Annotated in this window: 52 protein-coding genes, 1 tRNA gene and 1 riboswitch; of the genes, 18 read left to right on the forward strand and 35 right to left on the reverse strand. The window is 65.4% G+C overall.

Going from position 1 to position 56,876, the window contains the following annotated elements; genetic code table 11:
* Positions 1 to 644: 644 nt before the first annotated feature.
* The 5 genes from EV663_RS15585 to EV663_RS06595 all read right to left on the reverse strand — a co-directional run bounded on the left by EV663_RS15585 (position 645) and on the right by EV663_RS06595 (position 5,080).
* Complete coding sequence (locus EV663_RS15585) at positions 645 to 815, reverse strand: hypothetical protein (protein WP_165910146.1); 171 nt, start codon at positions 813 to 815, stop codon at positions 645 to 647.
* A complete protein-coding gene (locus EV663_RS06580; RefSeq protein WP_132950996.1) occupies positions 812 to 1,939 on the reverse strand; it encodes a YeeE/YedE thiosulfate transporter family protein in 1,128 nt (375 codons plus the stop codon). The genes EV663_RS15585 and EV663_RS06580 overlap by 4 nt, the downstream gene beginning before the upstream one ends.
* A 7-nt stretch (positions 1,940 to 1,946) precedes the next feature.
* On the reverse strand, positions 1,947 to 2,909 hold the full coding sequence (locus tag EV663_RS06585; protein ID WP_132950997.1) for a sulfurtransferase: 963 nt from the start codon (positions 2,907 to 2,909) through the stop codon (positions 1,947 to 1,949).
* 292 nt (positions 2,910 to 3,201) lie between these two features.
* Positions 3,202 to 4,422: a M20 family metallo-hydrolase gene (locus EV663_RS06590; RefSeq protein ID WP_243697890.1), complete on the reverse strand. Its 1,221-nt coding sequence runs from the start codon at positions 4,420 to 4,422 to the stop codon at positions 3,202 to 3,204.
* On the reverse strand, positions 4,412 to 5,080 hold the full coding sequence (locus tag EV663_RS06595) for a DUF1028 domain-containing protein (RefSeq protein WP_132950999.1): 669 nt from the start codon (positions 5,078 to 5,080) through the stop codon (positions 4,412 to 4,414). Before EV663_RS06595 ends, EV663_RS06590 begins: the two co-directional genes overlap by 11 nt.
* A 102-nt stretch (positions 5,081 to 5,182) precedes the next feature.
* Here EV663_RS06595 and EV663_RS06600 point away from each other — a divergent pair, with 102 nt between their 5' ends.
* The 6 genes from EV663_RS06600 (at position 5,183) to EV663_RS06625 (ending at position 13,054) form a co-directional block, all read left to right on the forward strand.
* Entirely contained in the window at positions 5,183 to 6,763 is a 1,581-nt protein-coding gene (locus tag EV663_RS06600) for an ABC transporter substrate-binding protein (RefSeq protein WP_132951000.1), read from the forward strand.
* 102 nt (positions 6,764 to 6,865) lie between these two features.
* Complete coding sequence (locus EV663_RS06605; RefSeq protein ID WP_132951001.1) at positions 6,866 to 7,813, forward strand: ABC transporter permease; 948 nt, start codon at positions 6,866 to 6,868, stop codon at positions 7,811 to 7,813.
* Positions 7,814 to 7,820: 7 nt separating this feature from the next.
* Positions 7,821 to 9,689: a dipeptide/oligopeptide/nickel ABC transporter permease/ATP-binding protein gene (locus EV663_RS06610; protein WP_132951002.1), complete on the forward strand. Its 1,869-nt coding sequence runs from the start codon at positions 7,821 to 7,823 to the stop codon at positions 9,687 to 9,689.
* Complete coding sequence (locus EV663_RS06615) at positions 9,686 to 10,645, forward strand: ABC transporter ATP-binding protein (RefSeq protein ID WP_132951003.1); 960 nt, start codon at positions 9,686 to 9,688, stop codon at positions 10,643 to 10,645. Before EV663_RS06610 ends, EV663_RS06615 begins: the two co-directional genes overlap by 4 nt.
* Entirely contained in the window at positions 10,614 to 11,387 is a 774-nt protein-coding gene (locus EV663_RS06620; RefSeq protein WP_132951004.1) for a FadR/GntR family transcriptional regulator, read from the forward strand. The genes EV663_RS06615 and EV663_RS06620 overlap by 32 nt, the downstream gene beginning before the upstream one ends.
* 407 nt (positions 11,388 to 11,794) lie before the next feature.
* Positions 11,795 to 13,054 (forward strand): DEAD/DEAH box helicase, encoded by a 1,260-nt coding sequence (locus tag EV663_RS06625; protein ID WP_132951005.1) that lies wholly within the window; start codon positions 11,795 to 11,797, stop codon positions 13,052 to 13,054.
* Between the two features lie 27 nt (positions 13,055 to 13,081).
* Here the strand turns inward: EV663_RS06625 and EV663_RS06630 are convergent, their stop codons facing one another.
* Positions 13,082 to 13,951, reverse strand: coding sequence for an N-formylglutamate amidohydrolase (locus EV663_RS06630; RefSeq protein ID WP_132951006.1), 870 nt, complete (start codon positions 13,949 to 13,951; stop codon positions 13,082 to 13,084).
* Positions 13,952 to 14,098: 147 nt separating this feature from the next.
* Between EV663_RS06630 and EV663_RS06635 the strand changes: the two genes are divergently transcribed.
* The 3 genes from EV663_RS06635 to EV663_RS06645 all read left to right on the forward strand — a co-directional run bounded on the left by EV663_RS06635 (position 14,099) and on the right by EV663_RS06645 (position 16,301).
* A tRNA-Val gene (locus EV663_RS06635) sits at positions 14,099 to 14,173 on the forward strand.
* A 74-nt stretch (positions 14,174 to 14,247) separates the two neighbouring features.
* Positions 14,248 to 14,373: a type B 50S ribosomal protein L36 gene (gene ykgO / locus EV663_RS06640; RefSeq protein WP_075784404.1), complete on the forward strand. Its 126-nt coding sequence runs from the start codon at positions 14,248 to 14,250 to the stop codon at positions 14,371 to 14,373.
* 188 nt (positions 14,374 to 14,561) lie between these two features.
* Positions 14,562 to 16,301: a PHA/PHB synthase family protein gene (locus tag EV663_RS06645; protein WP_132951007.1), complete on the forward strand. Its 1,740-nt coding sequence runs from the start codon at positions 14,562 to 14,564 to the stop codon at positions 16,299 to 16,301.
* A gap of 101 nt (positions 16,302 to 16,402) precedes the next feature.
* On the opposite strand, the gene EV663_RS06650 is transcribed toward EV663_RS06645, so the two are convergent.
* The 14 genes from EV663_RS06650 to EV663_RS06715 form a co-directional block, all read right to left on the reverse strand.
* Positions 16,403 to 17,626: a phenylacetate--CoA ligase family protein gene (locus tag EV663_RS06650; RefSeq protein WP_132951008.1), complete on the reverse strand. Its 1,224-nt coding sequence runs from the start codon at positions 17,624 to 17,626 to the stop codon at positions 16,403 to 16,405.
* Positions 17,627 to 17,673: 47 nt separating this feature from the next.
* A complete protein-coding gene (locus EV663_RS06655) occupies positions 17,674 to 18,498 on the reverse strand; it encodes an ABC transporter ATP-binding protein (RefSeq protein WP_132951009.1) in 825 nt (274 codons plus the stop codon).
* Positions 18,499 to 18,564: 66 nt separating this feature from the next.
* A complete protein-coding gene (locus EV663_RS06660; protein ID WP_132951010.1) occupies positions 18,565 to 19,845 on the reverse strand; it encodes an ABC transporter substrate-binding protein in 1,281 nt (426 codons plus the stop codon).
* Between the two features lie 69 nt (positions 19,846 to 19,914).
* Positions 19,915 to 20,991, reverse strand: coding sequence for a branched-chain amino acid ABC transporter permease (locus tag EV663_RS06665; RefSeq protein WP_132951011.1), 1,077 nt, complete (start codon positions 20,989 to 20,991; stop codon positions 19,915 to 19,917).
* A complete protein-coding gene (locus EV663_RS06670; RefSeq protein ID WP_132951012.1) occupies positions 20,992 to 21,234 on the reverse strand; it encodes a hypothetical protein in 243 nt (80 codons plus the stop codon).
* A 2-nt stretch (positions 21,235 to 21,236) separates the two neighbouring features.
* Entirely contained in the window at positions 21,237 to 22,229 is a 993-nt protein-coding gene (locus EV663_RS06675; protein ID WP_132951013.1) for a branched-chain amino acid ABC transporter permease, read from the reverse strand.
* Complete coding sequence (locus tag EV663_RS06680) at positions 22,222 to 23,043, reverse strand: ABC transporter ATP-binding protein (protein ID WP_132951014.1); 822 nt, start codon at positions 23,041 to 23,043, stop codon at positions 22,222 to 22,224. Before EV663_RS06680 ends, EV663_RS06675 begins: the two co-directional genes overlap by 8 nt.
* Entirely contained in the window at positions 23,040 to 25,202 is a 2,163-nt protein-coding gene (locus EV663_RS06685) for an AMP-binding protein (protein WP_243697891.1), read from the reverse strand. The genes EV663_RS06680 and EV663_RS06685 overlap by 4 nt, the downstream gene beginning before the upstream one ends.
* Before the next feature lie 414 nt (positions 25,203 to 25,616).
* The gene (locus EV663_RS06690; RefSeq protein WP_425057128.1) at positions 25,617 to 25,949 is read right to left on the reverse strand and encodes a DUF3775 domain-containing protein; all 333 of its coding nucleotides are present in this window, start codon (positions 25,947 to 25,949) and stop codon (positions 25,617 to 25,619) included.
* A gap of 60 nt (positions 25,950 to 26,009) precedes the next feature.
* On the reverse strand, positions 26,010 to 26,750 hold the full coding sequence (locus EV663_RS06695; RefSeq protein WP_132951016.1) for an SDR family NAD(P)-dependent oxidoreductase: 741 nt from the start codon (positions 26,748 to 26,750) through the stop codon (positions 26,010 to 26,012).
* Positions 26,747 to 27,310, reverse strand: a complete 564-nt coding sequence (locus EV663_RS06700) for a DUF3833 domain-containing protein (protein ID WP_132951017.1) — start codon at positions 27,308 to 27,310, stop codon at positions 26,747 to 26,749. Before EV663_RS06700 ends, EV663_RS06695 begins: the two co-directional genes overlap by 4 nt.
* Positions 27,307 to 28,539, reverse strand: coding sequence for an MFS transporter (locus EV663_RS06705; protein ID WP_132951018.1), 1,233 nt, complete (start codon positions 28,537 to 28,539; stop codon positions 27,307 to 27,309). The genes EV663_RS06700 and EV663_RS06705 overlap by 4 nt, the downstream gene beginning before the upstream one ends.
* Complete coding sequence (locus tag EV663_RS06710; protein ID WP_132951019.1) at positions 28,539 to 29,303, reverse strand: DUF1365 domain-containing protein; 765 nt, start codon at positions 29,301 to 29,303, stop codon at positions 28,539 to 28,541. The genes EV663_RS06705 and EV663_RS06710 overlap by 1 nt, the downstream gene beginning before the upstream one ends.
* Complete coding sequence (locus EV663_RS06715; protein WP_132951020.1) at positions 29,300 to 30,598, reverse strand: NAD(P)/FAD-dependent oxidoreductase; 1,299 nt, start codon at positions 30,596 to 30,598, stop codon at positions 29,300 to 29,302. The genes EV663_RS06710 and EV663_RS06715 overlap by 4 nt, the downstream gene beginning before the upstream one ends.
* A gap of 135 nt (positions 30,599 to 30,733) precedes the next feature.
* Here EV663_RS06715 and EV663_RS06720 point away from each other — a divergent pair, with 135 nt between their 5' ends.
* Both EV663_RS06720 and EV663_RS06725 read left to right on the forward strand, forming a co-directional pair.
* Complete coding sequence (locus EV663_RS06720) at positions 30,734 to 31,384, forward strand: sigma-70 family RNA polymerase sigma factor (protein ID WP_132951021.1); 651 nt, start codon at positions 30,734 to 30,736, stop codon at positions 31,382 to 31,384.
* Positions 31,385 to 31,394: 10 nt separating this feature from the next.
* On the forward strand, positions 31,395 to 32,054 hold the full coding sequence (locus EV663_RS06725) for a ChrR family anti-sigma-E factor (RefSeq protein WP_132951022.1): 660 nt from the start codon (positions 31,395 to 31,397) through the stop codon (positions 32,052 to 32,054).
* 3 nt (positions 32,055 to 32,057) lie between these two features.
* On the opposite strand, the gene EV663_RS06730 is transcribed toward EV663_RS06725, so the two are convergent.
* From EV663_RS06730 to EV663_RS06750, 5 genes are all read right to left on the reverse strand, one after another.
* On the reverse strand, positions 32,058 to 33,248 hold the full coding sequence (locus tag EV663_RS06730) for a DNA recombination protein RmuC (protein WP_132951023.1): 1,191 nt from the start codon (positions 33,246 to 33,248) through the stop codon (positions 32,058 to 32,060).
* Positions 33,245 to 35,098, reverse strand: a complete 1,854-nt coding sequence (mutL, locus tag EV663_RS06735; RefSeq protein WP_132951024.1) for a DNA mismatch repair endonuclease MutL — start codon at positions 35,096 to 35,098, stop codon at positions 33,245 to 33,247. Before mutL ends, EV663_RS06730 begins: the two co-directional genes overlap by 4 nt.
* A 54-nt stretch (positions 35,099 to 35,152) precedes the next feature.
* Positions 35,153 to 36,898 carry a sugar phosphorylase gene (locus EV663_RS06740; RefSeq protein ID WP_132951025.1) on the reverse strand — a complete coding sequence of 582 codons (1,746 nt, stop codon included), beginning with the start codon at positions 36,896 to 36,898 and terminating at the stop codon, positions 35,153 to 35,155.
* A gap of 193 nt (positions 36,899 to 37,091) precedes the next feature.
* Positions 37,092 to 40,193: an efflux RND transporter permease subunit gene (locus EV663_RS06745; RefSeq protein WP_132951026.1), complete on the reverse strand. Its 3,102-nt coding sequence runs from the start codon at positions 40,191 to 40,193 to the stop codon at positions 37,092 to 37,094.
* A complete protein-coding gene (locus EV663_RS06750; RefSeq protein ID WP_243697893.1) occupies positions 40,186 to 41,349 on the reverse strand; it encodes an efflux RND transporter periplasmic adaptor subunit in 1,164 nt (387 codons plus the stop codon). The genes EV663_RS06745 and EV663_RS06750 overlap by 8 nt, the downstream gene beginning before the upstream one ends.
* Positions 41,350 to 41,527: 178 nt before the next feature.
* Positions 41,528 to 41,629: riboswitch (TPP riboswitch) on the forward strand.
* Positions 41,630 to 41,776: 147 nt separating this feature from the next.
* On the opposite strand from EV663_RS06750, the gene EV663_RS06755 reads away from it, so the two are divergent.
* The 7 genes from EV663_RS06755 (at position 41,777) to EV663_RS06785 (ending at position 48,207) form a co-directional block, all read left to right on the forward strand.
* Complete coding sequence (locus EV663_RS06755; RefSeq protein WP_132951028.1) at positions 41,777 to 42,718, forward strand: ABC transporter substrate-binding protein; 942 nt, start codon at positions 41,777 to 41,779, stop codon at positions 42,716 to 42,718.
* Positions 42,715 to 43,449, forward strand: a complete 735-nt coding sequence (locus EV663_RS06760) for an ABC transporter ATP-binding protein (RefSeq protein ID WP_132951029.1) — start codon at positions 42,715 to 42,717, stop codon at positions 43,447 to 43,449. Before EV663_RS06755 ends, EV663_RS06760 begins: the two co-directional genes overlap by 4 nt.
* On the forward strand, positions 43,446 to 44,180 hold the full coding sequence (locus tag EV663_RS06765; RefSeq protein ID WP_132951030.1) for an ABC transporter permease: 735 nt from the start codon (positions 43,446 to 43,448) through the stop codon (positions 44,178 to 44,180). The genes EV663_RS06760 and EV663_RS06765 overlap by 4 nt, the downstream gene beginning before the upstream one ends.
* Before the next feature lie 109 nt (positions 44,181 to 44,289).
* Positions 44,290 to 45,129: an arsenate reductase/protein-tyrosine-phosphatase family protein gene (locus tag EV663_RS06770; RefSeq protein ID WP_132951031.1), complete on the forward strand. Its 840-nt coding sequence runs from the start codon at positions 44,290 to 44,292 to the stop codon at positions 45,127 to 45,129.
* Positions 45,126 to 46,124: an ArsJ-associated glyceraldehyde-3-phosphate dehydrogenase gene (locus EV663_RS06775; RefSeq protein WP_132951032.1), complete on the forward strand. Its 999-nt coding sequence runs from the start codon at positions 45,126 to 45,128 to the stop codon at positions 46,122 to 46,124. The genes EV663_RS06770 and EV663_RS06775 overlap by 4 nt, the downstream gene beginning before the upstream one ends.
* Positions 46,121 to 47,380 carry an organoarsenical effux MFS transporter ArsJ gene (gene arsJ / locus EV663_RS06780; RefSeq protein WP_132951033.1) on the forward strand — a complete coding sequence of 420 codons (1,260 nt, stop codon included), beginning with the start codon at positions 46,121 to 46,123 and terminating at the stop codon, positions 47,378 to 47,380. The genes EV663_RS06775 and arsJ overlap by 4 nt, the downstream gene beginning before the upstream one ends.
* 71 nt (positions 47,381 to 47,451) lie before the next feature.
* Positions 47,452 to 48,207, forward strand: a complete 756-nt coding sequence (locus EV663_RS06785; RefSeq protein ID WP_132951034.1) for a sulfotransferase family 2 domain-containing protein — start codon at positions 47,452 to 47,454, stop codon at positions 48,205 to 48,207.
* Between the two features lie 11 nt (positions 48,208 to 48,218).
* Here EV663_RS06785 and rpoN read toward each other — a convergent pair whose 3' ends face one another.
* From rpoN to nifE, 10 genes are all read right to left on the reverse strand, one after another.
* Positions 48,219 to 49,520: an RNA polymerase factor sigma-54 gene (rpoN, locus tag EV663_RS06790; protein WP_132951035.1), complete on the reverse strand. Its 1,302-nt coding sequence runs from the start codon at positions 49,518 to 49,520 to the stop codon at positions 48,219 to 48,221.
* A 115-nt stretch (positions 49,521 to 49,635) separates the two neighbouring features.
* Entirely contained in the window at positions 49,636 to 49,968 is a 333-nt protein-coding gene (gene nifW, locus EV663_RS06795) for a nitrogenase-stabilizing/protective protein NifW (protein ID WP_132951036.1), read from the reverse strand.
* Entirely contained in the window at positions 49,965 to 51,155 is a 1,191-nt protein-coding gene (gene nifV / locus EV663_RS06800) for a homocitrate synthase (RefSeq protein ID WP_132951037.1), read from the reverse strand. The genes nifW and nifV overlap by 4 nt, the downstream gene beginning before the upstream one ends.
* Positions 51,152 to 51,874 carry an iron-sulfur cluster assembly scaffold protein gene (locus EV663_RS06805; RefSeq protein WP_132951038.1) on the reverse strand — a complete coding sequence of 241 codons (723 nt, stop codon included), beginning with the start codon at positions 51,872 to 51,874 and terminating at the stop codon, positions 51,152 to 51,154. The genes nifV and EV663_RS06805 overlap by 4 nt, the downstream gene beginning before the upstream one ends.
* 9 nt (positions 51,875 to 51,883) lie before the next feature.
* The gene (locus EV663_RS06810) at positions 51,884 to 52,204 is read right to left on the reverse strand and encodes a HesB/IscA family protein (RefSeq protein WP_132951039.1); all 321 of its coding nucleotides are present in this window, start codon (positions 52,202 to 52,204) and stop codon (positions 51,884 to 51,886) included.
* 256 nt (positions 52,205 to 52,460) lie between these two features.
* Positions 52,461 to 52,763, reverse strand: coding sequence for a ferredoxin III, nif-specific (gene fdxB, locus EV663_RS06815; protein ID WP_132951040.1), 303 nt, complete (start codon positions 52,761 to 52,763; stop codon positions 52,461 to 52,463).
* Positions 52,764 to 52,777: 14 nt separating this feature from the next.
* Positions 52,778 to 53,251: a NifX-associated nitrogen fixation protein gene (locus EV663_RS06820; protein WP_132951041.1), complete on the reverse strand. Its 474-nt coding sequence runs from the start codon at positions 53,249 to 53,251 to the stop codon at positions 52,778 to 52,780.
* Positions 53,248 to 53,688: a nitrogen fixation protein NifX gene (gene nifX / locus EV663_RS06825; RefSeq protein WP_243697894.1), complete on the reverse strand. Its 441-nt coding sequence runs from the start codon at positions 53,686 to 53,688 to the stop codon at positions 53,248 to 53,250. The genes EV663_RS06820 and nifX overlap by 4 nt, the downstream gene beginning before the upstream one ends.
* A 13-nt stretch (positions 53,689 to 53,701) precedes the next feature.
* Positions 53,702 to 55,096, reverse strand: coding sequence for a nitrogenase iron-molybdenum cofactor biosynthesis protein NifN (gene nifN / locus EV663_RS06830; protein WP_132951043.1), 1,395 nt, complete (start codon positions 55,094 to 55,096; stop codon positions 53,702 to 53,704).
* 4 nt (positions 55,097 to 55,100) lie between these two features.
* The gene (gene nifE, locus EV663_RS06835; RefSeq protein WP_132951044.1) at positions 55,101 to 56,576 is read right to left on the reverse strand and encodes a nitrogenase iron-molybdenum cofactor biosynthesis protein NifE; all 1,476 of its coding nucleotides are present in this window, start codon (positions 56,574 to 56,576) and stop codon (positions 55,101 to 55,103) included.
* Positions 56,577 to 56,876: the final 300 nt, after the last annotated feature.

Consider the following 56,876-nt stretch of genomic DNA (forward strand, 5'->3'; position numbering starts at 1 on the left):
CGGCTTGCCGTTTCAAGCCGGTCTCGCGCGGCCTAGCAACTGTATTTCTCAGGCGGGCAGATGGGCCCATTCACATGCGAATAAGCGCCCGTCTATCGGTTCTTGTCCTGTTCATTCCGGGGCTGGCAAGCGCGGACATCATGTGTTCGCCGGTTTCGAAAACGACTGATATCGGCAATGTATCGGCCCGTCCCTCGTACAAGTCGATCATGTCGCACATACCGATTGCGTGCAGAAATACCGGCACAACGGACGCACAATAAAACATTCTCGTCACGATAGACGAGTCGGAAACACGACTTTCCCATTCCGCATTCAAATACAGTATCCCGATAGATGTCTCGTTTGGAACCACGCCGAACGCGGTGCAGAAATACCGCTGTCCCGATGTCCATCTTGATGCCGACGCGATGCGGGTCATCGACCTGCCCGTCATCGTCGCGACGAAACTGTCGGGGCAAGTTCATGGCCAGTATACCGCGATAGCGCCGATCCGCGTAACGACAAGCGACAAGGCCCCGCAGGCGTCACGGCTTTGCGGGGGTCGGACCGGGGGCTTGAGGTGATCCTCGTGCAGCGGCCGGTCAGGCCGGCGGGCCACCCCCCTCTTATGCGCAAGGCGAGGGAGTGGCCTTTGCGCCCTGCTAGTTTCCGGGCAGCGCGGCGCAATGGGCACCGCTGGCCGCCTCGCCCGATCCCAGCGCCAGCAGGGGTGGTGCGCCATAGGGATCGAGCGGAACGGAAATGACGACATCAAGGGCCACCAGTCCTGCCACCGCCAGCAAAAGCACGATCACGACAGGCAAACGTGTCATCTGCGATCCTCCAACCCCAATACCGGGCGCAAGCGGATGCCGACGAACGACCCGGCAAAGGCCGCTGCGAACCACGCCCATCCATGCAGCGACCCGGTGGATACCCCGCTGAAGAACGCCCCGACATTGCAACCAAACGCCAGGCGAGAGGAATATCCCAACAGCAAGCCCGCCATCACAATCGCCGCCCAGCCGCGGATCGACAGGCCCTTGGCCGGGGCCGACAACCCGTCGCGCCACCACGCCGCCAGCGCGGCACCCGCGATCAACCCCAGATCGGTCAGCGAAGTCACATCGGTCAGCAGGCTTTGCTCCAGCCGCTCGACATTCCCCGGCGCCGCCCAAAAGGCAGAGCCGGACAGATCGGCACCCAGCGTGGTGGCACCCTTGGCCACCCACAACCCCAGCCCATAGACCACGCCCCAAGGCTGCCCCGCCACTACAATATGCAGCACCGCAAGCCCCGCGATGACAAGCGCGGCCAGCCACAGCCGCCCCGGCACAGTCCGCTTGCCCGGCGCGGCAAGGATCATCGCAACGACCGCCACCGCCGCCAGCCCGGCCAGCGTCACCGCCAGCCCGCTGGTGCCGCTCAGAACCGCGACGGGCAGCGTGCCCAGATCCGTCCACCAGCTCAGGTGATAGGCCCCGGCAAAACTGCCGATGGCAAAGAAGGGCAGTGCGACCGCGCTGACCAGGTTGCCGCTGCCCGCGTTGACCAGCGTGCCCGAGCCGCACCCCAGAACGATCTGCATGCAGGCCCCGAAGACGAAGGCGCCGCCGACCATGGCAAAGCCGATAGGCGCATGCGCACCGGTCAACTCGGCCCCGTTCGCGGTCAACAGCGGAAAGGCCACCAACGCGACAATCGCGATGCAAACCATCTGCGCGACCAGGCCGCTGGGATCGCGGAACAGGATCATCCGCCGCCAAGGCCCGGTGAAACCAAAGCGCAGCCCCTCAAGCGCGATCCCGAGGCCGAAGCCGATCAACAAGAGGGCGCCGTAACGCGGCCCCGCCATGGCAGCGACCGCAAGCGCGGCAACCAGCCCGGCCAGCACCGTCAGCCCGCGTGCCCAGGGGCGCGGTGCCCCGGCAGGCACCGCCATCATTGGTTGTGTCATGTCGCCCTCAGTATTTTCCGGTCAGCTTGTTCAAAAGGTTGCGGATCGGGCCAGGAACGTTGTCCATCGCCAGGCCGTCCTGCGACCAGCCTACCATCGACTCGGGATAGAGCTTGACACCCTCGATCCCGGCCAGTTCCGACAGGGCGAACCAGTTGGTCGCCGCCCAATGGCCGGTATTGCAGAACGAAACCAGCCGGTCGCCCTGTTCGAACCCGCCATCGGCGGCCAGCGCGGCGACCCTGTCCGGCTGGATCAGCGACGGCTTATCCGCCCCGAACCAGTTGGAATGGGTGAAATAGCGCGATTGCGGCAAGGTGCCGGGCCGCGCGGCAGCGGCGTGTTTGGCATTGCCCGACCAGAAAGCCTCGGGGCGGGCGTCGATCAACTCGCCCTGCGCCGTCCCGTCCGCGATGGCCTGCACATCCTGGGTCGTGGCCAGCCATTCATCGGACAAGCTCACGGTGAAATCGCTGGTCTCCGCAGGCGACGCCGGACCTGTTTCCAGCGGCAGTCCTGCCGCGGTCCATGCGTTCACACCGCCGTTCAGGATCGCGATCTCGCTAACCCCGCTGGACTTCAGCGTCCAGTAGACCCGCGCGGCCGCCCCGAAATCGGTCTGGTCCGTGCCCTGGTGCGCGATGATCACGGGCCGATTTTTCCGAACGCCGACGCTGCGCAGAACCTCGGTCAATACCTGCTCGGGGACGAGCGCGCCGGGGTTGTCCTGCGGGCCGCGGAACAGGTTGTAGGGCGCGGATTGCGCGCCAGGAATGTGCCCGGCCTCGAATATCGTCTGTTCGCTATCCCCGATCTTGCCGGTACGGATATCGAGGATCAGCGCGCCCCGGTCTTGCGCCGCCAGTGCGCCGGCTGGGTCGGTCAGGGGCCCAAGGCCGGCGGCCTGCGCCAAGGCGGGCAATGCCGCGATTACCGCGGCGGCAATAAATCTGCCGAGTGGTCTGGTCATCTGGATGCTCCCTTTTTCCCGGCACCAATGTGACGGAGCGTCCATGGCGGGGCAAGGCCGCCGACAGGCTGGGCCGGGCCGCAAAAACCACCTGTTTCCGCCCCGCGCATCGGGGCGGAACGCGGTTCCGGCACGGCTGTGCAGGGCGGAACACGAACGCGCGGACCAAGGGAAAAAAGGATCGGACCACCCCAGCCCGCATCATCCAGGCAATGCCCGCACAGGCCTTGACGGCGCGTGCGTTCAGCCGGGCCCCGGCGCCTGGAAAACCCGCGCGTTTCTTGGCCCGACGTTATCGAAGGATCGCAAGCAGACGTGCGATCGCGCGTATGGCCATGTCCAGATCGGCCGGGTTTACATATTCTTCGGGGCTGTGACTGACCCCACCGCGGCAGCGGACGAACAGCATGGCTATCGGGCAGAGATCCGCCATCGCCGAGGCATCGTGCGTGGCCCCCGATGGCAATTCCAGGCCCAGGCCGCCACAATCGACAACTGATGCGCGCAGGGCGCGGGACAGGTCCGCGTCACAGGGCTGCGCGGGTTGAACATAGGTCCGCTCGATATCGATTCGCAGCCCTTCGTGACGGGCAAGCGCCGCTGCAAAATCATGGATCGCACGACCTGCCGCCTGACGATCGGTGTCCCGTGCGGATCGGAATTCAGCCGTAAGCACCGCCTCGCGCGGGACCGCGTTGACCACGTTCGGCCGGATCGAAAGAGCACCGACAGTGCCACGCAGGCCGGGTGTTTCCATGGCCAGGCGGCGCACCTCGGCGACAAGCGCCGCGGCCCCGACCAGGGCATCGCGCCGGCCCTCCATCGGCAAGGTGCCGGCATGACCCGTTGCACCCGTCACCCTGATCGCATGCCGTTCGATCCCGCAAATGGCGGTGACAATGCCAAGGGCCTCTTGCGCGGCCTCCAGCACCGGACCCTGTTCGATATGGGTTTCAAGGTATCCCAACGCCGTGTCGCGCGGGCGTGCGAGTTCCGGAATGCGCGCCGGATCGAGGCCAAAGCCCGTCATCGCCTCGCGCAGGGTGATCCCGTCGGCATCGGCCATATCCAGCACGTCGGGATCGTAGCTGCTCGCCAGCGCCCGCGACCCGATCAGGGCGGTGGGAAAACGCACGCCTTCCTCGTCGGCAAAGGCCAGAACCTCGACGGCAAATGGCAAGGCAACGCCCTCGCACCGCAGTTTTTCAAGCGCGACGATCGAGAGAACCACCCCCATGATGCCATCATAGGCCCCCCCTTCGCGCACGGAATCCTGGTGCGAACCAAGGTAAAAGGTGCCCGCCCCAACAGGTCCGTCCAGACGCCCGACCAGGGTACCTGCATCATCCAGTTCGACGCTTAGCCCGGCATCGCCCATCCAGCCTGTCAAGAGATCCAGCGCGGCGCGGTGCTGCGGCGTAAAGGGCAGGCGGCTGACCCCTGGTCCGGGCTCTGAAAGCCCGGCCAGTCGTTCAAGGCGCCGGGCGGCCTCTTGGCCCCATTCAATGGTCACCGGTTCGTGTCCGATCGTTCCAGGTCGGCACGTCATCCAGCCATTCGGCATAGTGCCCGGTGCTGGTCTTTTCGTGCAGCATCGCAAGCGCACCGATCGGATCGGAGGGGTGTGCGTCGATGCGCAGGGTCAGTGGCGGCCGGTCGGGATGAAGCACCAGGAGTGCAGCAGACAGAAGACCGCGGCTATCGCTGCCCGCCGCCTCTGCCGCGCGAAGTGCCGTCAACAGACGCTTGGCCAGACTTCCACCGGCGGCAAGAAAACCATCGACCATCCCATCTATCACCCCGGACGAGGCCAGCATGTTGCCTGCGGCAACGCCGTTGCGAAAGATACGCCCGGCGGTTGCGGGCGTGTTGGACGCGCCGGTAAAGACCGCCCCTTCGCCCGCAGGGGACAGCGCCGAGAGTTGCCGCCATTCGCGCCCCGTATCCGGCCCCGTCACCGCATCGATCGCGGTCTTGGCCGACAGCCCCCCGCGCATGACGGCCAGGACATCCTCACCCCAGAAAGTCGAGGGCGCCGCCCCTTGGCTGGCCGACATGCCAGCCCCCAGGGCACCGCGCAGAACCCAGCCGCCCACGCAATAGCTTCCGGTGGCGGCGGCACCGCCGATAGCCCCGCTCTCGGGGTCGCGCGCAAGAATCGAAAAGGTCATGGGACGCGTTTCTTTTTGGGTTGATCAAATTATAATGATGAATTGATCGATGTAAATTGTCATGATAAATTAATTTGGCTGCCAACTGGGAGATTTCATGCCATGAAGAGCCTCGACCTGACGCGCCGGGCGCTGATTTTCGCCGCGATCACATCGCTTTCCCTGGGGGGCGGCGACCGGCCGGCCGCCGCGCAAACCCCGCCCGGCGTGCTGATCGTCGGCCAGATCGCCGAACCGAAATCGCTAGATCCCGCGGCGGTGACGGCGGTGAACGATTTTCGCATCCTGGTGAATGTCTACGAGGGTCTCGTGCGCTACGAGCCCGGCACGCTGGAGGTTGCGCCCGCGCTGGCCACGGACTGGGCGATCTCCGAGGAAGGCACCGAATACACCTTTACCCTGCGCGAGGGCGTTACCTTTCACGACGGCACGCCGTTCAACGCCGAGACGGTGAAGTTCAATTTCGACCGGATGCTGAACGAGGATCACCCCTATCACGACACCGGCCCGTTTCCGCTGGCCTTCTTCTTCTCGGCCATCGCGAAAACCGAGGTGTTGGACGAGCTGACGGTGAAATTCACCCTCAACGCGCCTTATGCCCCCTTCCTGTCGAACCTCGCCTATCCGACCGGGCTGATGGTCTCGCCCGCGGCGGTCGAGCAGCACGGCGCGGATTTCGGGCGCAACCCGGCGGGCACCGGCCCCTTCACCTTCGTTGAATGGCGCTCGAACGAGGCGGTGGTGATCGAGAAAAACCCCGATTACTGGGGCGACCCGGCGGGGACAGAGGCGGTGGTGTTCCGCCCGATCACCGATGCCAATACCCGCGTCGCCGAGATGCTGGCCGGCGGAATCGACATGATGGTCGAGGTGCCCCCGACCGCGCTAAGCCGATTCCAGGGCGATGCGTTCAAGGTTGTCGAACAGGCCGGGCCGCACCTGTGGTTCCTGATCCTGAACGCCAAGGAAGGCCCCTTTGCAGACAAGCGGGTTCGCCAGGCGGCCAATTACGCGATCAACAAGCGGGCGCTTGTTGACGACGTGCTGGAAGGCACAGCCGAGATTGCCGCCGGGCCGACGCCGCCGGCCTTTGCCTGGGCGCATAACGAGACGCTGGCGCCCTATCCCTACGACCCCGAAAGGGCGCGCGCTCTGCTTGACGAGGCGGGCATCGAGGAAGGAACCGAGCTGACCTTCTACGTCACTGAGGGTGGCTCGGGCATGCTCGATCCGATCCCGATGGGCACGGCGATCCAGGCCGACCTGAACGCCGTGGGCTTTGACGTCAAGATCGAAACCTATGAATGGAACACCTTCCTTGGCGAGGTGAATCCGGGGCTGGAGGGCAAGGCCGACATGGCCGAGATGGCCTGGATGACGAACGATCCCGACACGCTGCCTTATCTCGCGCTGAGAACCGAGGCCTGGCCCAGCGAAGGCGGTTTCAACTCTGGCTATTACTCGAACGAAGAGGTCGACCGCCTGCTGGAAGAGGCGCGCGTGGCGACCGACCAGGAGGAACGCGCCCGTCTCTACAAGAGGATGCAGGAAATCGTGCAAGAGGACGCACCCTGGGTGTTCGTCGCGAACTGGAAACAGAACGCGGTGACATCGGATCGGGTCGAGAATTTCTCTCTCGAACCTTCCTTCCTGCTGCAACTTGAGGGCGTCGTTAAAAACTGACGCCACGGCGCAGGCCCGGTTTCCGGCCGGGCCTCGCCCCGGGCTTTCGCAAAGGCCCGACGTGAGTCTTCCAACGCTTTTGCACGCACCCGGAGACCGGCAATGGGCGGTTACATCCTGAAACGACTGCTCTCAGCGATCCCGGTGCTTTTGGGTATCACGATCATCGTTTTCGCAATCATGGCGATGATCCCCGGCGATCCGGCAACCGCGATCCTGGGCAGCTATGCCACGCCCGATAACGTGGAAAAGCTGAACCGCGACCTGGGTTTGGACAAACCCCTGCTACAGCGGTACTTCATCTGGCTGGGCAACATGCTCCAGGGTGATTTCGGGCGCAGTTTCAGCCTGAACCGCCCGGTCCTTGACGAGGTGGTCGAACGCTTCAACGCCACGTTGGTCCTGGCGGGCACCGGTTTCGTTCTGTGTTCGGTTCTGGGCATCCTGGCCGGCGTCGTCTCGGCGGCCCGGCAATACGGGGTGGCAGACAAGATCATCACCTTTACCGTGCTGATCGGCATCTCGATCCCGTCCTTTTTCCTGGGCATGATGATAATCCTGCTTTTCGCGGTAAACCTGCGCTGGCTACCGGTCTCGGGGATGTATGCGATCTATGGCGGCGGCGATCTGCCCGACCTTCTGAAACACCTGGTCATGCCCGCGACCGCACTGGCAGTCGTGGCGACCGGTGTCATCGCACGGCTTTCGCGCTCTGCCATGCTCGAAGTGCTGCGCCAGGACTTTATCCGTACCGCGCGCGCCAAAGGGGTGCCCGAACGGCGCGTCATCATGGGGCATGCCTTGCGGGCTGCGATGGTGTCGATCCTCCCCGTGCTTGGCATCCAGGCGGGATTCGTGCTGTCGGGCGCGGTCTATATCGAAATGGTTTTCCAGTGGCCCGGCGTGGGCCGGATGCTGGTCGACGCGATCCTGAAACGCGACATCCTGCTGCTGCAGGGCGGCGTGGTCCTGGTCGCGGCCTGCTATGTGCTGTTCAACATCGCCGTCGACGTGGCACAGGCCCTGCTCGACCCGCGGATCAAGACCTGAGGCGGGCATGGGGCATTTCCTGAAACTGCTATTCCGCAACCGCCTCGCCGCGTTGGGCGCGACGGTGCTGTCAGCGCTCCTGATCGTCGTGCTGATCACGCCGCTCTTGCCGCTGCCCGACCCCAACGCCACGGCGACCGCCGAGCGCTTTGCCCGCCCCTTCACCGAGGGGCACATCCTTGGCACCGATCACCTGGGCCGCGACCTGCTTTCGAGGCTGCTCCACGGCACGCGGCTGTCGCTGGCGGTAGGCATCGCCGCGGCGCTGATCGCGGCAATCATCGGGTCGACCATCGGCCTTGTCGCGGGCTATTTCGGCGGGCGGATCGACAATGTCATCATGCGCGGCATCGACATGCTGATGGCGTTTCCCTATATCCTGCTCGCGCTCGCCATCGTCGCGGCCCTCGGCCCCGGGCTGATGAATGCGCTGATCGCGGTGGCCGCCGTCAACATCCCCTTCTTCGCGCGAAACATCCGCGGGATCACAGTCGGATTGGCGGGGCGCGAATTCATCGACGCGGCGCGACTGTCGGGGCTGGGGCACACCCGTATCCTGGTGGGCGAACTGCTTCCCAATGTGCTGCCGACCATCGTGATCGCGATGTCGACCACAGTGGGCTGGATGATCCTGGAAACCGCGGGCCTGTCCTTTCTCGGGCTGGGCAGCCAGCCGCCGGTTGCCGATCTGGGCTCGATGCTGGGCGAGGCGCGGGCGGCGCTGATCACGGCGCCCCACACCTCGGTCGTGCCGGGGGTGATGATCTTTCTGATCGTGATGAGCATCAACCTGCTGGGCGACGGCGTGCGCGATGCGCTGGACCCGCGGTTGAAATCCGGCGCACTGTCGCGCCCGCGGGCGGTGACGCTGGTCGACCGCAAGGGGCCGGTGCCGGCCGCAGAACAGCGCGGTCTGCTGGACCTCGACGCGCTGGAAACCCAGTTCCATGTCGGCAAGCGGGTCTATCGCGCGGTCGGCGGGGTGTCGCTATACGTCAAATCCGGCGAATGCGTCGGCGTGATCGGCGAGTCCGGCTCGGGCAAATCGGTCACCGCGCTGTCGGTCATGGGGCTTGTGCCCTCGCCGCCGGGTGTGATCACCGGGGGCGCGGTGCGCTATGAGGGCGAGGATTTGCTGGGCGCGCGCTATGAAACCCTGCGTCGCCGTCGTGGCGAGAACGTCGCCTATATCTTTCAGGACCCGCTGGCGACGCTGCACCCGCTCTACAAGATCGGCGACCAGTTGATCGAGGCGATCCGCGTGCATCACGACACGCCCCCCAAAGAGGCGCGGGCCAAGGCGCTGGATCTCTTGAGGGCGGTGCGCATCCCTAACGCGGAAAGCCGGCTCGACAATTACCCGCACGAGATGTCGGGCGGCATGCGCCAGCGGGTCGGCATCGCGATGGCGATGGCCAACGACCCCGACGTGATCATCGCCGACGAACCAACCACGGCGCTGGACGTCACGGTACAGGCGCAGATCCTCGCCCTGCTCGACGATTTGCGGCGCGAGCGGGGGCTGGCGATCATCTTCATCACCCATGATTTCGGCGTGGTGGCGCAGCTTTGCGACCGGGTGGCGGTGATGTATGCCGGCCGGATCGTCGAGGAGGGCCCGACGATGCAGGTGCTCGACGCCCCCGCGCATCCCTACACCAAGCGCCTGATCGCCTGCGTGCCGGAATTGGGCAGCGGCAAGCGCAAGCTCGCCTCGATCCCGGGCCTGCCGCCGGTGGTCGACAATCTGCCCGAGGGCTGCGCCTTTGCCCCCCGCTGCGACAAGGCGCGGGACGACTGCCGCCGGGGCGCCATCTTGCTTGCGGGCCGCGGGCTGCGCGCGGTGCGCTGCATTCACCCCGAGGAGGCAGTTTGATGCAGGCGCTCAAGGTCACCGACTTGTCGAAAACCTTCGACCTTGGCAAACCGCTTTTCGGCACGGCGCGGCCCGGCGTGCGCGCGGTGCGGCCGATGTCGTTCTCGGTTGCGCGGGGCGAGACGCTGGGGATCGTCGGGGAATCCGGCTGTGGCAAGTCCACGCTGGCGCGGATGCTGGTGGGCCTGATGGCCCCCAGCACGGGCCATATCGAGATCGCCGGCAAGGCGCTCGACAATGCCGACCCGGCGGCCTTTGGTCGGCTGATCCAGTATGTTTTCCAAGACCCGATCTCGTCGCTGAATCCGCGCAAGACAGTGCGCCAGATCATGGAAACGCCGCTCAAGCGGCTTTACGGGATGAACCAGGCCGAGCGGAACAAGCGCATCGCTGAAATCTTTGACAGCGTGAACCTGCGCGAAGAATTCCTTGGGCGCTACCCGCATGAATTCTCGGGCGGACAGGCACAACGCATCGGCATCGCCCGTGCGCTGGCCGCCGCGCCCGAGATCATGGTGCTGGACGAACCTGTCTCGGCGCTGGACGTATCCGTGCAGGCGCAGGTGTTGAACCTTCTGGCCGACCTGCGCCGCGACTTCGGGCTGACCTATCTGTTCATCAGCCATGACCTTGCCGTGGTCGAGGCGGTCAGCGACCGTGTCATGGTGTTGTATTTCGGCACGGTGGTCGAGATCGGCCGGGCCGAGCAGATTTTCAACGCACCCAAACATCCTTATACAAGGTTGCTTGCGGACAGTGCCCCGGTTGTCGGCCGACCGCTTGCCGCGCCGGAACAGGTGGACAGCGAACTGCCCGACCCGCTGAACCCGCCACCCGGTTGTGCCTTTGCCCGGCGCTGTTCGCGGGCCACGGCAATCTGCCGCGACCAGGAACCGCCACTGACCGAGAAGGGGAAAGATCAGTTTGCCGCATGCCACCACCCGATCGCCGACTGAACGGCTGAGCCGACCCGCCCAGGTTGCACAGGCCCTCAAGGATTGGGTGGTCGAACAGGAATTGCGCCCCGGCGACCGCCTGCCGGGCGAGGCCGAGCTGATGGCGCGCTTTGGCATGTCCAAGGGCACCATCCGCGAAGCAACCCGCCTCTTGGAGGCGCAGGGGCTGATCAAGACCCGGACCGGACCGGGCGGCGGCAGTTTCGTACACGAGGTCAGCCGGCAAAGGGCCAAGGCGCTTTTGGGAAACTATTTCTATTTCAAGGACCTGGGCATCGACGACCTGTACGGTTTGCGTCTTGCATTGGAACCCGAGCTTGCCGCATCGCTGGCTGGACAACTCTCCGAAGAGGTGCTCGCGCGGCTGGAGGCAACCATAGCCGAATACGACGCGCCCTCTGCATCGCTCGACGAAGAGCGCAAACAGCATGTCAATTCCCTGCGGTTCCATGCCATCCTGGCCGAGCACTCGGCGAACCCGTTATTGGGCTTCATCATAGATTTCATGGTCAGCCTGTTGTCTGACCTCACGGTCTATCGCCGCCTCTACGCACCTCCGAATGCCGAACTCTGGTCCAAGGGGCGCGATTACCAGATCCGTCTTGTCATGGCCCTTCGGGCCGGTGACTCAGGCGCCGCCCGGGCCATCATGCGCGCGCACATGCGCACCGCCTGGGCACTGATGCGCCGGCAGGAGGCAGAGATCGAGAAAGGTTTCATCTCTGAGGCGGGCGAGAGTTGATCGCGGCAAAAATCGGCCGAGGCGGAACGCGCCGAACCAAACGCGGCAATGCCATGGGCCCCGGATGGCCGGTTCACCCCCATCCCCCGCGAAGATCACGCGACCGGGGCCGACAAGCCGCTGCATGCCGCGCACTGTCATCGTGCTTGACTTCGACCGAACGATCCCGCATGCACTAGCAACGCTGCGCTGCCGCGTGAGCAAGCCGCGCCCCGAAACGGGCGCATCAGCGCCGAAAACCAGTTCCCCATCACGCAGGGTTCCTGACGCGACGGCCGGACCCGGCGGGAATAGCCCGCCTGTCCCGAGGCCGCCCAGACCCTCGCACGCCGCGCCATGCGCGCGGATGCTGCATCATATCGCCGTGCGGGCCATGAGGCGCCGTGCGGTCTCAAAAGGACGCTTTCTTGACCGATTTCCAAACACTCGGCCTGTCGCCGAACCTTTGCGCCGCGCTGAGCCGCGCCAACTTTACCCAACCTACCCCGATCCAGGCACAGGCGATCCCGCTGGCGCTGGCCGGGCATGACGTCCTGGGCCTGGCCCAGACCGGCACTGGCAAGACGCTGGCGTTCGGCCTGCCGCTCATCGATCACCTTCTGGCCAAGCCCGGCAAACCCGCGCCCAAGGCCGCCAATTCACTGATCCTGGCCCCCACGCGCGAGCTGGTGAACCAGATCGCCGAGGGACTTCGCCTGTTGACCGAGGATACGCGCCTGCGTATCGCCGTCGTGGTGGGTGGACAGTCGATCAACCGCCAGATCGGCATGCTCGCGCGCGGCTGCGATATCCTGGTCGCAACCCCCGGCCGCCTGATCGACCTGATGGAACGCCAAGCCGTCGATCTTGGTGCGGTGCGCCACCTGGTGCTGGACGAAGCCGACCAGATGCTTGACCTCGGGTTCATCCATGCGCTGCGCCGGATCGCGCCGCGCCTGGGCACGCCGCGCCAGACCATGTTGTTCTCGGCCACAATGCCAAAGCAGATGGAGGAGCTGTCGCGCGCCTATCTCACCGATCCGCGCCGGGTACAGGTTTCACCGCCGGGCAAGGCCGCCGACAAGATCACGCAATCGGTGCATTTCATCGACAAACCGGAAAAACCCGCCCGCCTGCGCGAAATCCTGTCGCGCGATCCCGAGGCGCTGACGCTGGTCTTTGCCCGCACCAAGCATGGTGCCGAAAAGCTGATGAAGGGGCTTGTGGCCGATGGCTATAACGCCGCCTCGATCCACGGCAACAAGAGCCAGGGCCAGCGCGACCGCGCGATCAAGGCATTCCGCGAGGGCACGATCACGACGCTGGTCGCCACCGACGTGGCGGCGCGCGGCATCGACATTCCCGGAGTGGCCTACGTGGTCAATTACGACCTGCCCGAGGTGCCTGACAACTATGTCCACCGTATCGGCCGCACCGCCCGTGCCGGGCGCGAGGGCGAGGCGATCGCGCTATGCGCGCCGGATGAAACCGACCTCCTGGCCCAGATCGAAAAGCTGATGAAGATCGAGGTGCCCGTCGCCAGCGGAACCCGGCCAAGCACGGCCCAGGCGCAGCGGCGCAAGCCCCCCCAGCCCCGCAACCGGGGCAGGTCCGGTGCCGCCAAACCGCAGGCCGGGAAACCGGCCGCGCCGAAAGGTCGGCGGCCCCGCCGGCCTCGCGCCGCCTGAGGGTGCGGGCGGGCGGGCCCTTGTGCGCTATTCTGCCGCCAGCGGCAGCGCGTGCTCGCCCGCACGCCCGATCTGGGCCAGATCGGCGGTGACCGACCCCATCAAACGCCGGAAACCGGCAAAATCGGAACTGGGCCGGATCAGCGTTTCATCCATGTAAAGCGCGCGGTCGATCTCGACCTGCACGACATGGCAACCGCGCGCGGGACGCCCGTATCGCTGGGTGATATAGGCCCCGGCAAAAGGCATGTTGCGGCTCACCCGCAACCCGGCAGCGCGAAACGCGGCCTCTACCCGGTCGACAACGCCCGCCCCCGCCGAGGCGCCAAAACGGTCACCCAGAACGATATCGGGACGCGGGCGGCCGCGGGTCGTCACCGTCTCGATCGCATCGCGCGGCATCGAATGGCAATCCAACAGGATGGCCTCTCCGAACCTGTCATGCGCGTCGCGCAGCAGCGCCTGCAATTGCGCGTGATAGGGCCTCCAGTATCGCGACAGACGCGCGTTGGCCTCTGACAGGGGGATCTTGCCGCGATAGATCGCCCGGCCATTTGCCACGACGCGGGGAATCACCCCCAGCCCCGAACTGATCCGGGGGTTATGTCCGCCTTGCCGCGCGCCCTCGACTACGGCGGGGTCCAACTCGACCGCGTCGCGGTTAAGGTCCACATAGGCGCGCGGGGCCACCGCCGTCAGCAGCGGCGCGCCGAAACGCGGCGCCTCGGAATACAGAAGATCGACAAAGGCGTCCTCTGACGAACGGATCGTGCGGTCATCCAGAACCGACTGGCGCAGAAAGTCCAACGCATAGTCGCGCCCCGAATGGGGCGAGGAAAACACCACCGATGTATCCAGCCGCGCAGGCCGGGCCAGGCGATAGGCGCTTTCGCTCATGGGCGCTCCTTTCAGGAGAGTTTATAACGGCAATCTCACCGGCATCAAAAGCCCTTGAACCCCGCCCCGACTCCTTTTATAGGCTTGCGGACCGACGCGGTTCTGTCCGCGTCCGTTTTGTTTACGGGCGCGGCGGGGTCATGTCACGGGCGGTTAGCTCAGCGGTAGAGCACTACGTTGACATCGTAGGGGTCACTGGTTCGATCCCAGTACCGCCCACCATCGAATTCCTGCCCCGACAGGCAGTGTTTGTAACCCCAAGGCGCATTGACGCGCCGCGACATGAGGAGAAGGCCATGAAGGTCCGTAACTCGCTCCGCTCGCTGAAGCAGCGTCACCGCGATTGCCGCGTTGTGCGCCGCAAGGGCCGGGTTTACGTCATCAACAAGACCCAGCGCCGCTACAAGGCCCGCCAGGGCTAAGCGTTGCACGATCCGGTTTTACGAAACGCCCCGGCCGCACGCCGGGGCGTTTTCCTTTGTGCGCACGTCTTTCGTTGCCCATCTTTTTCGCAAGCGCAGCAATTTCTTTACGGACCGGCGATCGCAGCTTATCGATATGGCATGACCCGGCATTGCCTGCCGCCAGCCCCGATGACGGAGAGCGCCGCATGAACGTCCCCAACGGCCAGTCGCCCAACCCCCACCCCTATCAAACCCTCGACCGGACCGGCCGCGCGATGACGGCGCGGATGACCGGCGGATCGTCGCCTCATGCCGCGGCCGCGGCATGGACGGATTGGGCGCTGCACCTGGCGCGCGCTCCGGGACGACAACTTGAACTGGCCGAACATGCGATGCGGTCCTGGGCCCGGCTTGCCGCCTATGCCGCGGCCGGCGCAACGCAGAATGCCCCATTCATGCCGCGCCCCGAGGACCACCGGTTCAACCACATGGGCTGGGTCATGCCACCGTTCAGCCTGTGGCAACAGAGCTTTCTGGCCGTGCAGGACTGGTGGGACCATGCCACCGAGGCCCCGCGCGGCACCAGCGCGCATAATGCAGAACGCGTCAATTTCATGGCGCGCCAGGCGCTGGACGTGTTTTCGCCCTCGAACGCCGTTCTGACCAATCCCGAGATCCTGCAAGCCACCATGAAACAGGGCGGACGCAACCTTGCCGCCGGGTGGAAGAACGCGGTCGCAGATATGGTCGGTCGAGCCACCGGCACGCGGCCAGAGGTGAAAAGCCAGTTCAAGGTCGGCAAGACGCTGGCCTGTACCAAGGGCGAGGTCGTCTATCGCAACGACCTGTTCGAACTGATCCAGTATGCGCCGCAAACCGACACCGTCCATCCCGAGCCGATCCTGATCGTGCCCGCCTGGATCATGAAATACTACATCCTCGACCTTCGCCCCGAGAATTCGCTGATCAACTTCCTGGTCGGACAGGGTTTCACCGTGTTCGCGATGTCCTGGGTCAACCCGACGGACACCCTGCGCGATGCCTCGCTGGACGATTATCGTCGCAAGGGGGTGATGGCCGCGCTTGAGACGGTGAACGCCGTCCTTCCCGACAGAAAGGTTCATGCCTGCGGCTATTGCCTTGGCGGCACGATCCTGTCGATCGCGGCGGCCACCATGGCGCGAGAGGGTGACGAACGGCTGGCCTCGATCACGCTTTTGGCAGCGCAAACCGACTTTACCGAGGCCGGCGAGATCATGCTGTTTCTCGACGAAAGCCAGGTCGCCTTCCTGGAAGACATGATGTGGGATCGGGGTTACCTGGAACAGGACCAGATGGCCGGGGCTTTCCGCGCGCTCAGGGCCGAGGACCTGATCTGGTCGCGCGCGGTACGGCGCTACCTTCTGGGAGAAGAGGAGCAGGATTTCGACATCAGTGTCTGGAATGCCGATGCCACGCGGATGCCCGCGCGGATGCATTCGCAATACCTGCGCGCGCTGTTCATGGAAAACCGGCTGAGTTCAGGCCGGTTCGCGGTCGAGGACCGCGTGATCGCATTGAAGGACATCGCCGCGCCGATGTTCGTGCTGGGCACGGAAAAGGACCATATCGCGCCCTGGCGCTCTGTCTACAAGGTGACGCTGTTCACCGATACCGAGCTGACATTCGTGCTGACAAAAGGCGGGCATAATGGAGGCATCGTGTCGGAACCCGGTCATCGGGGACGGCATTACCGCATTGGCCACCGCGCCCCCGGCGCGGGGTACATGGACCCCGAGAGCTGGTTCGAGCAGCACGAGCGCAAGGGCGGGTCGTGGTGGCCGGAATGGGCGGCATGGCTGGCCGCCAAGAGCGGCACCAAGGCTGCGCCCCCTGCCATGGGCGCGCCGGAGGCGGGCTTGCCGCCACTGGCCCCTGCCCCAGGCAGCTACGTGTTCCAGAAGTAGGCAGGGGGCTCTGCCCCCGGCGCCCTGTCGGGCGCCCCCCCGGGATATTTTCCTCCAAAGCAGGGGAGAGGCCGCGCAGCCCGCCGGACCGGCCGGGACGGTCAGTCGTAGCTGCGCTGATCGTCGATCACCTTGCCGTCATTGGGCAGGCTGCCGACGGCCACCAATTCGACGGCTCCGTTCAGTTTCAACAGTTCGGCAACGCTGGCCGCATAGGGGACGGGGTCGCTTGCCGGGGTTTCGATCTGGACGGTCATCGTGTCCATCTCGCCCGCGCGCCCGGCGATCACGCGGGCGCGGGCGACCTCTGGGTGGCGGGCGACAAGGGCCGCCACTTGTTCGGGACGCACGAACATGCCCTTGATCTTGGTGGTCTGGTCGGCCCGTCCCATCCAGCCCTTGATGCGCATGTTGGTGCGTCCGCAAGGCGACTGTCCCGGCAAGACCGCAGACAGGTCACCGGTGGCGAAGCGGATCAGCGGGTAATCGGCGTTAAAACTTGTCACAACCAGCTCGCCGACCTCGCCCTCGGGGACCGGGTCGCCCGTGCCGGGGCGCACGATCTCGACGATCACGCCCTCGTCGACAATCATCCCCTCCATCGCGGGTGATTCGTAGGCGATATTGCCCAGGTCTGCGGTCGCATAGCATTGCAGGCAGGCGATCCCGCGATCAGCGTATTCCTGGCGCAGCGAGGGGAACAGCGCGCCGCCCGAGACCGCCGCGCGGGTGATGCGCGACAGGTCGAGGCCCATCGCGTCGGCCTTGTCGAGGATCACCTTTAGGTAATCGGGCGTGCCGGCATAGGCGGTCACACCCACGTCATGGGCCGCACGGGCCTGGAGCTCGGTCTGCCCGGTCCCGGCGGGCAACACCGCCGCCCCCACTGCGCGCGCGCCGCTTTCGAACATCATGCCCGCAGGCGTCAGGTGATAGCCGAAGCAGTTCTGGACGATGTCGCCCGCACCGATACCCGCGGCATGCAGGAACCTGCCCAGCCGCCACCAGTCTGCGACGACACGTCCCGGTTCGTAGATCGGGCCGGGCGACTGGAAGACGTGGTCAAACCCCGAGACCGATCGCGTCGTGAACCCGCCGAAGGGCGGTGCCGCGCCCTGTGCCCCGGACAGGCCGGATTTGCGCAACACGGGCAGAGCCGCCAGCGCCGCGCGATCCGTGACTTGTGCCGGATCCACATCCGCGAGGCTGTCGCCATAACCGGGCAGCGCCCTGGCCATCTCGATCAGCGCGGGCAGGCACTCGCGCAAAGAGGCGGTGCGTTCGTCGGCAGAGCGGGTCTCAAGGGCATCGAAATGGGCAGACATGGTTGGGCCTCGGATCGGGTCGGAAACAGTTTTTGGGTGCGCGGCGATCAGCTCAGCCACCGCTTGCGGCGGCGATAGGAGCGCACGTCGCGGAAGGATTTGCGCCCTTCATCGGCCATGCCGAGGTAGAATTCCTTGACGTCCGGGTTTTCGCGCAGGGCAGCGGCGGGGCCATCCATCACGATACGGCCTGATTCAAGGATGTATCCGTAATGGGCGTAGCGCAGGGCGACATTGGTGTTCTGTTCGGCCAGCAGGAAGGTCACGCCCTCGTTCTCATTGACCGATTTCACGATCTCGAAGATCTGCTCGACGAGCTGCGGCGCCAGCCCCATCGAGGGTTCATCAAGCAGGATCGTTTCTGGGCGCGACATCAGTGCCCGGCCGATCGCCGTCATTTGCTGTTCGCCGCCCGAGGTATAGCCCGCCTGGGATTTTCGCCGCTCTTTCAGGCGGGGGAAGTAGGTATAGACCATGTCGAGATCTGCTGCGATGGCCCCCTTGCCATCGGTGCGGGTATAGGCACCGGTCAAGAGATTGTCCTCGACCGTCAGGTGTTCGAAGCAATGCCGCCCCTCCATCACCTGGATCACGCCCTTCTTGACCAGATCGGACGGGCCGAGATCCTGCACCCGCTCGCCGCGATAGAGGATACTGCCCTTGGTCACCTCGCCGCGTTCGGAATGCAAAAGGTTGGAAATCGCCTTGAGTGTAGTGGTCTTGCCCGCGCCATTGCCGCCCAGAAGCGCGGTAACGCCGCCCTTGGGCACGCTCAGCGACACGCCCTTTAGAACGAGGATCACATGATTGTAGATCACCTCGATATTGTTGACTTCCAGCAACGTTTCTTGCGTGCGTCCAGCGTCCAGCATACCCGGTCGGCCTCGTCTGTTGGGAAAGCCCCGGCGCACAATACTGGCGCCGGGGCCGGGATCATGTCACTCGCAGCGCGGGGCGATGTTGTTCTCGGCGGCATAGGCCATCGAGTCCTCTTCGACCAGCGGGGCGATGATCGCATCATCTGGCGCGATATAATCGGTCAGTGCGACCCACCGTCCCTCGGACGCGTTCCATTGCTGGACAATGCCCATGCCCGACCCACCGTGATCGGCGCAGGTCACGCCGAATTCCGGGCCGATGCCGGCGGCGCCCAGGGCCTCCATCTTGGCGGCATCCATCACCAGCGCCTCCATCCCGTCGCGCATCATCGCGGCGGTGATGTCGGGCGTGCCATGGATTTCCTGGGCGGTCTTGGCCGCCTCTACCGCCAGCATCGCGGCATACATGCCGCGGGTATACAGCACCTTGCCGATGTTCGACCCGTCACCGGCGGCCATTCCCTTGTCCGCCACATAGGTACGGATGTCGTCAAAAACCGGCAGGTCGCCGATGCGGTTCATGTTCAGGGCCTTGTAGCCATCGGCGGCCGCCCCTGCGGGGGCGACGTCATGCTCGGCGCCAGCCCACCAGTTGCCAATGAAATTCTCCATCGGGAAGCGGATGTTCGCGGCCTCCTGGATCGCGACCTGGTTCATCACGCCCCAGCCCCACATGATGACATAATCGGGGCGCTCGCGCCGGATTTGCAGCCATTGCGATTTCTGTTCCTGTCCCGGATGGTCGACCGGGATCGCGGTCAGCGCATAGCCATGTTTTTGCGCGAGGTCTTCAAGCGTGCGGATCGGTTCCTTGCCATAGGCGGAATTGTGATAGAGAAGCGTGATCTTCTTGCCGCTCAGATCACCGCCATTTGCATCCAGCAGGTAGTTGATCGCGACAGAGGCCCCATCCCAGTAATTGGCGGGATAGTTGAAAACCCATTCGAATACCTTGCCATTCGCCGCCGAAGTACGGCCATAGCCCATGGTATGAAGCGGGATACCGTCGGCCTCGACCTTGGGGATCAACTGGTAGGTGATACCGGTTGACAGCGGCTGGTAAATCAGTGCGCCCTCACCCTTGGTCGCCTCGTAGCATTCCACGCCTTTCTCGGTGTTATAGGCGGTTTCGCATTCGAGAACGCGAGCCTTGACGCCGCCGATACCGCCGTCGCGTTCATTCATCAGGGTGAAATAGTCCTGGTAGCCATCCGAGAACGGGATACCGCCAGCCGCATAGGGGCCGGTACGGTAGCTGAGATCGGGGAATACCAGATCGGCCAGCGCGGGGCTGGCAGCGAGAAGCGCGCCAAGTGCGACGGATGCAAGTTTCAGTTTCATGTCAGGGTCTCCTCCCAAGATACGCGTGCCTGCCGGGTTGTCCCGGTCGTTCGCGCGGTTGTGCCGTCCCTAATGCGGGAACGGCCAAAGTCTGAGTTTCTCCTTGCCGGTGCGCCAGAGCTGGGCCAGGCCGTGCGGTTCCGCGATCAAGAAGACGATAATCAGCGCCCCCACGATCATCAGTTCCAGGTGCGCGGCCAGGTCGGTGGGCCAGCCCAGCCCGCCCACCAGCACGTTCTTCAGCAGAACCGGCAACAGCACCAGGAAAGCCGCCCCGGCAAAGCTGCCAAAGATCGACCCAAGGCCACCGATGATGATCATGAACAGGATCAGGAACGATTTCTGTATGCCGAATGCCTCGCCTACCTCGACTGCGCCGAGATAGACGGCAAAGAACAGCGCGCCCGCGATGCCGATATAGAAAGACGACACCGCAAAGGCCGTCAGCTTGGCCTTCAGGGGGTTCACCCCAATGATCTCGGCCGCGATGTCCATGTCGCGGATCGCCATCCATGACCGCCCGACCGTGCCGCGCGTCAGGTTGCGCGCGGCCCAGGCCAGGACCACGACAAATACGAGGCAGATCAGGTATTGCGCCCAGGCCTCGGTGTTGGGGCCGGTTACGGGGATGCCGGCGACCGTGCGTTCGGGCGCGGAAATCTGGCCCGAGGCAGAATAGTTGTAGAACCACGGCACCTTGTTGAAGAGCCACACAAGAAAGAACTGCGCGGCCAGCGTGGCCACCGCCAGGTAGAACCCCTTGATCCTTAGGGAGGGCAGGCCGAACATCACGCCCACCGCCGCGGTGACCAAGCCCGCCCCGACGATATGCAGCACGATGTTGATGTCGGGAAAGGCCGTCATCAGCTTGTAGCAGGCATAAGCCCCCACCGCCATGAATCCCCCGGTCCCCAGAGACAACTGTCCGCAATAACCTACCAGTATGTTCAGCCCGATCGCCGCAATCGCGTATATCAGGAACGGAACGATCAGAGCGCTTGCCCAGTAATCGTCGATGACGAAGGGGATCACCGCCAACGCGACGGCAAGCACCGCATAGTACCGAAAGCGGTCGAAACGGATCGGAAAGGTCTGGCTGTCCTGCGTATAGGACGTTTTGAAATCGCCGGCCTCGCGGTAAAACATTCAAACCTCCCTTGAGAATGCGGGTGCGCGGTACACGCGCACCGGCGCGTGCCGCAGTTGCGGCTGTTTGCCCGATACCAGCCGGACCCAGCACAGCATTCCGACAAGAAAACCGGCAAAGGCAAAGATCGCATAGGTCGTCGGCATCCAGGCCGCGTCATTGACAGAGGCCACGGCGAGATAGGCAAAGCAGTAGAAAAAGCCCCATCCGATGACGCAGGCGATCGCGTACAGTTTCTCCATCCCTACACCCTCTCGATGATCTTCTCGCCAAACAGGCCCTGCGGCCTGAACACGAGAAAGACCAAGGCAAGCACATAGGCGAACCAGTTCTCGGTCGCGCCCCCGATCATCGGACCGATAGTGAATTCGAACAGCTTTTCACCCACCCCGATGATAAGGCCACCGACGATGGCACCGGGGATCGATGTGAACCCGCCCAGCATCAGCACCGGCAGCGCCTTGAGCGCGATCAGCGACAGGCTGAACTGAACCCCGGATTTCGCCCCCCACATGATACCCGCGACCAGCGCGACAAAACCGGCGATCGACCAGACCAGGACCCAGATAAAGCGCAGGCTGATACCCACCGATAGCGCCGCCTGATGGTCATCAGCCACCGCGCGCAGCGCTCGGCCCTGCTTGGAATACTGGCTGAACACCGTCAGCGAGATCACCAGCACCGCCGCCACCAGGGCCGCCACGATGTCCAGCCTGTCGATGAAGAAGCCGTAGAAACCATCACCGCCCAGCACCGCGGTCTTTTCCTCGATCCACATGCTACCACCCTGCGGCAAGCCCACGTCCAGCGTCTTGATGTCCGCGCCCCACATGATGTCGCCCAAACCTTCCAGGAAGTAGGCAAGGCCGATGGTGGCCATGAACAGGATGATAGGTTCCTGGTTGACCAAGTGTTTGAGAATGAATCTTTCGATCGCAATGGCCAGCAGGATCATCACGCCCACGGTCAACAGGATCGCCAGCAATGCCGGCATGTGCCAGCCGAAGTGGTGCAGTTCGGTGCCTAAGGTCGCGTTGATCAGGTGCGCAAAGGGGATCTGCCCCTCTTGCAGCCCCACCAGCGTCAGCGCCGCGAACAGTGCCAGCACACCCTGGGCGTAGTTGAAGATGCCCGACGCCTTGAAGATCAGAACGAAGCCAAGCGCCACCAGCGCGTAAAGCACCCCGGCCATCAGGCCGTTGATCATCACCTCGACGGCATAAAGAAAATTAGTCATGGCTGACCCCCAGATAGGCGTCGATCACATCCTGGTTCCGGCGCACCTCGTCGGGTGGGCCATCACCGATCTTCTTGCCGTAATCCATCACCACCACGCGGTCGGACAGGTCCATGACCACGCCCATGTCGTGTTCGATCAGAACGATAGTGGTGCCGAACTCGTCATTCACGTCGAGGATGAAGCGGGACATGTCCTCTTTTTCCTCGACATTCATGCCGGCCATCGGTTCGTCCAGCAGCAGCAGGCGCGGCTCGGCGGCCAGCGCGCGGCCCAGTTCCACCCGCTTTTGCAGTCCGTAGGGCAGCCGGCCCACCGGCGTCTTGCGGATATGCTGGATTTCCAGGAAGTCGATGATCTTTTCCACCGCCTCGCGGTGCTCGCTTTCCTCGCGTTCGGCCTTGCCCCACCACAGCGCCTGCGCGGCCAGCGAGGATTTCATCCGCGTGATCCGCCCGGTCATGATGTTGTCCAGCGTCGACATGCCGGAAAACAACGCGATGTTCTGAAAGGTGCGCGCGATGCCCTGGCGCGCCACCTGGTAGGGGCGCATCTGCGGGCGCTTGCGGCCCTCGAACCAGACCTCGCCCTCTGACGGCGTGTAAAAACCCGAAATCACGTTCAGCATGGACGACTTGCCCGCGCCGTTCGGCCCGATGATCGCGCGGATCTCGCCCTCGCGGATGTCGAAGGAGATATCCTTGATCGCCACCACCCCGCCAAAGCGGAGCGTGATGTTGCGCAACTCCATCACCGCGTCGCCGATGGTCCGGCCATCTTCGGTGACAAAAGGTTCGTAAGACACCATGTTCATGCCGCCACCTGCCCGTTCCGCGCCGGCTGCGCGACCTTGGCGTCGCGGATTTCCAGCGTCGCCTTGATCGATCCCTTGCGCCCGTCCTCGTAGGTCACCTCGGTTTCCGTGTAGATGCTGGTCGACCCGTCATAGAGCGCGCCGACCAGGTCGGCGTATTTCTCGGCGATGATGTTGCGGCGCACCTTGCGGGTGCGAGTCATCTCGCCATCGTCGGCATCCAGTTCCTTGTGCAGCACGAGGAAACGGTGGATCTGACAACCCGACAGCATCGGGTCATCTGCAACCGATCTGTTGACTTCTTCCACATGGGCCTGGATCGTTTCCAGAACACGCGGATGGCCGGCCAGTTCCTGGTAGGACGCATAGGCGATGTTATTGCGTTCCGCCCAGTTGCCGACCGCCGTCAGGTCGATATTGATGAAGGCGGTGCATTTTTCGCGGCTCGCGCCAAACACCACGGCCTCCAGAATGTCGGGATAGAATTTCAGCTTGTTCTCGACATATTTCGGCGCGAACAGCCGCCCGTCGGCCATCTTTCCCACATCCTTGGCCCGGTCGATGATCCGCAGATGCCCGGTCCCCTCTTCGAAGAAGCCGGCATCGCCCGTGGCAACCCACCCTTCGGGATCTTTGGTCGATGCCGTGCTTTCGGCATTCTTGTAGTATTCAACAAAGGTGCCCGGCGAGCGGTAGAAAACCTCGCCGCTCTCGCCAATCTTCACCTCCACCCCGGGGCTGGGCACGCCAACGGTGTCCGACCGCACCTGCCCGTCGGGCTGCTGGGTGATGAACACGCTGGCCTCGGTCTGGCCGTAAAGCTGTTTCAGGTTGATCCCCAGCGAGCGGTAGAATTCGAAGATTTCCGGGCCGATCGCCTCGCCGGCGGTATAGGCCACGCGGATGCGCGACAGGCCCAGGGTGTTCTTCAACGGCCCGTAAACCAGAACCTCGCCGGTGCGGTAATTGAAATAGTCGCGCAAGGGCTGCGGATAGAGGTTCAGAAGCGGCCCCTTGGCCTTGAAATACTTCCGCGCCTCAAGCGGGTGGCGCAGCCGCACGAAAAACCCCCGCACGGCATTTTCCACGATCGTCTCGATCGCGAACCCGATCCCCATCGCATAGCGGTAACCCCAACGCAGCCGGCGCCGCAGTGTCGGCTTGGACTGCTTCTTGCGATAGCGCGGCATCCCGTAGGTTTCGCCGGTGGTCTTGGCAAATTCCATGAAATGCTTGAACAAGCCATGCTTCAGATCGCCGGCATCCTCCATCCGGATCATCACGTTGGTCAGCATGGTTTCGAACATGCGCGGCGGAGCAAAGAAATATGTCGGCCCGATCTCGCGCAGGTCGGTCATCATCGTTTCTGGGCTCTCGGGGCAATTCACGCAAAACCCCGCAACCATCGCCTGGCCGATGGAAAAGATGAAATCGCCCACCCAGGCCATCGGCAGATAGGCCAGAACCTCCTCGTCCCGACCCAGATGGTCGAACTCGCAAGAGGCCCGCGCGGTCTCAAGGATGTTGCGGTTGGACAGAACCACGCCCTTGGGCTTGCCCGTGGTGCCGCTGGTGTAGAGCATCACGCAGGTATGGTCCCAGGTCAGCTCGGCGATGCGCCTGTCCAGCTCGGGCTCCAGCCGCGAATGACCCGCGCGGCCCTCCTCCTCGATATCCTTCAGCCAATGCAGATGCGTGTGGTCATATTTCCGCATGCCCCGCTTGTCATTGTACAGGACATGCTCGATCTGGTGAACGCGGTCCTGCACCTCGATGACCTTGTCGACCTGCTCCTGGTCGCCGCACACGACGAAACGCGCGCCGCAATGATCCAGCACATAGGCCATCTCCTCGGCGGCCGCGTCATGGTACAACGGCACCGGTACCGCGCCGCACATCTGGGCAGCCACCATCGCCCAATAATGCGCCGGACGGTTGCGCCCGATGACGGCGACATATTCGCCCCGCTCAAGACCCAGCGCCAGGAATCCCATCGCGAGGGCCCTGATCTCGGCCTCGGCCTCGGCCCAGCTCCAGCACTGCCAGATGCCGAATTCCTTTTCGCGATAGGCCGGCTTGTCACCAAATGCCCTGGCATTGCGCGCCAAAAGCGCAGGCACAGAGCACAGCTCGACTGTGGACGCGCCACGGTTTGCCACGTCGTCTTCCTCCCTGGTCCCGAGACACCCCGCCCGCTGTTTTGCCATGCGGATCTGAATGGCGATCTCGGCGCGGCCCGTTGAACGGACCTTTTCGTTCAGCCGGTTGGACCCGGCGGCTTTCCTCGTTGGCCGCGCTGCAATCCCTTCCGGGCCCCCTCCGCATCGCGGTACCGGGTGCAACGTTACGCACCCCCCCGGCGCGGTCAAGCAAAAGGTTAAGTCCCTTCTCCGCGCCGCAACGCCTCCGACCCGGGGACAGGCCAAACTCCCGCCCCACGGGCCACTTACCCCGCCACACAGACGACTGGGCCTCTTCTTCTTGGTAAAAATACCCTGGGGGAGTCGCCCATGGGGCGACGGGGGCAGCGCCCCCATGAAAGGTCGACGCCGCGCCGTGGCCCCCGACCGTCCTCAGCGATCGAAGAAATCTTCCTCGACATCGCCCGGGCTGATGCCGATCGCCTCCAGCCCGGCCTCCAGGTAGTCCGGGAATAACGGCATACCGACCAGATAATTCTCGGTCGGAACCGTGGCCTCTGCCTTGGCGGTGGCAATGGCCTCTGCCAGGTCCTCGGCATCGAACGTCTCGCGCCCGATCCAGGTCAATGCCACGAGGCTGGCCTTTTCATCCTCGTTCATTGCCGCGATGAACGCACGCAATTCGGGCTCTGCCATGGCCTTTTCTCGGGCCTGAAAGATAACCTGAACGACCTTGCGCGGGCTGATTTCCAACAGCTCTTCCATGTCCTCTCCTCCGCACGGGCGCCCAGTTTCGCGCGCACCCGGCCGATGCACAAGCCCCCGTCAGCGCCGAGAGGCGAAAAGCGGAAAGTAAATTTCCTCGGGCAGGAACTGTCCCAGGCGGAACAGCCAGGAAAAGACCAACGGAAAACTGCGCGCAAAGCCGTCTGACATCATGTGCTCGACGATCTCGCGTGCCGCAGCGTCGGGTTCCTTGATGAAGGGCATGGCGAAATCGTTCTTGTCGGTCAGCCTCGTGCGCACGAAACCCGGATTGACCAGCTGCACCTTGACCCCGGTACCGCGCAGGTCGGCGTGCAGGCTTTCGGCCAGCGACATCACCCCCGCCTTGGAGGCGCAATAGCCCACCGCACCGGGCAATCCGCGGAACCCCGCAAGGCTGCCGGTGATCACGATATGCCCGGCATCCCGCTCGACAAAACGCGGCACCACGTGCCCCAGGACGCGCGCCGCGCCCAGCAGGTTGACATCGCACATCTGTTCGACCTTGTCGGCATCCCAGGCCTGCGCGGTCATCGGCCAGTAAACCCCGGCCAAAAAGACCATCCCGTCGATCTCGCCCACCGCCTCGAAGGCGGCTTCGACCGAGGCGCGATCCGACACGTCCATCGGAACCACGTCGGCCTTTCGCGGCAATGACGCGGCGAGTTCCTCCAGCCGCTCGGGCGTGCGCGCACTCAGCACCAGGCGCGCGCCCATCGCCGCCAGCCGCTCTGCCACGGCCCGGCCCAGCCCTTCACTGGCCCCCACGATCCAGTAGCGTTTTCCGATCAGTTCCGTCACGCCGCCTCCTTCGGGCGCATGGTCGCAACCAGTTCGGCGACGGGTATGCCAAACTTGCGGAACTGGCTGCGATTCATGATCGCCCCGTTCTCCATCAGATACATCCAGTCGACAGCATCCAGCACATGCCCGCCCGAATCCTCGGGCAACCGGATGCGATAGCGCAGGTGTACCCCCGATCCCGCCTGCATACCATGTCCAGTGCCTACAAGGTCGGGTGCCTCGGCGCGGATCGAGCCATCATTTTCAAGGGTGAAGGTCCAACTGCGGCTTTGGGTAGCACCGCTATCATAGCGGAATTCCTCGGTCATGACGCCGCGATTGCCTTCCCATCGCGCCTCCATGTCGGCCACGAATCGCGACGTGACCCGGCCGGTGGGCCCATAGATCACCCCTTCGCACAGGATCGGTCCGTTCAGGTGGCGCGGCAGATCGAACACCGTACCCTGCCCCGTGTAATCGTCGGCCTTCTGCGCGCCAAAGCCCAGCGTTCGGCCCTTGAGCCAGGCCAGCGCCAACATCGCCAGCGCGCCCAGCAGGAATGACAGGATCGATGTCATCGGTTTTCCTCCCTCGTCAGCGGTATCGCGGCCAGGAGCGCGATCGCGATCAGTTTAAGGACGCAGGGAACGAGGGCATAAAAAACGCCTAGCATCACAAGCGCCGTGTCCGGATTTTCGGCCCCCGGCCGGAACCCGACGACCTCTAGCAGGGGAAGTAGCGTGACCGCGGCAAAAGCCAGCGTGAATTTAGACACGAAGGACCAAAGCCCGAAGGCTTGCCCTGCATTCGGTGCGACCTGCGCCATGCGACCGGCGAAAAGCGCTGGCAAAAGCGTCATATCCGCGCCCAGCGCCGCCCCCGAGGCCAGGCAAATGATCGCGAAGGGCAACAGATCACCCGCCCCCAGCGTCGCAGCAGAGCCGAAAGCGACGATGGAAAGCACCATGCCCGCCAGCAAACTACGCTTGACCCCGAAACGCTGCGCCAGCCGCCCCCAGCCCGGCGCCGAGGCCGCCGCCGACAGAAAGAACAGCAACAACAGCGGCCCCTCCCATCCAGGCGCGGCCAGGCGGCTTTCGACGAAGAACAGGAATAGCGTCGAGGTCACCGCCACCGGCGTCGCATTGACGAGCGCCACCAGCAAAAGCCGCCTCGCAACCGGATCGGCCAGCACCGCGCGCAGGTTGGACGGCTCTGGCGCGCGGGCCATCCCCCATTCGCGCCGCATTGCCCAGCCCGCCAACAGCGCCATCCCGACAAAGCCCAGCGCAAAGGCGGCAAAGGGCGCATCGCTGATCGAGATGAGAACGGTCGGTGCGACCGCCGCAACGCTGACCCCTACAAGCGCCCCGGTCTCGCGCCAGGCGGCCAGCCGGACATGACCCGCGGCCCCCATCCGCTCGGCACGGGCCACGCCCTGCGCGTAAAAGGTGATGCTGAGAAAACTGAACGCGGTGAACAACCCCGTCAGCGTCAGGGCGAACCAGACGAGCGGATCAAGTGGCGGCGGCACCGCGAACAGCGCCAGCATGGACCCCGCCAACAGCGCCACGCCCCCCGCCACCGCCACCCCCCGGCGGGTCCGAAGCCGTTCCGACAGCCAGCCCAGCACAGGGTCCTGCACCACGTCGAACAGGCGCAGCGCAAACAGAACAGCGCCCAGCGCCGCCAGGCTGACCCCGTATTCGTCCACGAAAAATTTCGGCGCGTGAATATAGATCGGCAACCCCGCAGAGGCCAGAAACGCCGCGAACAGCGCATAGCCGGACAGCGGGGCTGCCGCCATCAACTGACCTCTTTGGCGGGCGGCTCGGGCCGGCGGCGATACCTGGCCCCCTTGAGAACCAACAGCAGCGCGTGCCAGTGGATCAGCGCCAGCACCCTGCGCGACCCCAGCGGGCGGCGCAGATTGCCGCGCAGGATCGCCCAATTGGTCAGCGGCCGGCGCGGACCGGTCAGCGTGGCATAAAGGCCCAGTTCATCGTTCGCGGAATAATCGATCCAGATGCCGATCTTGTCGGGCCGGATATCGAAGCGGAACCGGTAGCCGCCTTCGATCGGCAGAAAGGGCGAGACGTGAAAGATCTTGACTGCGGTCAGGATGTCGCCCGGTTCGATCGGGCGCTGGTCGGGATGGTGACACAGGTAGGAATGCCGGTCGCCCCAGGGATTGTTCACCTCGGCGATAACCGCGCGCAGCGTGTCATCCTTGCCATGGCACAGCCAGAAACTGACCGGGTTGAACTCGTGCCCGAGCACCCGCGGGATGGTCAAGAGCTGCACCCGCCCCTTGACCGCGAACAGGTCATGGGCGGCCAGAACCTCGCGCACCCATTCTGCGCCACGCCCCTCGCCATAGGGCCCACCGTGATCGCGGTCCCAGACCGACATCCAGTTCTTTTCGTTCAGCGAAAACCGGTCGGGCATCTTCAGCCCCTCGGCCTCGGGCTCGTAAAGAACATAATCGACCGTGTGGCGCAGCTTGTGCCCAACCTTGCCCCGACGCAGGTGAAAGGTCGTGCCTTTCACATGTTCGACGATCGCATTCATGCCGTCACCGTTTCGTGCTGTCGCCGACGCATGGCCTCGACCACGTCGACGGCACTGGCCAGCCCGTCCTCATGGAACCCGTTTTTCATCCACGCGCCGCAGATCCAGGTCCGGTTGGCCCCGTTCATGGCGCGCAGCGTTTCCTGCGCCTTCAGCGCGGGCCCGTCATAGACCGGATGACGGAAGGTCACCGTGTCATGGATCAAGTCCTCGCGGATCGGACGTTGCGCATTCAGCGTGACGAATAGTGGGTCGCCTTGCGGAATCGGCTGAAGTGAATTCATCCAGTAGGTCAGGTCGATACGGTCGCTGTCCTTGCCGGTTTGCTCGGTATAGTTCCAGCTTGCCCATGCGGCGCGGCGTTTCGCCATCACTGATGTATCGGAATGCAGAACGGCCTCGTTTGGCTGGTAGCGCACGGCCCCCAGCGCGGTGCGTTCCTCTGGCGAGGCATCGGACAAAAGCGCGAGCGTATCATCGGAATGCGTGGCGAAAATGACCTCGTCAAAGGTTTCCCACACGCCGCCATGGGCGCGTATCTCGACGCTTTCAAGACCGCGGCGCACGGACTCTACCGGGGCGGAAAGGCGGATTTCGGCACCCTTTGCGCGCAAGGCGGCCTCAACCCGGCGGACATATTCGACCGACCCGCCCTTGACCGTGTACCACTGGTGCTGGCCCTTGTGCGACAACAGCGCGTGGTTCTGGAAAAACCGGATCATCGCATGGGCCGGGAAATCCAGGATGCCCTTGGACGGCGTGGACCAGATCGCCCCCGACAGCGGCAGCAGATAGCGGTCGCGGAACCAGTCGCCGGTGCCCAGTTCGGCCAGAAACTCGCCGATGGTGGCGCCGGGCATGCGGTCGGCCACGCTCAGCGCCTGCGCGTTGAATTTCAGCACGTCGCGCAGCATGCCCAGGAATTTCGGACTCAGCGCGTTGGACGGCTGGGCGAAAACCGCGCGCAGATTTTTCAGCCCGTATTCGAATGCCCCTCCGTCCAACGAGGCGCCAAAGCTCATGTCGGATTTCGCTACCGGCACATCAAGCTCTTCGAACAGCCGCGTCATGTGGGGATAGTTGACGTAGTTGAACACGATAAAGCCGGTATCGACGGGCTGATCACCGTTCTTGCCCGCCATAACGGTGCGCGCATGCCCGCCCAGCCGGCCCTCGGCCTCGAACAGGGTCACGCGGGCATCGGCGGCCAGCATGTAGGCCGCCCCGAGACCCGAAATCCCTGCGCCGATGACGGCGATGCGCCGGGGTGCGCCCGCTGAGGCTTCGAATGGCATATGTCGCTGCTCCTGTTTTGAATACCCGTGCCTATATGGGGTTTATGTTGGTCCGGTCCAGTGACCTGCAAGCCTTGTGGCGGATCAAGCGAGGAATATGGTGATCCGAATGGCGCGCCCGCCCGTATCAGGTGCATGTTGAACGGGCCACATGCCGTCGAAAAATCGGATGCAGTACCAGTGGGGCGGGCATATTCTGCCCCCATGGCGCAACACGAAACCGACAAGGTCAGGACCGTGACACAAGACGAAACGCCCGATGCGGGCTGGGTGAAACTGGTAGAGGCCGTCGGGGCACGCAAGGATCAGCGCGCCTTTTCACAGCTTTTCGACCATTTCGCCCCGCGTGTTAAGGCGTTCTTGATGAAATCGGGGGCCGATGCGCCCTTGGCAGAGGAGGTGGCGCAGGATGTCATGGCGACACTTTGGCACAAGGCGCATCTGTTCGATCCCGAGCGGGCGAGCGTGGCGACGTGGATATTTACCATCGCGCGCAACCGCAGGATCGACGCCCTGCGCAAGAGTCGCCGCCCCGAGCCAGAGGAACTGACCTGGGGGCCGGAACATGAACCCGACCAGGCCGAAACCATCGCCCTGCAACAGGAAAGCGAACAACTGGGCAAGGCGCTGGCCACCCTGCCAGAGGCGCAGCGCCTGCTGATCGAGCGAGCCTATTTCGGAGAACTCTCGCACAGCGAGATCGCCGCCGAGACGGGACTGCCGCTGGGAACGATCAAATCTCGGCTGCGTCTGGCGCTGGAGCGTCTGCGCCAGGAAATGAAGTGAAGAGACGACAATGAGCACGATGATCAAACACCACCTGACCGACGATCTGCTGATGGCCTATGCTGCTGGCAACCTGCCAGAGGCGTTCAGTCTCGTCGTGGCAAGCCACGTATCTCTTTGCGACGAATGCCGTGCGCGGCTTGGCGAATACGAGGCCGTGGGCGGCGCGATCCTGGAAGAAAGCGAAACCGCCGAGATGACCGCCGACAGCCTTGCGGCCACGATGATCCTGATCGGCCAGATGCACGCGACCGGCGACACCGCGGCATCCGTCGCCCCGCAGAAACCGGGGCTTTTTCCGCGGCCGTTGCGCGACTATGTCGGCGGCGACCTCGACACGGTCGAATGGCGGTCGTTCGGGGGCAAGGTGCGCCAGGCCGTGCTGCCTACCGACAAAGGTGCCTCGGCACGACTTCTCCATATTCCCGCGGGCGTGGCGATGCCCGATCACGGGCATAACGGCACCGAGCTGACGCTGGTTCTGCAGGGCGCGTTCGAGGATGAGGACGGCCATTTTGCCCGCGGCGATGTAGAGGTTGCGGATGCGGACATGGAACACACCCCCGTCGCAACACAAGGGGCCGATTGCATCTGTCTCGTGGCGACCGACGCGCGGCTGAAATTTACCGGGTTCCTGCCCCGGATCGCCCAGCCCTTCCTGGGGATCTGAACGTCACTCGGACGAACGGCCGAGGGGCACGACATGCGCGCCCGGCTCGGGTCCCAGATCCTCGAAATCGAAATTGTCCAGCCGAGCGGCCCGCTTTCCCGCGCGTTCGGCAGCCACCCCGATCCCGTCCAGGTCGGCCCGGGCCTGGGAGAAATGGGTGTGCAACTTGTCCACCCGCTCCACCACCAGTTCCACATCGCGGTGCAGTTGTTTCAGCGTCTTGCGGATCGCGCCCGCCTGTTCGCGCATCCGCGCGTCTTTCAGGATCGCGCGCATCGTATTCAGCGTGGCCATGCAGGTGGTGGGCGACACGATCCAGACCCGCGCCTCGAATCCCTCGCGCACGAGTTCGGGAAAATTGGCATGAATTTCGGCATAAATCGCCTCTGACGGCAGGAACATCAGCGCGCCGTCGGCGGTTTCGCCTTCAAGGATATACTTGTCGGAAATCGCCTTGATATGGGTGCGGACAGAGGTCCGCAGCATCTTGGCGGCCTCGTTCAACTCCCATTGCGTATCGGCCCGGCGCAGCGCCTCGTAGGCCTCCAGCGGGAATTTCGAGTCGATCACGATGGGCCCGGGCGGATTGGGCAGGTGGATCAGGCAATCGGCCCGCTTGCCGTTCGACAGCGTGACCTGCATCGCATAGCTGTCGGCGGGCAGCGCCTTGCCCACGATGTCGTGCAACTGGATTTCGCCAAAGGCGCCGCGGGTCTGCTTGTTCGACAGGATGTCCTGCAACGACAGAACGTCGCCCGACAGTTTCTCGATATTGGCCTGGGCCTTGTCGATGGTGGCCAGCCGCTGCTGCAATTCACCCAAGGAATGCGCGGTCCGGCGCGATGCGCCCTCAAGGTTCTGGTTCATCTGCTGGGTGACGAGGCCCAGCCGCGCCTCCATCAGTTTCAGCATGTTCGCCTGGCTGGCCGATTGCGCCTCTGCGACATGGGTCAGCCCGCCGGCCAGCTTGTGCTGCCCGTCGCCCAGGGCCTCTACCCGGCGGGCCAGTTGATCCATCTGGTAGATCAGGGGTTCGGCCAGCTCCGCCGACCGCCCGGCGCGGCGCACCGCCAGGAACAGCAACAGCAGGATCAGCAGCACCAAGGCCAGCGCGCCCCCGGCGGCCAGAACAACCGGATCGGTCCACTGATAGACCCGCCCGTTAAGGACGATTTCCTGACCGACCTGGATCATGTGCGCCCGAACAGCCGTTCGATATCCGCCAGCCGCAGTTCCACATAGGTCGGCCGCCCGTGGTTGCACTGGCCCGAATGGGGCGTCGCCTCCATCTCGCGCAAGAGCGCGTTCATCTCGTCCACCCGCATCCGCCGGCCAGAGCGGATAGAGCCATGGCAGGCCACGCGGCTAAGGATCGCCTCGATCCGGGCTTGCAGGGTCTGGCTGTCGCCCAGGTCAGTCAACTCGTCCACGATATCGCGGATCAGCGCCTCGGCGTTCACCTCGCCCAGCAGGGCGGGGGTTTCGCGCACCGCAACCGTTCCGGGGCCGAAGGGTTCCACCGTCAAGCCAAGGCGGGCCAGCGTGTCCGCATGATCCATCAGCGCCGCGGCGTCACCCTCGGACAGGGTCACGATCTCGGGGATCAGCAGGGCCTGCGCGGCAACACCGTTCTCCGCCATCTGGCGTTTGAGTTTCTCGTAGACCAGCCGCTCATGGGCGGCGTGCTGATCGACCAGGACCATGCCGGTTTCGGTCTGGGCGATGATGTAATTTTCATGCACCTGCGCGCGCGCCGCGCCCAGCGGCAGGGCGGTCGCCTCGGGCGCGGGCTCGGCCGGCTCGAACCGGGCCGAGGGTTCGGCCAGATCGCCCCCCAGCGACGATTGCGCGGGCGGCATCGGCATCGGCGCCTGTGCGGCATAGGCCGCCGACAGGGCGCCGGGGCTGGGCCGATCCATCTGGTAGACGCGGGGGAAAACGGGTTCGGGCCGCATCGCACCCAGGGTCGCGCCCGCCACGGTGGTGGAGGCCCGGTGCCCGGCCTCGGCCAGCGCGTGGCGCAGGGCCGAAACGATCAGCCCGCGCACGACGCCCGGCGCGCGGAACCGGACCTCGGCCTTGGCCGGGTGCACGTTCACGTCCACCAGATGCGGGTCGCAATCGACGAACAGCACCGCCGCGGGGTGCCGGTCGCGCGACAGGAAATCGGCATAGGCCCCGCGCAGCGCCCCGATCAGCAGCTTGTCCCGCACCGGGCGGCCATTGACGAACAGGTATTGCGCGACCGACGAGCCGCGCGAATAGGTCGGCAGGGCGGCATAGCCCGTCAACGTGATCTCTTCGCGGGTGGCCTCGATCGGCAGGGCGTTTTCCGCGAACTCGTGGCCCAGCACGCGCCCCAGCCGCCGGTGCAGCGCGTCGAACAGATCGCCGGTTTCCGCATCGGCACGGAAGGTCACGCGCCCCTCGCCCCCGCCCGAGACATCGCGCAGGGTAAAACCCACGAAAGGCTCGGCCATCGCCAGCCGCTTGATCACGTCCGCGATCGCCTGCGCCTCGGCCCGGTCGGAACGAAGGAATTTCAGCCGCGCGGGCGTGGCGTAGAACAGATCGCGTAGCTCCACCACGGTGCCGCGCGACAGGGCCGCGGGCGTGACCTGCCCCATCTGCCCGCCGGACACGGTGATGCGCGCGCCCTCGCCCCCCGCGGCGCGCGAGGTGATGGTCAGCCGCCCCACCGCCCCCAGCGAGGGCAACGCCTCGCCGCGAAAGCCGAAGCTGTGGATGTTCAACAGGTCGCTGCCGTCGATCTTGGACGTGGCGTGGCGGGCCAGCGCCAGCGGCAGGTCGCCCGCCGGAATGCCGCAGCCATCGTCGGTGACCCGGATCAGCGTCTTGCCGCCCTCGGCCTGGGCGACCTCGATCCGCCGCGCGCCCGCGTCCAGGGCGTTTTCAACCAGTTCCTTGACGGCAGAGGCCGGACGTTCGACCACCTCGCCGGCGGCGATGCGATTGATCGCGGCCTCGTCCAACTGGCGAATTATGGGGGTCTCTGCGCGTATGTTGGGGGCTGGGGAGTTCATGCCACAAGCGATAGCATGCCCTGCGGCGATTCGGCCATGGGGAAGGCGGGGCGGTCAGGCGCGGTTGGTGATCCAGCGGCACTGGTAGGGGGCGAAGGGAATCTCCGGCCCGGTGGGCGAGATCGTCTCGCCCGACAGCAGGTCCACCCAATCCTCGCCCCCGATCAGGTTGATCGACAGGGGCGGGACGAAGACCTCTTCGCCGCTGACATTGTGCAGCGCGAAAATCGACTGGTCACGATCCAGGCTTTGGCGCCATAGCCCGAACAGGCGGTGATCCAGGTGCAGCGTGAATTGCGTCGCGTTGGGATGAAAGGCCGGCTGCCGGCGGCGGATGTCGATACGGCGCTTCATATGGCGCAAAACCTGCGCCTGGGTCGAGGCCGGATCGTCGAGCCGCGCCAGAAGCGTCGGGTAATCCCAGCGATGGCGGTTGATCGCGCGTTTCACCCCGGTCTTTTCCACCCCCGCGTGATCGTTCGGCGTGGCCAGCAGGGAATGGATGTAGAAGGCCGGAACGCCCTCCAGCGCCATGACGATGGTCTGCGAACACAGGAACCGGGCAAACTGATGGTCATCCTCGCCGGCAAAGGTACCCCGCATCGCATCGAACCAGGTGATGTTCAGCTCATAGGGCGCCTCGCCGCCGCCGTTCAACGTGCGCATCGACACCTCGCCGCCAAAGGCGCGGACGGTGGCGATGATCTGGCCGATCTCGTCCTCGGGCAACAGCCCCTCGACGGGCCGCATCCCGATGCCGTCATGCGATGCGGTAAAGTTCAGATAGGCACAGCCCAGTTGCGCCGGCGGCATCGTGGCCTGCCAGCGGTGCAAATATTGCGCCGTGCCCGACAACAGCGCATGCAGGATCAGCGGCGGCAGCGAAAAGTTGTAGACCGCGTGCGCCTCGTTCCGGTTGCCGAAATAGGACAGGTTCTCGACATTGGGCACGTTGGTTTCGGTCAACAGGATGATCGGTTCGACCGCGAAATCGCACAGCACGCGCATCAGCTGCACGATGGCGTGGGTCTGGGGCATGTGGATCGAGGGCGTGCCGGCCTCCTTCCACAGGAAGGCCACGGCATCCAGCCGCACGATGCGGATACCGTTGTCGACATGCAGCCGCATGATCCGCAGGAATTCCAGCAGAACCTCGGGGTTGCGGAAATCCAGGTCCACCTGGTCGTGGCTGAAGGTGCACCAGACATGGCGCACGCCATTGGCCGTCTCGACCTCGCGCAGCAGCGGACTGGTCCGCGGGCGCACCACCGGCGACAGGTCGTCATCGGGCGAGGCCTCGAAGAAGAACCGGTCATAGGGCGGTTTGCCCTGGCGGTAGTCGTTGAACCAGGCCGACTGGCTGGAGACGTGGTTCAGAACCAGATCGGACATCACGGTGAAATCGTCGGCGATACGTTTGATGTCGGCCCAGTCGCCCAGGTTGGAATTGACCGCGCGGTAATCGGTCACCGCGAACCCGTCATCCGAGGTAAAGGGAAAGAACGGCAGGATATGCACCGAGCTGACCGTGCCCCGCAGAAAGCGGTGCAGAAAGTCGTGCAGCAGATCCAGCGGCTTGTGCTGGCCGTCCCGGATCGTGTTGCCATAGGTGATCACCATCGCGTCGCGCGGAGACCACAGGCGGTTTGATGGCATGCGGGCACGTCGGCGCGGATGGTGGCCCTCTGGCCAGAACGCGGCGAGCACCTGCGCAACCAACAGGTCACAATCCTGGCCGGGATAAATACGGCCGATCAGTTCGGCCAGTTTCATGCTGAGATTTTGGGCGGGTTCTGTCATGGCGGTCCGGGCCTGTATGTTCCCGAATCCTTGCGCGCCTCATCGCCAAAGGCAAGGCGGCGCTGCCGGCGCCGCAGATCGCATCGCCCCCGCGCACAGGATTTGCCCACCCTGCCCGCAGCGTGACCGGGTACGGGGTGGCGTGGTTGTTCCTGCCGGCGCGCCCCGGCCGGGCGGGGGCGTTCCACACGTCTCAGCCCGACAGGGCCTCTTCCAGTTCGCGGGCAAGGCGCCGTGTTTCCTCGGCCCGCGGCGGTGAAAAGCGCGCCAAAACGAGATAGGCCACCGGCGTTAGATAAAGCGTCGACAGCGTTGCCAGCCCCAGGCCGCCCACGATCACCCAGCCCAGAGCCTCGCGCGCCTCTGCACCGGCACCCGAGGACAGGATCAGCGGCACGCCCCCCAGAACGGTCGAGGTCATCGTCATCATCACCGGACGCAGGCGGATCGTGGCCGCATCCAGGATCGCCTCTCGCACCGCCGCACCGCCATCGCGCAACTGATTGGCGAATTCCACGATCAGGATACCGTTCTTGGCCATGATCCCGATCAGCATCACGAGACCAATCTGCGAGTATACATTCAGGCTGAGCCCGGTGACGGCCAGCGCGACAACCGCGCAGGCCAGCCCCAGCGGCACGGTGGCCATGACCACAACGGCCGAGACAAAGCTTTCGAACTGGGCGGCGAGAACGAGGAACACGATAGCGATGGCAAAGCCAAAGACGATGACGAGCCCCGAATTGGTCTGGTTCAGCGTCGCCGCCTCACCCAGCGGCACGATCCGGTTTTCCTCGGCCAGCAGGTCCTGGGCCAGCCGCTCCACCTCGCGCAAGGCATCGCCAAGTGCAAAATCAGGGGTCAGGCCCGCGGAAATCTCGACCGACCTGCTCTGGTCCTCGCGGTCCAGTTCGGGCGCTACGGCGCGTTCTTCGAGGCGGACGAAACTGGACATTGGCACCATTTGGCCCGCCGCGGTCTTGACGAAAACGTTTTCCAGGTCGCCGGGATCGTCCACCGGATCCGAACTCGACAGCAACTGCACGTCGTAGCTTTGATCCCCGATAAAGACCGATGCCACGCTGCGCCCGTTCAGCACCGCGCGCAGGGCGTGCCCCAGCCCGGTGATGTCGATACCAAGGTCAGAGGCCCGCATCCGGTCGATTTCCACGAAAAGCTGCGGCTGTGTGCGCTCGTACTCAAGTTGGACCGCACCGAATGCGGGGTTTTCCTCCATCCGCGCCACCAGCGCCTCGGACAGATCGGCAAGCTGGTCATAGCTGTCGCCCGTGATGGCAAAACTGAGCCCGCGCCCCGCGCCGCGGATGCCCAGGGAATTGGGCTGGATCACGAAGGCCCGCACCCCCACGATCCCCCGAAGCCGGGCGTTGATGTCGTCCACGATCTGCTGTTGGCCACGGTCGCGATCACCCCAGCGGGCCAGAGAGAACACCATGAAACCGCGATTATCTGCGCCAAAGCCCGAGATAGAGAAGATATTGGTGATCTCGCCGTCTTGGCGCAGCGGTTCCACCGCGTCCTCGATCGCGCGCATCCGCGACTGGGTGTAGTCCAGCGATACGCCCTGCGGCGCGGTGATGCGCAGCAAGGCCACCGCGCGATCCTCGCGCGGGGTCAGTTCTTGACGAATGCCGCCGGCGATGAAAACCGCGGTCAGCGCGAACAGCACGGCCGCCACTACGATAGCCAGCGGCGCAGCCAATGCCCAGCGAAGCGTCTGCGCATAAAGCGCGCCAAGTCTCGCCCCGATCCATGCGAGGGGCCCGCGACCCTGTTCGCTTCCTCCCGCGAGCATGCGGCTTGCCAGGACCGGGCACAGCGTCAACGCCACGACCGACGAGATCGCCACGGCGATGGCCAGCGTAAAGCCGAATTCGCGGAAAAGTCCCCCCGCCTGTCCGGGAAGGAATGACAAGGGCACGAACACCGCGGCCAGCGTCGCGGTGGTGGTGACGACCGCAAAGAAAACCTGCTTTGTACCCAGCACTGCCGCGGCGCGCGCCCCCATGCCCTCTGCCCGGCGGCGCACGATGTTTTCCAGCACCACGATGGCATCGTCGACCACCAGCCCGGTCGCCAGCACCAGCGCCAGAAGCGTCAGGATGTTGACCGAGAACCCCACGACATGGATCGCCGCCAGCGTGCCGATCAGTGCCACGGGCATGGTCAACGCAGGGATCAGCGTGGCGCGCAGATCGCGCAGGAACAGGAAGATCACCAGCACGACGATTGCGACCGCCAGCCCCAGCGTCTTTAGCACCTCGACGATGGCGCCTTTCACGAACACCGCGTCATCCGACGTGACAAAGATCGATATGTCATCGGGCAGCGTGCGGTCGAGTTCATCCACCGCCGCGCGCACCGCGCGCGAGATGTCCAGCGTGTTGCTGCCTGCCTGCCGGATCACGCCCATGCCCACGCCCGACTGGCCGTTGGCGCGCAGGATGGTTTCGTCCGGGGCTGGGCCCAGGCTGACGCGGGCCAGGTCACGCAGATAGACATCCGGCGCGACCAGCACCCCCTCGAAGGCCGAGGCCGAGGCCACCATCGCGGTGGTGCGCACGTTGATCGACTGGCTCTTGCCCTCCAGGTCGCCCGCCGCCGCGTTGAACCCCGCATCCGAAAGCGCCGCGGCGATATCGGCCAGCGTCAGGCCACGCGCCGCCAGCCGCGCCTGGTCTATATCGACGCGAAAGATCGGCTCGGCATCGCCATAGATATTGACATCGGCCACGCCCGCCACGGATACGATGCGGTCCTCGACGCGCTCTTGTACGATCTCGGTCAATTCGTGCGAGGACCGGCTCGGCGAGGTGACGGCGATCCGCATCACCGGCTGAGCATCGGCGTCTGCCTTGACGATCTCGGGGGCCTCGGCCCCGTCGGGCAGGTCGCCCGCGATGCGGGCCACCGCGTCGCGTGTATCCGTTGCAGCAACGTCGATATCGACATTCTCTGAAAATTCCAGCGTGACCCGACTGCGCCCGAAACGTGAATTGGACGAAATCGCGCGAATTCCGGCCACCCGGCCCACGGCGCCCTCGATCCGCCCGGTGATTTCCTGGTCGATGGTTTCGGGCGAGGCGCCGGGGAATTGCGTCGTAACGGTGACCACGGGACGATCCACGTTCGGCAATTCGCGAATCTCGACGCCGAACAGCGCAGCCAGCCCCGACAGAACGATCAGCGCGCTGACTACCAGCGCGAGGATCGGGCGGCGCACGAACAGCGCCGGTCCGCCCCCCTCGGCCGCGCGGCTGGCCTGTTCAAGCATCGCGCGCCCCCTCGAGGGCGCCCGGCCCGGCCGGGCGCATCCTTGCCTGCGGCTCGACGATGCGCAGCTCGGTACCCTCGCGCAGCGCCTGCACGCCCTCGGTCACCACCCGGTCCCCCGGCACGAGCTCGGACTCGACCAGCACCGCATCGGCATTGCGCTGTCGGATCGTGACCGCAACGCGCGCAGCCTTGCCATCGCGTACCACCCAGACATAGGCGCCCTCGCTGGACCATTGCACGGCAAGCGGGTCCACCTTCGGCAGCGTCTCACCCGGGAACCCCAGCTCGACCTCGAATGCCATGCCGCCGCGCAACATGTCACCGGCGTTTTCGACCCGCCCCTGAACGCGCAGCGTGCGGCTGGTGCTGTCCACGACATTGTCTACGGCATGCACCTCGCCCGCCAGTTCCAGATCGACCAGCCCCAACGGGCGCGCGATCAGCGCCAGGCCAGGCGAAACCTGGCCGACAACCCGCTCCGGCACGCGAAAATCGATCAGGATCTGTGAATTGTCGGTCAGCGTTGCCACGCTGTCACCACCTGAAACGCGGTCTCCCACCGCGATATCCAGAACGCCCACCGACCCGGCGAATGGCGCGCGCACGATGCGTTCGGCAAGGTCAAACTCGGCCTGGCGCAATTCCAGCTCAGCAGTGCGCAGGGCAAGATCGGCCTCGCGGCGGCGCACCTCGGTCACGGCGCCGGTGGTTTCCAGCCGCTTTACGCGCAGGGCCTCGTCGCGGGCATCCTCCAGCACCAGGCGGGCGCGTTCCACCGCGATCCTCTCGGCCTCGTCGTCCAGCCGCACCAGCCTGTCGCCCGCATCAACATAGTCGCCATCCTGGATGCCAAGTTCCACGATCTGACCGGCGACCTTTGTCCGGACCGTCACAGTGCGCAACGCCTTGGCGTCGCCGATGGCGATCACGCGATCGCGGATCTTGCCCGCCTCGACCTCGGCCGCCACCACCGTCGCCGGACCCCCGACATTACGCCGCCCGCCGGCTGCTGTTTCGGGCACGGGCGGGTCGATACCCAGAACGCCCAGCGCCCCGATCCGGTCAAGAACCGGCAGCGCAGAGGGCACATAGACGATCCACAGCCCGAGCGTCGCCGCGATGATTGCCGCGGAAAGGACAAGTTGCCGGATCATTCTGACGCCACCATGCGGATAACGGTTGCCGATATGAGAACCAAGCACATAGCGCGCAGCACGGAAAGTCACTTTCATCTCACGCGGATGTGGCGGGCCGCCGCCCGCGCGGCCGCAAGCCGGCATCTCAACGCATCGGCGGGCTTGTCCCCGGCCCTTTCGCACCCTAACATTGTTCCACGAACCGTTGGGGTGCCCCGCAAGGGGCTGAGAGGCCGCGCGCCAACCCATCGAACCTGATCCGGATCGTACCGGCGTAGGGAACGGTAACATCGTAAAGGGCCTCAGGGCCCCTGTCCGTCTCCGAGCCCATCGATCCTTTTGGCCATGGAGACGCGGAATGTCACGCGGACCTGTTATTTCGACCCTCCCCCGCCCCGCGGGGCTCCGTCTGCATTCCCGTCGCCCCTTTCTGAAAGGAGACATGATGAAACCCATTTTTGCCGCCCTTTGCCTTTGGTGTGCAGCCGTCGTACCCGCCGCCGCGCAGGACCGGCTGACCGTCATGCTGGACTGGTTTACCAATCCCGATCACGGCCCCGTCGTGATTGCGCAGGAACTGGGCTATTTCGCCCGGGCCGGGCTGGAGGTCGAAACCGTCAGCCCCGCCGATCCCAACGACCCGCCGCGCATGGCCGCCGCCGGGCGTGTCGATCTGGCGGTCAGCTATCAGCCGCAGTTGCATCTCAGCCGCCATGCGGGCCTGCCGCTGGTTCGGGTGGGCACGCTGATCTCTACCCCGCTGTCCTGCCTGGTGGTGCTGGCCGACGGGCCGGTGGAAACCCTCACCGACCTGAAGGGCGGCAAGGTCGGATTTGCCGTGGCCGGCGTGCAGGAGGTGATGCTGAACGCCATGCTGGCCAATGCGGGGCTGGCGCCCGAGGATGTGCAGCAGATCAATGTCGGCTGGTCGATCTCGCCCGCGCTGATGTCGGGGCAGGTCGACGGGGTGATCGGTGCGTTCCGCAATTTCGAACTGAACCACCTGGCGATGGAAGGCCGCCCCGGCCGCTGCTTCAACCCCGAGGAACAGGGCGTGCCCGCCTATGACGAGCTGATCTATGTCGCCAACCCCGACCGCATGAACCGCGACGCCATCGCCCGGTTCCTGCGCGCGACGGAACGCGCGGCCGCCTTCATCCTGAACCACCCCGACCGTGCGTGGGAAATCTTCGCCGCCACCGCGCCCGAGCTGGACACGGAACTGAACCGCCGCGCCTGGGCCGATACCTGGCCGCGTTTCGCCACCCGGCCCGCCGCGATGGATGCCGGGCGCTATGCGCGGTTCGAGGCGTTCCTGGCCGAGGCGGGCGCCACCCAAGGCGGGCTGCCGGTCGCAGACCTGGCCATCGACGTGACCGCGCCATGACGGGGGCGGCACCCGCGCTGCGGATCGCCGGCGATCTGCGGCTGGGGACGCAGACCTTGTGCCGGGATCTGTTGCTGGAGGTGCCGGGCGGGGGCTGGACCGTCCTGTTGGGCCGGTCCGGCGTGGGCAAGTCCACGCTGGGGCGGCTGATCGCGGGGCTGGCCACACCGGCGCGCCTGATCGGCGGGATCGCGGCCAGCGACGACCGCCCCCTTGCGGGTCGTGTCGCGGTGATGGCGCAGGGCGATCAGTTGTTGCCCTGGGCCAATGCCCTGTCCAACGCGACCATCGGTGCGCAGCTGCGGGGCAAGGCCCCCGACCGGGCGCGCGCCCGCACGCTGCTGGCCAGGGCCGGGCTGAATGGGCTGGAACATCGCCGCCCCGCGCAGCTGTCCGGCGGTCAGCGCCAGCGCGTGGCGCTGGTGCGCACCCTGATCGAGGACAAGCCGGTGGTGGTGCTGGACGAACCTTTCTCGGCGCTGGACGCAGGCACGCGGGCGGCGATGCAGGACCTTGCCGCGCGGATGCTGGCGGGGCGCACGGTGATCCTGATCACCCATGATCCGCTGGAGGCCGCGCGCCTGGCCCATCGCGCCTTTCTGCTGGGGTCCGAGGGCGCGCGGCGGCTGGACCTGCCTGACCGTTCCCCGCCCCGCCCCATCGACGCGGCCGAGACGCTGGCTGCGCAGGGGGCGTTCTATGGCGCGCTGCTGGGACGGGCCGCGGCATGAGGGGGCTGTTGCATCTGGGGCTGGCCGCGGGCGTTGGCCTTGCGCTCTGGCAGGGGATCGTCTGGGCGACGGACCTGCCGCCCTTCATCCTGCCCGGTCCCGACCGCGTCGCGCGGACGATGATCGACAGCGCGGCGGTTCTGGCCGGGCAGGCGGGCTTTACCGCGCTGAACCTCGCCGTGGGCATGGCCGCCGGTGTGGCGTTGGGCATCGTCACGGCGCTGCAGCTTGCGCTTTCGCCCGGGGCGCGGCTGCTGGTGCGGCCGCTTCTGGTCTTTGCCCAGGCGGTGCCGGTCTTTGCGCTGGCGCCGATCATCACGCTATGGCTGGGCTATGGCGCGCCCTCCAAGATCGTGATGGTGGCGCTGGTGATCTATTTCCCGGTCACATCGGCGCTGTTCGACGGGCTGATGCGCCTGCCCCCGGGGCTGGAGGATCTGGCCCAGGCCCTGCAGGCCCGCCCGCTGCGCAAGCTGGTCTTGCTGCAACTGCCCAATGCCCTGCCGGCGCTGGGCTCCGGCCTGCGGCTGGCGGCGGTCTATGCCCCTTTTGCGGTGGTGGTGGGCGAATGGGTCGGATCGTCTCGCGGGTTGGGCTACCTGATGCTGATGGCCAACGGGCGCGGGCAGACCGACCTGATGTTTGCTGCGCTGATCGTGCTGGCGGGGATGAGTGTCACCCTGTTCTTCGCCATCGACCGGCTGGCCCGGCGCTGGGGGCGCGAGGCGTAGGGCCACCCAGGGGAAAGGGCCGGGGTGTCCCAGTCGGGCCGGGCAGCCTTATTTCGAAAAATTAGGAAATAGGGCTGGCCCGAGGCTATATTTCGTATATTCTCGAATTATGGAAGATCTGATTCCCTCCCGCCTTGCCACCCTTGGCCATCCGCAACGGCTTGCGATCTTTCGGCTGTTGATGCGGCGCTACCCCGACCGTGTGGCCGCGGGCGAGATTGCCGCGGCGCTGGATATCCGGCCCAGCACCCTGTCGGCCTATCTGGGCGCCTTGATGCAGTCCGGGCTGGTCACGCAGGACCGCGCGGGGACATCCCGCCGTTACACGGTTGCGCTAGCCCAGGTGCAAGACACCTTCGATTACCTCTTTCTCGATTGCTGCCGCGGGCGCACCGACATCTGCGCGCCCACAGCCCCCCATCCCCAACCAGGACCCGCCGCCATGCCTGACCGAAAATACAACGTGCTCTTCATCTGCACCGGCAACTCCGCCCGCTCGATCTTTGCCGAATCCATCCTGCGCGACTGGGCCGACGACCGGTTCACCGCCTATTCCGCCGGGACCAAACCCTATTCGGAACTCAACCCCTTTGCCGTGCAGGTGCTGCAAGACAAGGGCCACGATACCGCCGCCCTGCGCGCCAAGAACGTGGCCGAGTTCCAGGGCGCGGATGCGCCGGTTATGGATTTCGTCTTTACCGTCTGCGACCAGGCCGCGAACGAGGAATGCCCGCCCTGGCCAGGCCAGCCGATCAGCGCCCATTGGGGCGTGCCCGACCCGGTCAAGGCCGAGGGCAGCGATGCCGAGAAAAGCCTTGCCTTCCAGCACGCCTATGGCGCGCTGAAAAACCGGATCAAGGCCTTTGCCGCGCTGCCTTTCGACCAATTGGACCGCATCGCCCTGCAAAGGGCGGTCGACGACATCGCTTCGGTCGAGGAGCAGGCATGACCACCTATGCGCTGAACGGCCTGGGCCGCATCGGAAAACTGGCGCTGAAACCCCTGCTGGAACGCGGCGCCGACATTGCCTGGATCAACGACGCGGTGGGCGACCCCGAGATGCATGCGCATCTGCTGGAATTCGACACGGTACACGGGCGCTGGGACGCCGCGTTTTCCCATGATGCGGACAGCATCACCATCGACGGGGTGCGCCTGCCCGTGCATGGCGCATCCCGGATCGAGGATCTGCCGCTGGACGGTGTCGACGTGGTGATCGACTGCACCGGCTATTTCAAGACCGAGGCCCGGATCGCCCCCTATTTCGCGGCCGGCGTGAAAAAGGTCGTCGTCTCCGCCCCGGTCAAGGACGGGGATGCGGCCAACATCGTCTATGGCATCAACCACGACATCTACGATCCCGCCCGGCACCGGATCGTCACCGCGGCCAGTTGCACCACCAACTGCCTGGCGCCGGTGGTCAAGGTCATCCACGAGGGGCTGGGGATCGAACACGGGGTCATCACCACGATCCACGACGTGACCAACACCCAGACCATCGTCGACCGCCCCGCCAAGGACCTGCGCCGGGCAAGGTCTGCGCTGAACTCGTTGATCCCCACCACCACGGGCAGCGCCACGGCGATCACGTTGATCTACCCCGAATTGAAGGGCAAGCTGAACGGCCACGCGGTGCGGGTGCCGCTGCTGAACGGCTCGCTCACCGATTGCGTGTTCGAGGTGGCGCGAAAGACCACCGCAGAGGAAGTCAACGCGCTGCTGAAATCCGCCGCCGAGGGACCGCTAAGGGGCATCCTGGGTTACGAGGAACGGCCGCTGGTCAGCGCGGACTATGTGAACGACGCACGCTCGGGTATCGTCGATGCACCGTCGACCATGGTGGTGGATGGCACTCAGGTAAAGATCTACGCCTGGTACGACAACGAGATGGGCTATGCCCACCGGCTGGTGGATGTGGCGTTCATGGTAGGGGACAGCCTGTGATCCACCGCCCCGAGGGACTGTCGGCCTATATCGCCGTCACCGCCGCCTATTGGGCCTTCATGCTGACCGACGGCGCCCTGCGCATGCTGGTGCTGCTTCATTTCCACACGCTGGGATTCAGCCCAATCCAGTTGGCCTATCTCTTCGTCCTTTATGAAATCGCGGGGATGGTCACGAACCTGTCCGCGGGGTGGCTGGCCGCACGGTTCGGGTTGACCTCGACCCTGTATGCCGGGCTGGGGATACAGGTCGCCGCCCTTGTCGCGCTGGCCTTCCTGAACCCCGACTGGGCTATTGGGCTGTCGGTGGCCTATGTGATGGCGGTGCAGGGCGCCTCTGGCGTGGCCAAGGACCTGGCCAAGATGTCGTCCAAGTCGGCGGTCAAGCTGCTGGCCCCGAAAGAGGACGGGGGCCTGTTTCGCTGGGTCGCGGTGCTGACCGGGTCCAAGAACGCGGTCAAGGGCGTGGGCTTTCTGCTGGGTGCCGCGCTGCTGGCCACGCTGGGATTCACCTGGGCGGTGCTGGTGATGGCGGCGGTGCTGGCCGTGATCCTGGTGGCAGTGCTGGTCGCCATGCCGCCGGGCCTGCCCCGGGGGCGCAAGGGTGCGAAATTCTCTGAGGTCTTTTCCAAGTCGGCCAACGTGAACTGGCTGTCGGCGGCGCGCGTGTTCCTGTTCGGGGCGCGCGACGTGTGGTTCGTCGTCGGCATCCCGATCTATTTCTATGCCGTGCTGTCGGACGGGTCCGAGGCCGGCAACCGCGCGGCCTTCTTCCTGATCGGCAGCTTCATGGCGGTCTGGATCATCCTTTACGGCGTCGTTCAAGCCAATGCGCCGCGCCTGCTGCGCGCGAAATCCCGCCCCGAGGCCGAGCTGGTCGGTGCTGCCCGCCGCTGGGCGCTGATGCTACTGGCGGTACCCGCGGCACTGTCATTGGCCACGTTTCTGGCCGATGGCCGGGCGCCCTGGTTGACGGTGATGCTGGTCGCGGGGCTATTGGCGTTCGGTGCGATCTTCGCGGTGAACTCGGCGCTTCATTCCTACCTGATCCTTGCCTTTACCCGCGAGGAACGGGTGACCATGGATGTCGGGTTCTATTACATGGCGAACGCGGGCGGACGGTTGATCGGCACGGTCCTGTCGGGACTGACCTACCAGGTTGGCGGGCTGGCGCTGACGCTGGGCACGGCTGCCGCGATGGTCGCGGTTTCGGCGCTGGCGTCCGGGCGGCTGAGCGTCGCGCCCCGCCCGGCCTGAGCCCTGCCCGATTGCCGTGCCACCGGGCCTGTGCTAGGCGCAGGAAACGGCAATGGGGATGGCAGGCGGGCATGGGCTGGCGTGGCTATATCGACGCCCCCCACGGGGTGGTCTTTTTCTGGTCGCAAAAGGCGGCCTGCACCACGCTGTTCGGTTTTCTTGCCGACAACATGGACCCGCGCCCGACCCGCAAACAGCATTTCCACCTCGAAAGCAAAGGCAGCCGGAAATGCCTTGAGGCAATCGAGGCAGAGGGCCACCGCGCGGTGATCCTGGCGCGGCATCCCGTGACACGCTGTATCAGCGCCTATTTCAACAAGTTCTGCCAGTATCGCGGCAAGTCCCTGCGCCATCGTGACGACCTTGAACCGTTCGCCCGCGACCTGCACGATCATTTCTGCGCGATGCGCGGGCACAAGACCGACGATAACATCCTGACCTTCGAGGATTTCCTGGATACCGTCGCAGACCTGCACGCGACCCGGCCAAAGCCGCACCTGCCGATCAACGGCCATTGGGATACGCAGGTGCCGGCGCATCTTGTACAGGCGGGCTTTGCCTATGACGAGGTGATCCGGGTCGAGACGCTTGATCGTGACATGCCCGCGCTGGCAGAGCGGCTTTGCATGCGCTGGACCCCCCGGACGATGAACCGCACAAGGGTCGCGGAAACCCCGACCAAGGGATATCTCGGCACCCTGCCCGCGCGAGAGGTTGCCGCGTATCCCTTTGGATACGCCAATTTCATCACGCCCGACACTCTCGCGCGGATCGGAGAAATCTACGAGGTGGATTTCACGATGTTCGGCTACCAGCCCACGCCTTGAGCGGGTCAGGCTCAGACCCCGACACAGTCGCGCTGACGCCGGTCGTAAGAGGACGGGATACCCAGTAACTCGCGATATTTCGCAACCGTCCTGCGGGCCAGCGGAAAACCCGCGCCCTTGGCCTGGCTGGCGATCGCGGCATCGCTGAGGGGATGCGTGCCATCCTCGCCGCGCACGATGTCCCGAACCAACGCGATAACCGCGTCCTGCGACGGGCCGACCTCGCCCGTGCCCGGCGTGAAGGCCCTGCTGAAGAACGCGCGCAAGGGCAGCGTGCCACGCGGTGTTTCGATCAGCCGCCCCGCCACGGCGCGACTGATGGTGCTGGGGTGCAACTCCATCTCGTCGGCCAGGTCCTGGGTGGTCAGCGGACGCAGATGCGCCTGACCCTGCTCAAGGAACGCCTCTTGCCGGCGCACCAGCGCGGCCGCCGCGCGCAACAGCGTGGCCTGCCGCCGTTCCACCGTGCGGCACAGCCAGCGCGCGCGCGACAGCGCCCGGTTGGAAAAGTCGCGCGCCGCGGCATTGTCCCGGCTGTCAGGGGCGGCGCGCACACTGATGGCGGGCATCGTCGACCGGTTCAGTTCGACCTGCCATCCGCCATCCCCGCGGGTCACCCGCAAGTCGGGTGGCAGGATCGGGGCGGGATCGGCGGCAAAGGCCAATCCCGGTTTGGGGTCGAGGCCGCGAATGGCGCGCAGCGCGTTGCGCACATCGTCGGGCGTGCCGTCACACAGATCCGCGAGTTCGGCAATACGCCCCTCGGCAATCATCGCGAGGTTATCCAGCACGACCGAAAGTTCCCAGGTGAAAAGCCCGCCATCCTCGGCCTGAAGCTTCAGGCACTCGGCCAGGTCGCGCGCGAAAAGCCCCGCCGGTTCGAATTGTTGCAGCCTGTCCAGCACGGCCTCGGCCACGCTCAACGGTACGCAGGCAGTGGCGGCCACCGCCTCTATCGGCTGACCAAGCCAGCCGGTGGGTTCCAGCACCTCGGCAAAGGCAAATGCCACCCTGCGCGCGGCGGGGCTGGAAAAGGCAAGGGCGATCTGGCGGGCAACATGTTCGTGAAGACTGGGCTTGCCGCTTTCCAGCGCGGCAACCGGGTCGCGGTCAAACGCGCGGGCAGCCGCCGCCGAGGGCAATTCGGGCAGAGGTTCGGGCAGGGCCACGTCCAGGCAGGGATTCGAAAGCGCCTCTTCGGCAAGATGCGCGGCCAGGTCGAGATTGCTCATTTGCAGGATCTTGAGCGAGGCCTGCATCCTTTCGGTCATGGCCAGACCCTGCGTCTGGCGTTGGGTGAGCATCATCTCCATGGCATCAGCCTAGCATGAACCGACCGCGATCGCGGGAATATTGTGCCGCGCCCCCGGCCCGTTGACCACCCGCCCCTGCCGTATCGATGCAAAGGCGCGGAGCGGCCGGCGGCAGTCATCGGGAAATCGGCAAAAGCCCCTCCAACGGCACAATGTTTCCTCGCGACCGGGCGTAGATCTTGAGCGCCTTCTGCTGGCGCGGCGACGAATTGACGAAATCCTGATGCGCGCGGCAAAGCGCCTTTTGCGCCTCGGCGCGAATGGCCTCCTCGTCAAGGGCGCCCAGATCGACCTTGGCCAGGTAGTCGCCCATCCGTTTCATGACGTGCAACCGGGCACGATTCAGAACAGAGGGGTCATAATCGAGGTCGAGAAAGGCAAACATGTCCTCGGCCGACGAAAGGGCGCGCATCTGGTCCAGCACGCCGGGGCGGGTTGCGTTGGTCATGGCAGGCTCCGTTCCTGGGGGTCGCAGGGCGCGGGCCGAAGGGCAAGCGCCCCGGCCCGCGCGGCAAGAATGGCAAGATCGGCAGGGGTCGCGGGGCGTTTCCACTGCCCGGCCCAGTCGCGCAAGAGCGGCAACACGGCGCGCGCGCTGTCGGGATCGGAAGGCAGGCCCGCATCGGCCAGCGCAGCCCTGAGCGCAGCAAGGCCCGAATGCTTGCCCAACACGATCTGGCGGGACCGACCAAACCGCGCGGGGCTGAGCGCGGGCGCCTCGTAGGTGGCCGGGTCCTTCATCAGCCCGTCAACATGGATGCCGGATTCATGAGCAAAGACATTTCGTCCGACAATGGGTCGGCCAAGGCAAAGCTGTCGCCCCGAGGCACGCGCGACAAGATCGGACAGCGCACAGAGCCGATCCAGCGCGACGCCGGTCGGGCGGCCCTGAACGGCCAGCGCGGCAACGACCTGTTCCAGCGCGGCGTTGCCGGCGCGTTCGCCCAGCCCGTTGACGGTGACCGACAGGTGGGTTGCCCCCGCGCGGGCCGCAGCCAGCGTGTTGGCAGTGGCAAGGCCCAGATCGTCATGGGCATGGAATTCCAGCGGCAGCGGCCCACCAGCCAGCGGCGCAACAAGCGCGATCGTTGCAAACGGGTCCATCAGGCCCAGCGTGTCGGCCAGGCGCAGACGGATCGCCCCCGCCCCGGCCGCGGTCTCTGCGATCCGGGCAAGAAAGCCGGGATCGGCGCGCGAGGCATCCTCTGCCCCCACCGAGACTGCGAACCCCGCGTCACCGGCCAACCGAACCAGTCGGTCCAGCTCGTCCAGTGCCCAGTCGCGCGTCTTGCCCAGCTTGGCGGCCAGTTGTCGGTCCGAGGCAGGCACGGTCAGGTGAACGCGGCCCAGGCCGGTCAGCACCGCCAGATCGAGGTCGCCCTCGCGCAGGCGGCACCAGGCCACGCCCGCAGCCCGCGAAAGGCTTGCCGCGGCCTCGCGGATCGCCTGAACCTCGGCCATCCCCATCGCGGGCACGCCGAGTTCCACCTCGTCCACCCCGGCCGCATCCAGGGCCACGGCGATCGCAACCTTTTCCGCAACCGAAAAGGCAACGCCCGCGGCTTGTTCGCCATCGCGCAAGGTGGTGTCGCAGATCGCGGGCGCGAAGGCGTCCGCAATAACGGGGACGGTCATGGCCTGTCTCCGCTGCGGGCAGGAACGGGAACGACGAGAACGGCGCGCCCCAGCGCATCGGCCAGCCGCTTTTGCAGCCCGCCCAGCGTCAGGCCCGCCAGCTGGCAACCTGAACAGCTGCCCTTGAGCAAGACACGCACGCGGGGCCCGATGATATCGACCAGTTCCACATCGCCACCATCAGCTTGGAATTGCGGACGCATCCGGGCCAGGACGGCCCTCGCGGCGGCGGTTTCCTCGTCGGAATCAAGGCAGCGCGTCGAGGCGGGCAAAGGCCGGGGCGCGGTAGGGGTCAGAGGCGCGATGGCCAGCGGCACCGCGGCCCGGTTGCCCTTTGCCGCACGAAAAGCCGGCGGCTGGGCGTAATCCCCAAGCGCGGCGGCCAGCGCATCGGCGGCCACCCGTGCCGACGATCGCTCTGACTCGGGCAGGCCGCCCAACAAGGTCTCGACCTGCGCGGCAGTGATCGCGCGGGCCTCGGCCAAGGTCTTGCCGATCACGCATTCGCTCAGCGCAGAGGCGGCGGCGATATCGGGGCCGCTGCCCGTGGACTGAAAGCGTGCGGCCGCCACGATACCGCTCTCGATACGAAGCATCAGCCGCAGCGCATCCCCCGTGCGCACCGATCCCGCCTGGCCCAGGGCATTGGCATCCTCAAGGAGGCCACGGTTGCGGGGATTGAGGAAATGGTCGGTCAGGGTCGGGGAATAATCCAGCATCTTGGCCCCTCAGCAAAAGGATTTGCCGCAACCGCAGCCCGCCGCGGCATTGGGGTTGTCAAAGACGAAACCGGACCCTTCCAGCCCGTTGACGAAATCGATGGTCGTGCCGACGAGATAGCCCTGGCTTTCAGGATCGATCAGGACAGTGACGCCCTCGGCCTCGACCACGGCATCGCCATCCTCACGGCTGAGTTCCAGCGCCATGGCGTATTGCAGACCGGCGCAGCCACCCGATTGCACCATCAGGCGCAACCCGGCAATCGGTTGCCCCGCCCCCTCTATCGCGGTGGCCATCGCGTCGCGTGCGGCTTGGGTGATCTGGATCATCGGCGTCTCCTGTCGGTTCGAGCATCCCTCGCAAGAAGGAAGCACAAGGCGTGCCAAGAAAATGACCCGGGTTTTTCAGCCTGTTTGCCCATGGCACTGGAAGAGTGTCACGATTGTCGGACGGCGCATTGGCGGGTTTGCGACACAAAGCGCCCTGGCGGGCGCTGGCCTCCGGCGGGGGTATTTCACCCAAGAAGAAGGGGGACGGAAGAACACCCGCCGATGGCAGGCCGGGGCCCGGCAAGGGGGCCAGGCGTCAGCCAGCCTCGGCGGGGGCGTGAACCTGGCAGGCGGAGGGACAGACGCGGGCGCAGGCGCCGCAGCCGATGCAGTCGCCGGCATCGGCAAGGACCATCACCTTGCGTTCTATCTCGTCCTCGTGATCCTCGTCGTCGAGGTCGACGATCATGCCCTCGTCGGTCACGCCTTTCAGCGTCAGCACGCTGCGTGCGCAAACCTTGTAGCAGCGGCCGCAGCCGATGCATTTTTCGACGTCGATCGACATCAGGAATTCCGGGACATATTCGGTCCCGCCACGGGTGGTGGCTGTGATGGGCATGGGAACTCCTTGGATCATGCCGAGGCGGCGTCGGGGAAACGGGCGATCATGTCCGCGGCGTCTCGGCTGGCCTGTTCGCCCGCCTCGGCAAGCCGGACATAGGTTTCGAAACCAAATCGGTGGATGTCGCGCACATGTTTCGACAGCACCACAAGCCGACCCGAAATCAGCACGATCCGGCCGAAGCCTTCATGGTGGATCTTCGACATCTGCGCGGCCATCGCGCCGGTGCGCTTTTCCAGCAGCAGGGCGACGGCCTCGTAGAATTTCTCGACCCGCCAGAGAAGATCGGGGTCCGGGTCGCCCATGATCGGCATCTCGCGCCGTTCCTCGGCGGTGACGATGTATTCTTCCAGCAATTCGGCGTCGGGTTTGCCGTCCCAGCTGCCATAGCTGTCCTCGGCGCGGATCACGGCAGCCAGCTGTTTCAGGAACTCGTTTGCGGGCATCTCGCCGCCGCGCGGCAGGGTTTCGGTTCCGGCACTCATTCGCTGACATCCTCGGCGTAATCGGCGGCGAAATCGGTTTTCGGGCGGCACAGCACCTTGCGCAGGAAGGGCGGCGGGCTGCCCTTGAGCATCGTCTGGGTCTGGGCCAGCACCTCCGCGATGGGCTCGGGCGCCTTGCGCTTGATCGGGTGGATGCCGGCGCGCACCACCTTGGCCGCCGAGGGCCCGCCGATCGCCAGCACGAACAACAGCGCACAGCCCGACAGCGCCTCGACCTTGGGGGTGATGCGGTCGTCGATATCGTTGTGCTGGCCGCTTTGGGCGGTGACATCGTCGAATTCCAGCACCTCGACCACCCGGGCGGCGGCGGTCGTCACCTCGTAGATGGCGAATTTCCTGGCCGAGCCGAAATGCGCGTCCAGGTGTTCCATGTCATTGGTCGCGATGGCGATTTTCAGGGGTGTTTCGCTGGTCATGGATTCCTCCGGCTCAATGAGGCGCAGTCTGCGGGCGGTCATGCTCGAACTCCTGCTCGATGGGTGCGGCGCCGAAATCCTCGGGGCGCGCGGTGTGGGGATGGGCCAGCACGGCATTGGCGACCTCGAACAGGAAGGCGCGGGTGCCGCGATAGCCGACGCGGCAGGCATCCTGCGCGCCGAGGCGGTCGTTGATCGGAAAGCCCACGCGGATCAGCGGCAGGCCGGTCGCGGCGGCGGCGTGGCGGGCATGGGCGTGGCTGATCAGCAGGGTGGCGCCCGACTCGCGCGCGCCGTCTTCCAGATCGCCGAGATCGCCGAGGATCGCGGTGTCCGAGGGGATGGCCTCGGTGATGGGATTGGCGGGGGAGGTGACCACGCAGCAGGCGGCCTCTGCCCCCATCCCCGCCAGCGCGGAGGTCAGGGCATAGGCAAGATCGGCGTCGGCGGCGATGGCGTAGCGCAGCCCGCCGGTCTGGAAATGCGCGTCCAGCATCGCGTCCTGCAGGCGGGCGCGCTCGCGCTTGATCGCGGGGGGGGCGTCGGCGGTGCCGGCGACGTTCATCAGGGCGGAGACGAAATTGTCCACCGCCTGAAGGCCGGTCAGCGAGCGGAAGACCTGGACCGGCATGTGCCCCCGCTGGCCCAGCAGGTCGGCCGCGCCGCGCATGCTTTCGCCGATGGCGAAGGTGACGGCGGATTTGGCCATGTCGGGGATCGCGTCCACGGGCGTGCCGCCCAGCGAACAGCCCGACCAGTCGTCGGCCAGGTGCCCGTCCAGCGAAAACGACAGGTCCGGCAGCACGATCGGTTTCAGCCCGAAGGCGCGGACCATCCGCACGATTTCCTCGACCTCGGCCGGGGTCAGGTAATTGGCCGGAAGCAGGTTCACCTGCCGCAGGTCGCGGTCGCAGAACATCGGGTCGACCTCGGGGACCATCGTGTCGATGATCGCCCGCACGGCCTTGGCCCAGCCATCCTCCATCGCGCCATCGAAATCGGGGGTGGAGGCATAGACCACCTTGAGATCGGCCAGGTCGGGACGCCGGGCCAGGATGTCGGACAGCTCGGCCGGCACATCCTCTCCGCGGGTTTCGGTAAGCGCGGTGGAGGCAATGCCGATGAAGCGGGGATTGGCACGTTTCTTCAGGTTGGCCAGCGCCTCTTCGATCTGGTCGGCGCCGCCCAGGATCGTGGAGACCTCGTTCATCGCGGTGGTCTGCAGCGGGATCGCCTCGCGGAAATGGCGCACCATGTGGACCATGGCGAAGGCGGTGCAGCCCTGGGCGCCGTGAAACAGCGGTATCGCGCGTTCGATGCCGAGATAGGCCATCGCGGCGCCCAGTGGCGCGCTGGTCTTCAGCGGGTTGGTGGACACGGCGCGACGGGGGCGGGTCAGGCGGGCCATGGGATCAGTCCTCGAAATCGGTGGGGTCGTTGGCAAGCCCGGTGACCGGGCAGCGGTCCTTGATCCGGGGGCGGTGGCCGGCAAAGGGGCGATCCTCGTCCCAGGGGGCGGGGCGGCGGACGTCGTCCCAGACGGGGTTGTTCGCGGAACGGTCGATGGCGCGGACCAGATCCACCATGCCCATGTAGCCGGCATAGGGTTCGTGTTTTTCCTGGTTCACGTCGATCCAGGGCACCCGCGCCTTGAGGCCCACGAACTGGCTGCGCGCGCCCGACATCAGGATGTCGGCGCCCGAGGCTTTCAGCGTGGCGTACATGTCCTTGGGCGCCATGTTCTCGTACATATGCGCCTCGGTGCCCATGACCTCGATCACGCGGGCCTTGTCGTTGTCCGTTGCCTTGCGGACGGAGGTGCCGACGACCTCGACCCCCAGTTCCTGCAGGGCCGAGACGACCGACCAGCTTTTGTGTCCGCCGGTGTAGAGCAGCACGCGCTTGCCCTCGACCCGGGGGCGGTAGGCGGCCAGTTCTGCGCGGACCTTGGCCTCTTCCTCTTCGATCAGGGCCTCGCAGCGGTCGATCAGGTCCGCATCGGCGCCGCGGTCGACCAGCATGCGGCACATGGTGCGCAGCGCCTCGGACGTGTCGGAAATGCCGTAGAAGGAGCCCTCGAAATAGGGGATGCCGTATTTCTCCTCCATCTTCCGGGCCAGGCCCTGCAGCGCGTGGGAACAGACCAGCATGGTCACGCGCGCGCGGTGCATCTGCGCGACCTGGCGGTAACGGGCGTCCGCCGACAGCGAGCCGAGGATGCGGATGCCGAGGCGGTCGAGCAGCGGCTTTACCTGCCACAACTCGCCCGACAGGTTGTAATCGCCCATGATGTTGATGTCATAGGCGGTGGTCCGTTCGGGTTCCTGCGTGCCGATGACATGGCGGAACATCATCTCGCCGCCCAGCTTGCAGCCGAGGTTCTTGGAGCCGACGAAACCGGGCACGTCGACCGGGATGGCCGGGGTGCCGAAAGCCTCGGTCGCGGCCTTGCAGACGGCGCCGATATCGTCGCCGACCATAGAGGTGACGCAGGTGGAATAGACGAAGACGGCGGGGGGATCGTGTTTCTCCACGATCTCACGGATCGCGCGGTAGAGCTTCTTCTCGCCATGGCCCATGACGATGTCGAGTTCGGTCAGGTCCGTGGTGAAGCCGGTCTTGTACAGCATCGACCCCGACGAGGCCGAGCCCCGGTTGTCCCAGGAATTGCCGCCGCAGGCCAGCGGCGCATGCACCAGATGCGCCACGTCCACGATCGGTTGCAGGGTGATCATCGCCCCGTCGAAGGCGCAGCCGCCCGCGGCCGCGCCGGGCGTCAGAGGTTTCGCGCAGCCCTTTTTCCGATCCGCGGCGGATTTTGCGCGGTTGGTGGCGCAGGCGGGCTCAACGAAAGCCTCTTGCACGGTTTGCTTAAGGGCGTCGGACATCAGGGCACTCCGGGTTGCTGTCAAAGTCAAAGCACGGAGCGTGCCAAGGCGGTCCTGCGTTGTTTTCCAGAGGATTGAGGGGCAGCGACAGCGTGTTGTCGCAATTGTCGGGCGCGGGAGTGGCAGGTTTGCGACAGAAAGCGCCCTGGCGGGCGCTGGCCTCCGGCGGGGGTATTTTCACCAAGAAGAAGAGGACGAAACGGCCGAGCGCGGGCGGTTGCGCAGCCCAGGTATCGTCGGCGGACCGCCCTGTGCATTAAAACGGCCGGCGCTTGTGCACCGGCCGTTCCGGGGATTGGC

This window comes from Rhodovulum bhavnagarense, from assembly GCF_004343505.1.
GTDB classification, from domain to species: Bacteria; Pseudomonadota; Alphaproteobacteria; order Rhodobacterales; family Rhodobacteraceae; genus Rhodovulum; species Rhodovulum bhavnagarense.

Bases quoted from the DNA above. Each gene is read 5' to 3' on its own strand.
- EV663_RS06755 (WP_132951028.1), top strand. From the start codon at position 41,777: ATGAAACCCATTTTTGCCGCCCTTTGCCTTTGGTGTGCAGCCGTCGTA.
- nifV (WP_132951037.1), bottom strand. From the start codon at position 51,155: ATGACCGTCCCCGTTATTGCGGACGCCTTCGCGCCCGCGATCTGCGAC.
- nifE (WP_132951044.1), bottom strand. From the start codon at position 56,576: ATGTCCGACGCCCTTAAGCAAACCGTGCAAGAGGCTTTCGTTGAGCCC.
- EV663_RS06725 (WP_132951022.1), top strand. From the start codon at position 31,395: ATGAGCACGATGATCAAACACCACCTGACCGACGATCTGCTGATGGCC.
- EV663_RS06785 (WP_132951034.1), top strand. From the start codon at position 47,452: ATGGGCTGGCGTGGCTATATCGACGCCCCCCACGGGGTGGTCTTTTTC.
- EV663_RS06820 (WP_132951041.1), bottom strand. From the start codon at position 53,251: ATGAGTGCCGGAACCGAAACCCTGCCGCGCGGCGGCGAGATGCCCGCA.
- EV663_RS06810 (WP_132951039.1), bottom strand. From the start codon at position 52,204: ATGATCCAGATCACCCAAGCCGCACGCGACGCGATGGCCACCGCGATA.
- EV663_RS06805 (WP_132951038.1), bottom strand. From the start codon at position 51,874: ATGCTGGATTATTCCCCGACCCTGACCGACCATTTCCTCAATCCCCGC.
- EV663_RS06770 (WP_132951031.1), top strand. From the start codon at position 44,290: ATGGAAGATCTGATTCCCTCCCGCCTTGCCACCCTTGGCCATCCGCAA.
- EV663_RS06655 (WP_132951009.1), bottom strand. From the start codon at position 18,498: ATGCTGGACGCTGGACGCACGCAAGAAACGTTGCTGGAAGTCAACAAT.
- EV663_RS06660 (WP_132951010.1), bottom strand. From the start codon at position 19,845: ATGAAACTGAAACTTGCATCCGTCGCACTTGGCGCGCTTCTCGCTGCC.
- EV663_RS06705 (WP_132951018.1), bottom strand. From the start codon at position 28,539: ATGGCGGCAGCCCCGCTGTCCGGCTATGCGCTGTTCGCGGCGTTTCTG.
- nifN (WP_132951043.1), bottom strand. From the start codon at position 55,096: ATGGCCCGCCTGACCCGCCCCCGTCGCGCCGTGTCCACCAACCCGCTG.
- EV663_RS06630 (WP_132951006.1), bottom strand. From the start codon at position 13,951: ATGAGCGAAAGCGCCTATCGCCTGGCCCGGCCTGCGCGGCTGGATACA.
- EV663_RS06645 (WP_132951007.1), top strand. From the start codon at position 14,562: ATGAACGTCCCCAACGGCCAGTCGCCCAACCCCCACCCCTATCAAACC.
- fdxB (WP_132951040.1), bottom strand. From the start codon at position 52,763: ATGCCCATCACAGCCACCACCCGTGGCGGGACCGAATATGTCCCGGAA.
- EV663_RS06650 (WP_132951008.1), bottom strand. From the start codon at position 17,626: ATGTCTGCCCATTTCGATGCCCTTGAGACCCGCTCTGCCGACGAACGC.
- EV663_RS06730 (WP_132951023.1), bottom strand. From the start codon at position 33,248: ATGATCCAGGTCGGTCAGGAAATCGTCCTTAACGGGCGGGTCTATCAG.
- EV663_RS06670 (WP_132951012.1), bottom strand. From the start codon at position 21,234: ATGGAGAAACTGTACGCGATCGCCTGCGTCATCGGATGGGGCTTTTTC.
- nifX (WP_243697894.1), bottom strand. From the start codon at position 53,688: ATGACCAGCGAAACACCCCTGAAAATCGCCATCGCGACCAATGACATG.
- EV663_RS06605 (WP_132951001.1), top strand. From the start codon at position 6,866: ATGGGCGGTTACATCCTGAAACGACTGCTCTCAGCGATCCCGGTGCTT.
- EV663_RS06710 (WP_132951019.1), bottom strand. From the start codon at position 29,303: ATGAATGCGATCGTCGAACATGTGAAAGGCACGACCTTTCACCTGCGT.
- EV663_RS06595 (WP_132950999.1), bottom strand. From the start codon at position 5,080: ATGACCTTTTCGATTCTTGCGCGCGACCCCGAGAGCGGGGCTATCGGC.
- EV663_RS06745 (WP_132951026.1), bottom strand. From the start codon at position 40,193: ATGCTTGAACAGGCCAGCCGCGCGGCCGAGGGGGGCGGACCGGCGCTG.
- EV663_RS06775 (WP_132951032.1), top strand. From the start codon at position 45,126: ATGACCACCTATGCGCTGAACGGCCTGGGCCGCATCGGAAAACTGGCG.
- EV663_RS06610 (WP_132951002.1), top strand. From the start codon at position 7,821: ATGGGGCATTTCCTGAAACTGCTATTCCGCAACCGCCTCGCCGCGTTG.
- nifW (WP_132951036.1), bottom strand. From the start codon at position 49,968: ATGACCAACGCAACCCGCCCCGGCGTGCTGGACCAGATGCGCGCCCTT.
- EV663_RS06680 (WP_132951014.1), bottom strand. From the start codon at position 23,043: ATGAACATGGTGTCTTACGAACCTTTTGTCACCGAAGATGGCCGGACC.
- rpoN (WP_132951035.1), bottom strand. From the start codon at position 49,520: ATGGAGATGATGCTCACCCAACGCCAGACGCAGGGTCTGGCCATGACC.
- EV663_RS06700 (WP_132951017.1), bottom strand. From the start codon at position 27,310: ATGACATCGATCCTGTCATTCCTGCTGGGCGCGCTGGCGATGTTGGCG.
- EV663_RS15585 (WP_165910146.1), bottom strand. From the start codon at position 815: ATGACACGTTTGCCTGTCGTGATCGTGCTTTTGCTGGCGGTGGCAGGA.
- EV663_RS06585 (WP_132950997.1), bottom strand. From the start codon at position 2,909: ATGACCAGACCACTCGGCAGATTTATTGCCGCCGCGGTAATCGCGGCA.
- EV663_RS06750 (WP_243697893.1), bottom strand. From the start codon at position 41,349: ATGATCCGGCAACTTGTCCTTTCCGCGGCAATCATCGCGGCGACGCTC.
- EV663_RS06675 (WP_132951013.1), bottom strand. From the start codon at position 22,229: ATGACTAATTTTCTTTATGCCGTCGAGGTGATGATCAACGGCCTGATG.
- ykgO (WP_075784404.1), top strand. From the start codon at position 14,248: ATGAAGGTCCGTAACTCGCTCCGCTCGCTGAAGCAGCGTCACCGCGAT.
- EV663_RS06715 (WP_132951020.1), bottom strand. From the start codon at position 30,598: ATGCCATTCGAAGCCTCAGCGGGCGCACCCCGGCGCATCGCCGTCATC.
- EV663_RS06740 (WP_132951025.1), bottom strand. From the start codon at position 36,898: ATGACAGAACCCGCCCAAAATCTCAGCATGAAACTGGCCGAACTGATC.
- EV663_RS06600 (WP_132951000.1), top strand. From the start codon at position 5,183: ATGAAGAGCCTCGACCTGACGCGCCGGGCGCTGATTTTCGCCGCGATC.
- EV663_RS06720 (WP_132951021.1), top strand. From the start codon at position 30,734: ATGTTGAACGGGCCACATGCCGTCGAAAAATCGGATGCAGTACCAGTG.
- mutL (WP_132951024.1), bottom strand. From the start codon at position 35,098: ATGAACTCCCCAGCCCCCAACATACGCGCAGAGACCCCCATAATTCGC.
- EV663_RS06580 (WP_132950996.1), bottom strand. From the start codon at position 1,939: ATGACACAACCAATGATGGCGGTGCCTGCCGGGGCACCGCGCCCCTGG.
- EV663_RS06665 (WP_132951011.1), bottom strand. From the start codon at position 20,991: ATGTTTTACCGCGAGGCCGGCGATTTCAAAACGTCCTATACGCAGGAC.
- EV663_RS06760 (WP_132951029.1), top strand. From the start codon at position 42,715: ATGACGGGGGCGGCACCCGCGCTGCGGATCGCCGGCGATCTGCGGCTG.
- EV663_RS06690 (WP_425057128.1), bottom strand. From the start codon at position 25,949: ATGGAAGAGCTGTTGGAAATCAGCCCGCGCAAGGTCGTTCAGGTTATC.
- EV663_RS06765 (WP_132951030.1), top strand. From the start codon at position 43,446: ATGAGGGGGCTGTTGCATCTGGGGCTGGCCGCGGGCGTTGGCCTTGCG.